Annotated in this window: 47 protein-coding genes and 6 pseudogenes (1 of these 53 running past the window's edge); 25 read left to right on the top strand and 28 right to left on the bottom strand. The window is 67.3% G+C overall.

What is annotated here, in order from left to right:
• Nucleotides 1-698 precede the first annotated feature (698 nt).
• Nucleotides 699-2009, bottom strand: a complete 1311-nt coding sequence (locus tag OG718_RS54240) for a hypothetical protein (RefSeq protein WP_328842622.1) — start codon at nucleotides 2007-2009, stop codon at nucleotides 699-701.
• Between the two features lie 397 nt (nucleotides 2010-2406).
• Between OG718_RS54240 and OG718_RS54235 the strand changes: the two genes are divergently transcribed.
• Nucleotides 2407-3588, top strand: coding sequence for a hypothetical protein (locus tag OG718_RS54235; RefSeq protein ID WP_328842623.1), 1182 nt, complete (start codon nucleotides 2407-2409; stop codon nucleotides 3586-3588).
• Between the two features lie 226 nt (nucleotides 3589-3814).
• On the opposite strand, the pseudogene OG718_RS54230 reads toward OG718_RS54235, so the two are convergent.
• Nucleotides 3815-4018, bottom strand: a pseudogene (locus OG718_RS54230) (cold-shock protein); the annotation flags it as partial.
• 359 nt (nucleotides 4019-4377) lie between these two features.
• The gene (locus OG718_RS54225; RefSeq protein WP_328842624.1) at nucleotides 4378-4923 is read right to left on the bottom strand and encodes an RNA polymerase sigma factor; all 546 of its coding nucleotides are present in this window, start codon (nucleotides 4921-4923) and stop codon (nucleotides 4378-4380) included.
• A gap of 833 nt (nucleotides 4924-5756) precedes the next feature.
• Here OG718_RS54225 and OG718_RS54615 point away from each other — a divergent pair.
• Nucleotides 5757-6386 (top strand): DUF2290 domain-containing protein, encoded by a 630-nt coding sequence (locus tag OG718_RS54615; RefSeq protein WP_443054843.1) that lies wholly within the window; start codon nucleotides 5757-5759, stop codon nucleotides 6384-6386.
• Here OG718_RS54615 and OG718_RS54220 read toward each other — a convergent pair whose 3' ends face one another.
• Nucleotides 6387-7202, bottom strand: coding sequence for a hypothetical protein (locus OG718_RS54220; RefSeq protein WP_328842625.1), 816 nt, complete (start codon nucleotides 7200-7202; stop codon nucleotides 6387-6389).
• A gap of 11 nt (nucleotides 7203-7213) precedes the next feature.
• Nucleotides 7214-7450 (bottom strand): hypothetical protein, encoded by a 237-nt coding sequence (locus OG718_RS54215; RefSeq protein WP_328842626.1) that lies wholly within the window; start codon nucleotides 7448-7450, stop codon nucleotides 7214-7216.
• Between the two features lie 438 nt (nucleotides 7451-7888).
• On the opposite strand from OG718_RS54215, the gene OG718_RS54210 reads away from it, so the two are divergent.
• The 3 genes from OG718_RS54210 to OG718_RS54200 all read left to right on the top strand — a co-directional run bounded on the left by OG718_RS54210 (nucleotide 7889) and on the right by OG718_RS54200 (nucleotide 12258).
• The gene (locus OG718_RS54210; RefSeq protein WP_328842627.1) at nucleotides 7889-9628 is read left to right on the top strand and encodes a helix-turn-helix domain-containing protein; all 1740 of its coding nucleotides are present in this window, start codon (nucleotides 7889-7891) and stop codon (nucleotides 9626-9628) included.
• 528 nt (nucleotides 9629-10156) lie between these two features.
• Nucleotides 10157-11548, top strand: a complete 1392-nt coding sequence (locus tag OG718_RS54205; protein ID WP_328842628.1) for an AAA family ATPase — start codon at nucleotides 10157-10159, stop codon at nucleotides 11546-11548.
• Nucleotides 11549-11562: 14 nt separating this feature from the next.
• A complete protein-coding gene (locus tag OG718_RS54200; RefSeq protein WP_328842629.1) occupies nucleotides 11563-12258 on the top strand; it encodes a hypothetical protein in 696 nt (231 codons plus the stop codon).
• 146 nt (nucleotides 12259-12404) lie between these two features.
• Here OG718_RS54200 and OG718_RS54195 read toward each other — a convergent pair whose 3' ends face one another.
• The 6 genes from OG718_RS54195 to OG718_RS54170 all read right to left on the bottom strand — a co-directional run bounded on the left by OG718_RS54195 (nucleotide 12405) and on the right by OG718_RS54170 (nucleotide 17368).
• Entirely contained in the window at nucleotides 12405-12581 is a 177-nt protein-coding gene (locus tag OG718_RS54195; RefSeq protein ID WP_328842630.1) for a hypothetical protein, read from the bottom strand.
• A 118-nt stretch (nucleotides 12582-12699) separates the two neighbouring features.
• Nucleotides 12700-13680 carry a LysR family transcriptional regulator gene (locus OG718_RS54190; protein WP_328842631.1) on the bottom strand — a complete coding sequence of 327 codons (981 nt, stop codon included), beginning with the start codon at nucleotides 13678-13680 and terminating at the stop codon, nucleotides 12700-12702.
• 81 nt (nucleotides 13681-13761) lie between these two features.
• Nucleotides 13762-14493: a phytanoyl-CoA dioxygenase family protein gene (locus OG718_RS54185; RefSeq protein ID WP_328842632.1), complete on the bottom strand. Its 732-nt coding sequence runs from the start codon at nucleotides 14491-14493 to the stop codon at nucleotides 13762-13764.
• A gap of 13 nt (nucleotides 14494-14506) precedes the next feature.
• A complete protein-coding gene (locus tag OG718_RS54180; RefSeq protein ID WP_328842633.1) occupies nucleotides 14507-15877 on the bottom strand; it encodes an MFS transporter in 1371 nt (456 codons plus the stop codon).
• Between the two features lie 4 nt (nucleotides 15878-15881).
• A complete protein-coding gene (locus tag OG718_RS54175) occupies nucleotides 15882-16901 on the bottom strand; it encodes a hypothetical protein (protein ID WP_328842634.1) in 1020 nt (339 codons plus the stop codon).
• The gene (locus OG718_RS54170; RefSeq protein ID WP_328842635.1) at nucleotides 16898-17368 is read right to left on the bottom strand and encodes a hypothetical protein; all 471 of its coding nucleotides are present in this window, start codon (nucleotides 17366-17368) and stop codon (nucleotides 16898-16900) included. Before OG718_RS54170 ends, OG718_RS54175 begins: the two co-directional genes overlap by 4 nt.
• 871 nt (nucleotides 17369-18239) lie before the next feature.
• Here OG718_RS54170 and OG718_RS54165 point away from each other — a divergent pair.
• The 5 genes from OG718_RS54165 (at nucleotide 18240) to OG718_RS54145 (ending at nucleotide 21969) form a co-directional block, all read left to right on the top strand.
• Complete coding sequence (locus OG718_RS54165) at nucleotides 18240-18890, top strand: hypothetical protein (protein WP_328842636.1); 651 nt, start codon at nucleotides 18240-18242, stop codon at nucleotides 18888-18890.
• A 24-nt stretch (nucleotides 18891-18914) separates the two neighbouring features.
• Nucleotides 18915-19715 carry a hypothetical protein gene (locus tag OG718_RS54160; RefSeq protein ID WP_328842637.1) on the top strand — a complete coding sequence of 267 codons (801 nt, stop codon included), beginning with the start codon at nucleotides 18915-18917 and terminating at the stop codon, nucleotides 19713-19715.
• 13 nt (nucleotides 19716-19728) lie between these two features.
• On the top strand, nucleotides 19729-20397 hold the full coding sequence (locus tag OG718_RS54155; RefSeq protein WP_328842638.1) for a hypothetical protein: 669 nt from the start codon (nucleotides 19729-19731) through the stop codon (nucleotides 20395-20397).
• Between the two features lie 298 nt (nucleotides 20398-20695).
• Nucleotides 20696-21028 (top strand): hypothetical protein, encoded by a 333-nt coding sequence (locus OG718_RS54150; RefSeq protein WP_328842639.1) that lies wholly within the window; start codon nucleotides 20696-20698, stop codon nucleotides 21026-21028.
• Between the two features lie 5 nt (nucleotides 21029-21033).
• Nucleotides 21034-21969, top strand: a complete 936-nt coding sequence (locus OG718_RS54145) for a hypothetical protein (RefSeq protein WP_328842640.1) — start codon at nucleotides 21034-21036, stop codon at nucleotides 21967-21969.
• A gap of 429 nt (nucleotides 21970-22398) precedes the next feature.
• Here OG718_RS54145 and OG718_RS54140 read toward each other — a convergent pair whose 3' ends face one another.
• Entirely contained in the window at nucleotides 22399-22815 is a 417-nt protein-coding gene (locus OG718_RS54140; RefSeq protein ID WP_328842641.1) for a peptidase inhibitor family I36 protein, read from the bottom strand.
• A gap of 596 nt (nucleotides 22816-23411) precedes the next feature.
• Between OG718_RS54140 and OG718_RS54135 the strand changes: the two genes are divergently transcribed.
• Together OG718_RS54135 and OG718_RS54130 are read left to right on the top strand one after the other, a co-directional pair.
• Complete coding sequence (locus tag OG718_RS54135; protein WP_328842642.1) at nucleotides 23412-23996, top strand: ANTAR domain-containing protein; 585 nt, start codon at nucleotides 23412-23414, stop codon at nucleotides 23994-23996.
• Between the two features lie 85 nt (nucleotides 23997-24081).
• A pseudogene (locus OG718_RS54130) lies at nucleotides 24082-24516 on the top strand (ATP-binding protein); the annotation flags it as partial.
• Nucleotides 24517-24834: 318 nt separating this feature from the next.
• On the opposite strand, the gene OG718_RS54125 reads toward OG718_RS54130, so the two are convergent.
• The 9 genes from OG718_RS54125 to OG718_RS54085 all read right to left on the bottom strand — a co-directional run bounded on the left by OG718_RS54125 (nucleotide 24835) and on the right by OG718_RS54085 (nucleotide 31710).
• A complete protein-coding gene (locus tag OG718_RS54125; RefSeq protein ID WP_328842643.1) occupies nucleotides 24835-25341 on the bottom strand; it encodes a hypothetical protein in 507 nt (168 codons plus the stop codon).
• Between the two features lie 544 nt (nucleotides 25342-25885).
• On the bottom strand, nucleotides 25886-26557 hold the full coding sequence (locus OG718_RS54120) for a response regulator transcription factor (RefSeq protein WP_328842644.1): 672 nt from the start codon (nucleotides 26555-26557) through the stop codon (nucleotides 25886-25888).
• A 53-nt stretch (nucleotides 26558-26610) separates the two neighbouring features.
• On the bottom strand, nucleotides 26611-27828 hold the full coding sequence (locus OG718_RS54115) for a sensor histidine kinase (protein WP_328842645.1): 1218 nt from the start codon (nucleotides 27826-27828) through the stop codon (nucleotides 26611-26613).
• Nucleotides 27829-28108: 280 nt separating this feature from the next.
• Nucleotides 28109-28309: a hypothetical protein gene (locus tag OG718_RS54610; protein WP_443055394.1), complete on the bottom strand. Its 201-nt coding sequence runs from the start codon at nucleotides 28307-28309 to the stop codon at nucleotides 28109-28111.
• Nucleotides 28310-28660: 351 nt separating this feature from the next.
• A complete protein-coding gene (locus OG718_RS54105; RefSeq protein WP_328842646.1) occupies nucleotides 28661-29434 on the bottom strand; it encodes a hypothetical protein in 774 nt (257 codons plus the stop codon).
• Nucleotides 29431-29598, bottom strand: a complete 168-nt coding sequence (locus OG718_RS54100) for a hypothetical protein (protein WP_328842647.1) — start codon at nucleotides 29596-29598, stop codon at nucleotides 29431-29433. The genes OG718_RS54105 and OG718_RS54100 overlap by 4 nt, the downstream gene beginning before the upstream one ends.
• A 254-nt stretch (nucleotides 29599-29852) precedes the next feature.
• Nucleotides 29853-30326, bottom strand: coding sequence for a hypothetical protein (locus OG718_RS54095; protein ID WP_328842648.1), 474 nt, complete (start codon nucleotides 30324-30326; stop codon nucleotides 29853-29855).
• A gap of 213 nt (nucleotides 30327-30539) precedes the next feature.
• Nucleotides 30540-30863 carry a hypothetical protein gene (locus tag OG718_RS54090; protein WP_328842649.1) on the bottom strand — a complete coding sequence of 108 codons (324 nt, stop codon included), beginning with the start codon at nucleotides 30861-30863 and terminating at the stop codon, nucleotides 30540-30542.
• Between the two features lie 328 nt (nucleotides 30864-31191).
• Nucleotides 31192-31710: a hypothetical protein gene (locus OG718_RS54085; RefSeq protein ID WP_328842650.1), complete on the bottom strand. Its 519-nt coding sequence runs from the start codon at nucleotides 31708-31710 to the stop codon at nucleotides 31192-31194.
• Nucleotides 31711-32181: 471 nt separating this feature from the next.
• On the opposite strand from OG718_RS54085, the gene OG718_RS54080 reads away from it, so the two are divergent.
• The 3 genes from OG718_RS54080 to OG718_RS54070 are packed head-to-tail and all read left to right on the top strand — an operon-like array spanning nucleotide 32182 to nucleotide 36469.
• Nucleotides 32182-32757: a TnsA-like heteromeric transposase endonuclease subunit gene (locus OG718_RS54080; protein WP_328842651.1), complete on the top strand. Its 576-nt coding sequence runs from the start codon at nucleotides 32182-32184 to the stop codon at nucleotides 32755-32757.
• Nucleotides 32758-32771: 14 nt separating this feature from the next.
• Complete coding sequence (locus OG718_RS54075; protein ID WP_328842652.1) at nucleotides 32772-33467, top strand: TniB family NTP-binding protein; 696 nt, start codon at nucleotides 32772-32774, stop codon at nucleotides 33465-33467.
• Nucleotides 33464-36469 carry a LysR family transcriptional regulator gene (locus OG718_RS54070; protein WP_328842653.1) on the top strand — a complete coding sequence of 1002 codons (3006 nt, stop codon included), beginning with the start codon at nucleotides 33464-33466 and terminating at the stop codon, nucleotides 36467-36469. Before OG718_RS54075 ends, OG718_RS54070 begins: the two co-directional genes overlap by 4 nt.
• A gap of 165 nt (nucleotides 36470-36634) precedes the next feature.
• Here the strand turns inward: OG718_RS54070 and OG718_RS54065 are convergent, their stop codons facing one another.
• Nucleotides 36635-37585 (bottom strand): hypothetical protein, encoded by a 951-nt coding sequence (locus OG718_RS54065; protein WP_328842654.1) that lies wholly within the window; start codon nucleotides 37583-37585, stop codon nucleotides 36635-36637.
• Between the two features lie 542 nt (nucleotides 37586-38127).
• Here OG718_RS54065 and OG718_RS54060 point away from each other — a divergent pair.
• From OG718_RS54060 to OG718_RS54045, 4 genes and pseudogenes are all read left to right on the top strand, one after another.
• Entirely contained in the window at nucleotides 38128-38577 is a 450-nt protein-coding gene (locus tag OG718_RS54060) for a hypothetical protein (protein WP_328842655.1), read from the top strand.
• Entirely contained in the window at nucleotides 38522-42064 is a 3543-nt protein-coding gene (locus OG718_RS54055) for a CHAT domain-containing tetratricopeptide repeat protein (protein WP_328842656.1), read from the top strand. The genes OG718_RS54060 and OG718_RS54055 overlap by 56 nt, the downstream gene beginning before the upstream one ends.
• Nucleotides 42065-42506: 442 nt before the next feature.
• Nucleotides 42507-42838, top strand: a pseudogene (locus OG718_RS54050) (transposase family protein); the annotation flags it as partial.
• 291 nt (nucleotides 42839-43129) lie between these two features.
• On the top strand, nucleotides 43130-43663 hold the full coding sequence (locus OG718_RS54045) for a hypothetical protein (RefSeq protein WP_328842658.1): 534 nt from the start codon (nucleotides 43130-43132) through the stop codon (nucleotides 43661-43663).
• A 67-nt stretch (nucleotides 43664-43730) separates the two neighbouring features.
• Here OG718_RS54045 and OG718_RS54040 read toward each other — a convergent pair whose 3' ends face one another.
• Nucleotides 43731-43877 (bottom strand): hypothetical protein, encoded by a 147-nt coding sequence (locus OG718_RS54040; protein WP_328842659.1) that lies wholly within the window; start codon nucleotides 43875-43877, stop codon nucleotides 43731-43733.
• Nucleotides 43878-44230: 353 nt separating this feature from the next.
• On the opposite strand from OG718_RS54040, the pseudogene OG718_RS54035 reads away from it, so the two are divergent.
• Nucleotides 44231-45150 (top strand): annotated as a pseudogene (locus OG718_RS54035) (ISAzo13 family transposase); the annotation flags it as partial.
• Between the two features lie 16 nt (nucleotides 45151-45166).
• Here the strand turns inward: OG718_RS54035 and OG718_RS54030 are convergent.
• On the bottom strand, nucleotides 45167-46498 hold the full coding sequence (locus OG718_RS54030; RefSeq protein WP_328842660.1) for an IS4 family transposase: 1332 nt from the start codon (nucleotides 46496-46498) through the stop codon (nucleotides 45167-45169).
• An 82-nt stretch (nucleotides 46499-46580) separates the two neighbouring features.
• Here OG718_RS54030 and OG718_RS54025 point away from each other — a divergent pair.
• Nucleotides 46581-47327 (top strand): annotated as a pseudogene (locus tag OG718_RS54025) (ISAzo13-like element transposase-related protein); the annotation flags it as partial.
• A 248-nt stretch (nucleotides 47328-47575) separates the two neighbouring features.
• Here the strand turns inward: OG718_RS54025 and OG718_RS54015 are convergent.
• The 3 genes from OG718_RS54015 to OG718_RS54005 form a co-directional block, all read right to left on the bottom strand.
• Nucleotides 47576-48796, bottom strand: a complete 1221-nt coding sequence (locus OG718_RS54015) for a type II toxin-antitoxin system HipA family toxin (protein ID WP_328847652.1) — start codon at nucleotides 48794-48796, stop codon at nucleotides 47576-47578.
• Nucleotides 48793-50442 (bottom strand): GmrSD restriction endonuclease domain-containing protein, encoded by a 1650-nt coding sequence (locus tag OG718_RS54010; protein ID WP_328847653.1) that lies wholly within the window; start codon nucleotides 50440-50442, stop codon nucleotides 48793-48795. The genes OG718_RS54015 and OG718_RS54010 overlap by 4 nt, the downstream gene beginning before the upstream one ends.
• Nucleotides 50443-51012: 570 nt before the next feature.
• Nucleotides 51013-51477 (bottom strand): MarR family winged helix-turn-helix transcriptional regulator, encoded by a 465-nt coding sequence (locus OG718_RS54005; protein WP_328842662.1) that lies wholly within the window; start codon nucleotides 51475-51477, stop codon nucleotides 51013-51015.
• A gap of 57 nt (nucleotides 51478-51534) precedes the next feature.
• Here OG718_RS54005 and OG718_RS54000 point away from each other — a divergent pair, with 57 nt between their 5' ends.
• The 3 genes and pseudogenes from OG718_RS54000 to OG718_RS53990 all read left to right on the top strand — a co-directional run bounded on the left by OG718_RS54000 (nucleotide 51535) and on the right by OG718_RS53990 (nucleotide 54358).
• Nucleotides 51535-52401, top strand: a complete 867-nt coding sequence (locus OG718_RS54000; RefSeq protein ID WP_328842663.1) for an SDR family NAD(P)-dependent oxidoreductase — start codon at nucleotides 51535-51537, stop codon at nucleotides 52399-52401.
• A gap of 172 nt (nucleotides 52402-52573) precedes the next feature.
• Nucleotides 52574-53578 (top strand): annotated as a pseudogene (locus tag OG718_RS53995) (MMPL family transporter); the annotation flags it as partial.
• A 348-nt stretch (nucleotides 53579-53926) separates the two neighbouring features.
• Complete coding sequence (locus OG718_RS53990; protein ID WP_328842665.1) at nucleotides 53927-54358, top strand: hypothetical protein; 432 nt, start codon at nucleotides 53927-53929, stop codon at nucleotides 54356-54358.
• 24 nt (nucleotides 54359-54382) lie between these two features.
• Here OG718_RS53990 and OG718_RS53985 read toward each other — a convergent pair whose 3' ends face one another.
• Nucleotides 54383-55375 (bottom strand): sugar-binding transcriptional regulator, encoded by a 993-nt coding sequence (locus OG718_RS53985; protein WP_328842666.1) that lies wholly within the window; start codon nucleotides 55373-55375, stop codon nucleotides 54383-54385.
• A 673-nt stretch (nucleotides 55376-56048) separates the two neighbouring features.
• Between OG718_RS53985 and OG718_RS53980 the strand changes: the two genes are divergently transcribed.
• Nucleotides 56049-57671: the 5' portion of a DUF5605 domain-containing protein gene (locus tag OG718_RS53980; RefSeq protein ID WP_328842667.1), read on the top strand. It continues 138 nt past the right edge of the window; the window shows 1623 of its 1761 coding nt (coding positions 1-1623); the start codon lies at nucleotides 56049-56051; the stop codon falls past the right edge of the window.

Genomic DNA, 57671 nt, shown 5'->3' with positions numbered 1-57671 from the left:
TTGGTGGCCGAGCAGACCCGGCCGTCTGGATACCTCCTCCCCTGCTGAGCGTGGCGACGACGGCGCCCAGCTGTCCCTGACCGCCTGGGGTATCCAGCACGCCGTGCGCACCGGCGAGTGACTACCCGGGCAGCTGACGGCGGTACTGGAGGAGCTGCTCGGTGCCGAGCCGGACGACCAGGCCCTCGCCGTCATCGGCTTCTGCCTCGCGCAGCTCCACCACTGCGCCCCTGCCTGGGTCACTGATCGCACCGACGCGCTGCTGTCCTTGGATCGGACGTGGCGCCCCGCGCGCAGCTAGCTCGCCCACGGCAGGCCCGACCCTGTTCTGCTGGCCCAGCTGGACCGTGCCGGCTTGTGGCAGGCTTTGTGTGCGCCGCACGCCGAACCCATCGGCCCTGCCGGTGCGTTTCTCGCAGGCTCGTCGGCTGCACCCTGGCGGAGGCGAGGCCGTCTCGGTGATGCTGTCCCGGCTCGCCACCTGCACCGCCCGCGTTGCGGCCGTCGTCTGGCGAGCCGCTGAGGATCTGCCACACAGCCGGCCTCTTCGCCTGTGTTCCCGCCGCAGACACCCCGAGCGTGAGGCACTATGCCGTGCCCTGATCAACGCCGGAGCCATCAAAGACGCCCACGGAAGCTGACAGGCAGGCCAGGTCACCACTGTTCCTGAGGAAATCGCAACAACCGCCCCTTTCAGATCAGGGTTTCGTCGGCGTGGTCTGGCGCGGGACGGCGCCGACCGGCGCGGAGGTGGGCGGGCCGGCTGGCAACAGGGGGCGGATCAGGGCCAGGCCGGCGGACAGCATGGGAGCGACGCGGCCGATCACAGGTCGGTTGCGTCCGAGCACGGCGTACGCCACGGCGCCCAGGCTGGCCGGGACCGTGGCAATCAGGATCCACAGCGGCCACCAGTACACCGTGGCCAGGCTCAGAACTACGGCCGCACTGGCGGCCGCCGCCCAGGGGACCCTCATCACCCGGGTCAGTACGTCTTCGGTCGACAGCTGCCACAGCACCGGCTCGTGTCGGTCGCTGATCACGCGCAGCGCCAGGGGGCGGACCGTATCCCAGAGGATGTCCCACGGGTCGATGAGCAGCGCGATGCCGACGAGCACCAGGAGGTCGGGGAAGCCCAGCCATGTTGGTGATGACGTCACCCAGGTCTTGAGGGCGTAGTGCACGCCGGCGCCGACCATCATCAGTACGCAGCCCAGTACCCGGCCGAGTACCAGCGCCACGAGCAGCCAGCCCCCGCCCACCTGCCGGGTCTGCCAGGGATCAGCCGGCCGGATGGCGTCGTCCAGTTCCTCGCGGCGTTCGGCTCCCTGCGACAGCAGCGCCTCGGCGGTGCGCAGCGCCCGGCCGGGATCGGCAAGGAAGTACTCCTCCTGCAGTTCGTGCGGCAGGTCCCCAGGGCCAAGGCGCAGGGCGATGGCGATCGGCGGGGCAGCGGCGCGCAGCCGGGCGAGTTCCTCCTGCAGGGAGATGCTCTGCTGCTGGGCGCGGGCGGCCAGCTGTTCGGCCATCTCGCGGGCTTCCCGGGCCCGTTCCAGCTCCTGCCGGGCCGTGTGCAGTTGTTCTTCGAGTGCGGCCATCTTGGCGTGTGCGTCGGGTAGTTCGCGGGCTCGGGCGACCTCGTCCTGGAGGGTGGCGACCAGGCGCATCAGTAGCAGTACCAGCTGATGCGTGCCGGCGCGTTCGCGTTCCAGGTCCATGGCCCGGTGGGTGAGCGAGATCAGCTCCTTCTGGGTCTCGCGGACCGCCAGCTCCCCGCCGGACGGCTGGGTGTGGGCGGGAGGCGATGCGGGCGGCTTGTTCGCGGCCTCCCACAGCGCCAGCGCCCGTTTGAGATCGAGTTCGCGTTTGCGGGGCTCTTTGACCACCGCCGTGACGAGGTCGACGACGAACTGCCGGGAGGGCACCCGTCCGTCCAGGTTGTCGCTGATCGTCGACTTGCCCCGGTGCATGAGTCCGGCCAGGGTCCGCACCGTGACACGGTGCGTGTCCATCACATCTCGGAGGAAGCTGGCCAACTCCGCTGCCTGGGGTGCCTGTGCGTTCAGTGGCCTCCATCCGCGGCCCCGGCCTTTCGCACCCGCCATCGCGCCCCCTGCGATTGTCCGGCCGTGTCCCGGACAAGGCCCTATTGTCCGGAGTTCACCAGGTCAAAGGGTACGGACAAGGTGCCGGACGCACATCGGCGCGGAAGGCTGTTGACCGGAACCAATCGGTTCTCACCGTCCCTGGCCCGGTCACCGAAAACCCTTGGAGTCGCCCCGCATGACCCGCCCCACCGCTGGCACGACCCCCGTCCGCTCGTCCCGTCCCGGCACCGCCCCCGGCGCCCCGCCCCGTCCGCTCGCTCTGGCTGGCGGTGCCCGGCGTGGGCGCAGCAAGCTGCCGCGTATGAGCCAGCTCGCCGTCGACACGGCCGATGACGGCCGCATCCTTGATCTGCGGCGCGAGCCCGGCGCCTGTGCCGGGCTGCCGCACGGCCGCGCGGACGGCCGCTACCGGTGCCTGGCCTGCGGGAGCCATCTGGTTCTCCAGCGTCCTGCCAGTCCCGCCTCCCGTTTCACCCCGCGCTTTCGCCATGACGGCGCCCCGGGCGTCGATCAGTGCCCGGCGTCCGCGCAGCATCAGGCCGACGTCCAGGCCGATCTCACTACGATGCTGGCCCTGCGCGACCAGCTGCTGCACGTCCTGCCCGAGGCCGGTTGCCGTCTGCGCCTCGACGCCGAACTCGCCGGGGCACGCTGGAAGATACCGCCCGCCCTCGTTGTGCGTCACGGCGAGAGTGGCGTCGCCGTCCTGGAACGGCCGCGCCGCCTGCTTGCCCCGGCCGCCGTCGCCCGCCGCCTGCAGCAGGTCCGGACCCAGTACGGCGATGCGGTGGTGCACTGGTGGCTCTTCGACCGCGACGATCCGCTGCACTGCGATGTGGCCGGAACCGTCAACGTCCAGCCCCACGGGACGACCATCGCGCACACCAAGGTGCGCCCCACCCCCGCTCAGCGGCAGATCGCCGCTGCCGGCGCCACGGTGTGCTGGCTCGTCGGCGACACCGTACTCCTCCCCTACGGCGGCCACCCGCGCTCCTACACCCCGCAGCCCGGCGAGGACTGGAGCGGCGACATGGCCTCCTGGAGGCGGGACTGGACCATCTCCCACCCGCATCCTGCTGACCGGGCAGCCTGGTGGGGCCTGGTTCCCCAGTCGTTGCCCGCGCTCGGCCGGCAGGCCGGCCTATGTCCCGTCGCCGCCCTCAACATCATGGCCGCCCTCGAACGCGCCGAGCACGGCCGCGAACGCCACCGCCGCCGCCGTGCTCGCGAGCACGCCCAGCGGCGCACCACACAGACGGTCCCCGTCCAGCTCACCCTCGCTGCCCCGCCTCTCTTGGACAGCGAGCCGCCGGATGCTCCCGTGGCGCCGAAGGCGGCGGCATCCCCCGCTGCCGTAGCGCCGCGCTCCCCCGGCTCCTGCGAACCGTCCCAGCCGGCTCCCGCTCTGCGCGGCCGCCGTCGGCGCTTCACATGGGCCTCGCTCCTGCCGCGCCGCTGGCGCCGACGGCAGGAGCGTCCGTAGACGAGCGTTCAAGGATTCCCGGGACAGAAGCACCGCAGAGGCCCGGCTGCCGGGCCGGGCCTCTGCGGTGCGGCCCCTGCGCGCCGAGTGAGCTGCATGCCAGAAGAAGGCTTCTGGGCCCTGGCGGGGGCGCAGCGGTCAATTCTGTTGGAGGCCGCCATGCTTGTTTTTCTCCGCAGTTCGCCTGAGATGCTGCGGAGGAGTCAGCCGATAGCGGTGTGGCTGACTATCCGTTCACGTACCGTACGTCAGCTGCTTGAGGCCCTTTCTGTCCCTGCGAGATATGAAATTCTACGCGCTGCCCTTCTTCGAGGGTTTGATTTCCGTCCATTTGGATTGCGCTGTAGTGTACGAAGATGTCGACGGGTGGGTCGCTGTCGACGGCGATAAAGCCGTAGCCCTTTTCCGCGTTGAACCACTTGACTGTCCCGGTCGTGGGAGGGTGTTCCTGCCTGCTGGTATTTTCGGAATCTTCATCCGGTTCCGGCGCCGGTACGCCGGAGCTGGCGGGGTGTGCGGGCGGGTTGTCCGTCTGGGCGGTGCGGCGGGCGCGGTTCTCAATCGCCGTAAGCAGGGCGTCGTCGGTCGTGCCCAGCAGATGGTCAAGTGCCTCGTCCGTGTGCTGGCCGGTGCCTTCGTGCAGGTTCTGCGTTCCGGGCGCCGCGCGATGCTCGGCGCCGCCGTCCGGGCCGGCAGGGGTGGTCCGTGTGCGGACCGCCGCCAGGAGGGCTGCGTCCATCTCGTCGAGGAGCAGGCCGAGTTCGTCGTCAGGAGTGCGCCGGACGTCGCTCACTGCGGCCTCCTTCGGTCGGTGATGCCGAGCTGCTGCTTGAGCGTGCGGCGGGCGCGCGAGAGATTCTGCAGGACCGCGGCCTTCTCCAGGCGCATCGCCTCGGCGATCTCCCCGGTGGAGAACCCGTCGAGGTGCCAGGCCATCACACTGCGCTGTTTGAAGGGCAGTTGGACCAGAGCCTGCAGAACCCGGCGCTGCTGCTCGCTCAGTTCTGCCGCTTCCAAGGGGGTGTGCCACTCCACACTCGTCGCTGCCAGACGGTCCGTCAGGTCTTGTTCGGGCTGCTCCGGCACCGTCTGCCGCAAATGGGCCCGCAGGGCGACCGTGCGCAGCCAGGCCCGTGGGTGCTGCACCGGCTGCCGCGCGCGCATCAGTTCGACGAACGCGCTCTGCACCGCGTCCTCGGCCTCTGGGAAGGTGGCGCCGTGGCGCAGCAGGAACCGGATGAGGTAGGGCCGGTCCTCCTGATAGGAGCCACCGACATCGGCTGCCGGCGCCGGCTGCTGCCGTGCGCCGGGCACGGCTGCGGTGTTATCCGCCATGCGGTCCACGGCCTTCCCCCCTCGCCACTGCCCCCTGGCGCACGGCCAGTTGACGCCCCGTCTGGTCCCGTTCCTGCAAGGTACCGCCCTGGCCCAGCGCGTTGATCCGGGCTGTGCGGCCTTCCTCTTCGATACGGGCTCTGCCCAGGAGAGCACGGGTGGTGATCCGGGCCATGAGCACCCGGGCGGCGCACCCGGCCACGCACGCGGCAATGGTCACTGCCGCGCTGACAACTGTGCTGTCCACGACGCTGTGTTCCTCTTCCTCCGGCAAGGACAGGTGCCCTTGCTCCGGTAGAAGGTGGCGCTGGAACCCTGTTCTTCTGACATCCGATGCCTGGCCGGTTGCCGCCGACGGTCGCTCCCGCCCTGTCCGTGATCTGCCTGCCGCATCGACCATGTGGTGCGCGGGGCACTTTCTCCGCGGTGGTAAATGACGGGAAATCTTCATCCTGACCCAAGAGTGAAAGAGCAATTAGATTTCCTTCAGGGTGGTTCTTCCTTGATGGTTTTTAATGTGGCTTTTATTATTTCTATGGGTGTGACCCTGTGCAGGAGGCGGGAGACACGGGGGCGAGGGCCAGGGCAGGAGCTTCGGTGGTGCCCGCGCCAACTGTCGTCGGCGAGCCCGACGCCGTCCTCCGGGAGTTGCTGTACCCCGTCGACGGCGGGGGTGCGGGACGGTCTCGTGGCGGATTGATCCGCCTCGGGCCGGCAGCTGTCTGCGCCGCCGTGACCCACGTCATCAGGAGATTCAGCAGGAGATCACTGGCTGTGTTGGGTTGGCTGCCGGCACCTGCGAAACTCTTCACTGGATTTCTCAGCAGGATTCCGTGCGCGCCCTACCGCATGGACCGGATCTGGTCCGCCTCGAGCCACTGCTCGACGTCGTCGACCTCTACGCGGCCGACACCCCCACCAACATGGTGCTGCACTCCGCCATACGCTTCGACTATGACCCCGCCTCCGCCTCCCCGGGGCACCCCGCCGCACATCTGACCATCAACTCGGCGCACTGCCGGATCGCCTGCGCCGCACCCATGCACGTGGGCCGCTTCGCCGACTTCTTTCCGGCACTTCCATGCCGATCTGCGGGCAGCCCACCACAGCTACTTCACCGGAGGAGCCACGCGCCACATAGGCGAACGCACCCTCACCGACGACGACCGCACAAGTCCCCATCTGATGTGGCACTAGGGTTCTTTGTCCCTCCCCACCCAGGGTCGGACCAGATCCTGCGGCCCACGATCCGGCACGTACCGACGTCATCCGTCCCGTTCACGGCTGCCCGCATCAGCGGCAGTCCTCTCCTGCCAGACCGCTCACTCCCCTGCTGCGCCGAGCACGGGCCGCGACGGATCGAGGCCTTAAGCGTGAGTCCGGGCTGGGTACTCGCGCATGCCGGGAAGCGCCACCCGCCTGTAAGGCACGGCCGACGCTCCTCAAGGTGCCCTGACCTCTGATCAGGTCTCTTGCCGTCTTCCAGCATGGGGAGGCGTGGGCGGGAAGGTCACCATCAGCTTGCCCGCCAACCGCCGCCATCCGGATCGCTTCGCCGCTCGTCTGCGACGAACGGCCGGCACCGTAGAACGAGAACCTGCCAGATCCGGCTTCGTCCTCGACTCCTTTGCGCCCTGGTCCGACTGACCTGCCTGGACTGCGGCGGGGACAGGTTGCCCGCGCTGGTAGGAGTCGGCACGCTCCCAGGCCCGCTCCCACATCTGAGCTGTCTGAGTGCCAGGCTCGACCTCACCGCACACCCTGACGAAGGTGAGCAGAAGGCGCTTGGAGGGCATCCGCTTACCGCCGAGGACGGCGCCCAGAGTGCTGCGCGGCAGGTGACTGACGCCCTTCTCGCTGGCGGCAAGCTCGAGCTCGCGCAGGGTTTTGTTGCCGTGGCTGAACCGCAGGGCGCGCATGGCGTCCAGTAGTTCGATTGGCTCGCCGATGTACTGCAAAGGCAGAACGGGACGACGACGCTGCGGCCGGCCGCCAGCCGAGGCTGTGGCGGCCTCAGCTTTCTTCCACAGGCGTTCGGCGTCCCGGACGTCTCCTCCGCAGATCCGTACATAGTCCTGGACTACTCGCCAGGCCGGCAGACCGCTTCCACGGTCGGCTCGGTAGAACCGCAGGTAGGGGACCGTCGGGTGAGTGTGGAGAGTCGACAGTCGCTCCATCTGGCGATAGCTCAACCCTGAGAGGTGGCGCAGTGACCGCAGCCACTGCGCCAGCTCGGTCAGGGGTTTGGGCGTCGCCAGGGCATTGGTGTGGCGCCCCATTGACGCTCCCCTTACACGCGGTGGGCGGAGAAGACGGCGACGGTTCGGCGCACGAGTTCTACTGCCGTAAGGCTGCCAATGGTGACAGTTGCGATGACGGCGTCCAGATCTTGCCACCAGACTGCCAGCCCAGCGGTGAAGCCCAGGACCACCACGATGATGACCACAGCCGGGGCCGGCAGCAACAAGCTGCCGCCGATGGCTGGTCCGTGCACGCAGGAGGCGCGCACGGGTACACCTTTGTTCATTTGTTCTCCTCGGTCGTTGCTACTCGACGCGAGGCCCCGTATGCAAAGATCCCCCGACCTTGCAGAGCTGGGGGATACAGAGCCTCACCGAACACCTTCCCGTTCTCGCCACAACGGCGTAAGACCACCCCCGCGCCCGTGTTTCATATTGTCCCAACTTCTGCTGACAGGCTGTCAGGGCGACGGTGCAGGTCATACGGGATAAACCCGCAGAGGGTGTTTCACGGCAGACGGCGAAAAACCCGCTTCGGGCCGCAGCAGGGGCCTTGTGCGGGGAGAGCGGAGAAGGTTCAGTCGAGGCATATCCATGCACGGCCCATCCGGGCACAGCGGGGTCTATCCGTCTTCGGCCGCGAGCTCGGGCAATGGTCAGACACAGCCGACGGTACGGATCTTGTCGTCCCGTTCGGCTCCGGCAGCGAGACACGGAGAGACACGATGACGGCCACTCTTTTCGATGCGCTCCATGGTGTGGGGCCGGTGCTGCGGTCCGCGCCGCACGGGATCGAGCGCACGATGAGGACGGCCGCAAGCGACGCCAGCGGATTCACCGGAGTCAGCGTCTTCTCTGCCCTGCCCAACGTCACGAACTACTGCCTCGCCATGGAGAGTTTGCAGCAGTTGCAAACGCAGGACGCCATCGATCATGCGTTCTTTGTTCACGCGATCCAGCCGGCCGCGGATCGGCATCTCGATATCGCGTACGTGTGTTCAGAGCGCCTCGTGTATATCTACCTCACGTCCGGTAGCACCGGTGCCCCCAGCTCGGGGGACTTCTCCGCAGGCACCGAGCTCGTTGACCATCCCGGACTGGGCAACGCAGACAACGCCGCTCATGGACGCCTCCCCTCCAGCAGGGTTCTTGAGGGATCGGTGATCGTGCACCCGGCAATCCCGACGTGGTTCACCCTTGGTTCCCACCGGACCAGGGACGGAAGCGCACCGCAAGGCACGCTCTTCCGCGACCTCGACCCCTGCAAAGCGGCATGGCTGCGGACCACAGCGGCCGCGGATCTTGCTGCGAAGAGTGAGGCAAGCACCATGCCGCGTGTAATCGACCCAAGCCTCAACCGCCGCAAACTCCGCATCGCATTGCGCCGGGCGCGCGAAGAGGCCGGCATCTCCCAGCAGGAGACGACGCGGCATCTGCAGTGGTCACTCTCAAAGCTCATCCGGATCGAGAGCGGAGCGGTGAGCGTTTCGATGACAGATCTACGGGCGCTGATGGAGCTGTACGGAATCAGCGTGCCCGAGACGATGAGGGACCTCGAGGAAGCGGCCCGCAACTCCCGCGGAACGTCGTGGTGGTCGCACTTCGGTGAGGTAACCGGCCCGGCCTTCCACGCCTACCTCGGTTATGAGTCGCCGGCGGCGGCTTCCCCCCCTACGGATCACCTGGTGGCCGGCCTCGGCTCCTTCCACACCGCGGCGTGGCGGGCCCTCGATGGACACGAGGTGCCCCGCAACGGCCTCAGGCACGGGGGTGCCGGGCCCCGAACCGTGTGGCACAAGCAGGACTTCACGCAAGACAACGGCGCCATCAGCGCAGATGTGATCCTGAGTGGGGCGGTGTTGCGGCACACACTCGCAGAATCCGCCATCGTGGGCCCGCAGCCGAAGAAGCTCACGCTCGCCCGTAGGCGCCACGGCGCGGTTCTGACCGCGGACACGGAATGCTCGTCCTTCCTGATCGAGCTCGGCTCGGCCTGCGCCACGCCGTGCCAGAGCCCGCGTGTCGCCTCATTGAGGCCTCAGGCACCGGCGGTGCTGTTCCTCCTGTCGAGCAGGCCGTACGTGGGCGGCGTGGCCGGACCCGGCATGCCGTTCGCACGGGCTGTCGGCAGCACCGGCCGGGGTGGGAGGAAAATCGAACTGCCGAAGCGCACGAAGGACGTCGATCAAGCATTCTTCTTCTGCGACCGGACCGCCCATCCTGGCAGGGGAAGCAACCGGCTGACTGACGCCGGCGGCAAGGGTCACCAATGCATCAGCAGCGTCGGCATGCGGAGGCCCTCGATGGCACGGCGTCAGCGCTTCCTTCACGGCTCGGGACATGAAGTGGACGGCCTGCAGTACCGGTCCGCCCAGCCAGCCGTCAGCGGTGTGCGGGCTCCTGCGGATTGCCGCCTGCAGCTGGCGCTGCGCGACAGTGCCAGGACCCGTCCCGTCCTAAATTGATGGCGGAACGATCACGCTGCCGGTAGCCTCACGGCGCATCTTTTTTGCGCGTCTTCACCTGCGCTCACGATCGCGGTCTCCCCGGCCGTTGCTACTCGACACAACAGGGGAACGGGCGGCTTTGTTGCAGCGAAGCCCGCCCACCGGCACAGCTGAGAGTTGTGCCTTCGGATCTGGTGGTCGCTCTCCAGGGCGGGCGGCCGCCAGAGGAAACAGACGACCGGCTTCTGCCCAAACCACTGCGGGCAGAAGCCGGTCGCTCTTCTTTTCCGGCACCCGTGGCAGCGTCCTCATCCGGGTCGGCGCGCGGCTCGGGAAATGGTCCGTGATCTCACCCGGTTCCGTGTCCGGCTCCTTCTCGGCCGTCGCCTCGGCGGCCTCTGCCGGGTCGCGGTGGAAGGCCCAGCCCGGCGTCGGCATCAGGCTGGGAAAGGTCTGCCTCGTGAGAAGGTGAGGCATCGGATGCCTCCCGTACGCCGGTATCTGTGTGCGGCAGGCTGTCGCGGCGACAGGGACGACGGAGCGCGGGTGTACGTCACACGGGTCCAGCTCACGGATATCAAAGGCTTCAGCGGGAACCGCTCTGTGGATCTGAAGCTGCCCGGGCACGGCGGCTGGACAGTGCTCGCCGGGCGCAACGGTTCCGGCAAGTCCAGCCTTCTGCAGGTCATCGCTCTGACGCTGGCAGGCCCGGATGCAGCATTGCGTCTGAATGTGGACTTCACGGGCCTCATCACCAGAGGTTCCGAGACGGGGCACGCAGCGGTGGATGTCCTTCCCCACCCTGAAGCCGACCCTGTCGTCGCTACGGACCCACTCGTCACGCTGAGCGAGGAAACCCGGCTGGAATTGGCGTGGAAAGGCGTCCGCCCCCCGGGGCCGGAGGACAGCTGGCCTCGTCGGCCGACCGTCGTAATGGACCACCGGGGGCTCGATCCGGTCCGCGCTCAAACCGCTCTCAGCGGCCCGTGGCACCCCGGCGTACCGGGCTGGTTCTGTGCCGGTTACGGGCCGTTCCGGCGGCTGACGGGGTCCATGCGCCGCGCGTACGACAGCACTGTTCCCTTGCCCTCGCCTTTGGCCACGCTCTTTCATGAAGACGCTGGCTTGACCGAGAGCGTGTCGTGGATGATCGATCTCCACCACCGCTCGCTCCAAGAATTCGACTACTCTCGGCGCGCCGAGACGGTCCCGGACATGCCTGCCACGCTCCTGCTCAAGGATGTGATGGCCGTGCTGGGCGACGGCCTCCTGCCGCATCAGTACCGGCTCAATGGCGTGTCGGCAGACGGACTGATGGTGAGCCTGCGCGAGAGCGAGGAGAGTTTCCCGCTGCGCGAGATGAGTGACGGCTTCCGCACGCTGGCCGCTCTGGTGCTGGACATCATCCGGCAGATCCACGCCGCCTACGGGCGGTTGCAGACCGAACGGACCAGCAGCGGACGTGTCGCTGTCCTGCAGCCCGGTGTCGTTCTGATCGACGAGGTGGACGCGCACCTGCACGTGACGTGGCAGCGTCAGGTCGGGGGCTGGCTTAGCGAGCACTTTCCCAATATCCAGTTCATCGTCACCACCCACAGTCCCTACGTCTGCCAGGCCGCCGACGAGGGTGCTCTGATCCGTTTGCCGGGACCGGACGAGGACGAGCCGCCTGCTGTGGTGGACGAGGACCTCTATCGCCGGGTGGTCTACGGCAGCGCCGACGACGCAGTGCTGTCGGAACTCTTCGGCCTGGACACGCCCTACTCCAGCCGCGCCGAGAAGTACCGCCAGCGGCTGGTCGCGCTGGAGCGCAAGGTGTACGCGGGCACCGCCGATGAGGACGAGGTGAACGAGTACCAGGAGCTGAGCCGGCTGCTGACCAGTTCGCTGCAGAGCCGGGTCGCCGAAGTCGCGGCGCGACTGGAGCAGGAACAGTGATCCCGCTGCAACGTGTGCCTGTTCCCGCGAACACCCAAAGCCTGCTGACGAGTTGGACCGGCAAAGTCCAGGACGCGGGGGCGACCACCGAGGCAGCACGTGCCCAGTGGACAGCGGCCAGGGCGCCCAAGAGGCACGTGAAGGCGCTGCTGGAATCGATGGCGCACGGGGCCGTGCGGTGCATGTACTGCGACGACAGCCGCGGCACCGACATCGACCACTTCCAGCCCCTGGCCGTGGCGCCACTGCGGGCGTTCGTGTGGGACAACCACCTGCTGGCCTGCTCGTTCTGCAACAGCAACGTCAAGCGGGACGCATACCCGGTGGACACCGACGGCGCCTGTCTCCTGGTCGACCCAACCGTCGAGGACCCCGCCGAGCATCTGTTCCTGATGCTGCACAGCGGTGAGTACGGTCACCACACGGCCAAGGGCGAACACACCATCCGCGTCTTCGGTCTCAACCGCGCCGACCTCGTCGCAGGCCGCAAGGACGCCTTCTGCCTGGCCTGCTCCAATCTGCGGGACTGGTACGGGCTGCAGCAGGACGACGACATGGAAGCGGACCGGGTGGCACAGGCCCTGCTCGACTCCCCGTTCGTCGATGTCGTGCACGCCATGGTCCGGCTTGATCCCGGCCTCGCCGCCACCGTGGTCGGCAAGCAGACGGTTGCTGCTCTTGAGCACTGGCGCAGCGTGTACAGAAGTTGAGCGGGCTTCTCGTCGCTCAAGGAGGGTCGAATCCGGGCATGTGCCGGTCGATGCGGCGACGTTGTTTGCGCAGCCGTGCCCGGTGCGCAGCACGTTCGGGATGCGCCCGTGGCTGCGCAGCCATCGGCGGCGCAGCAGGAACGTGGTCAGACTGGTACCGCTTCACGCGCAGGTACTTCGACGTCCCGGTCGTTCGCCGCCAGCAGGGCGCCGCGTGCCTCCTCCAGGTGCTTCGCCATGCGGCGCAGTGCGGCGTGGATGTCCTCGTCAGGTGCGATGGCGGCGGGCGCGGGCTGCGTACGCTCGCACGGCCCGTTCGGCATCGCCTCGGTCGTACTCTTCGGCGTTCGCCACGGGGCCTCCTTTCCTCGTCGGGACTGCCCGCTCGCCGTGATCTTGGGTCCGAAGACCGGGCGGGCCACTCACTCTGTGCGTGCAGCGTCACATCGGATACCCACCGGGTGACGCCGAGACCCCCTGCAGGGTTTCGGCGGCCTTCCGGAAGAGGGTGACCTCCGGTGTGTCGCGTCGCTCCGCAGCCCAGGCAAGGACAGAGGTACACCCCGGAATCCCGGCGACGTCGAGGTAGCTGACACCCGGCCGGGGGTACAGTTCGCGGGCCGCGGAGGGGGCGACACACACACCATGTCCCAGAGCGACGGCGGTGAGCACGGTCTCGAAGTCCTCCGCGTAATGGTCCGCGAGCGGTACAGAGTCACGTGAGTGGTCCGCCAGAGTCCAGAAGTCACGCCACAGAGGTGGCACGGCTTCGGACATCCCGATGACCTTCTCCCCCGCGAGGTCCTCAAGGCGAACTTCGTCGCGGCCGGCCAGGGGATGGGCGGAGGGGATACCCACCGTCCGCGGCTCCGTATGGAGGCTCCGGAACTGGATGCCGCGGGCGACGGGAAGATAACAGAATGCGACATCCACGGTGCCGTCGAACACGGCGGAGGTCTGGGTCCTGAAATCGAGTGTCGTCAGCCGGATGCCGGCATCGGGTGCTATCCGGCGGACTTCCTGGAGGACACCGGCCACATGGGCGAGTGCCGCCTCGGCCTGGAAGAACCCGACCCTCGGACTGCAGGACGAATCGCGGGTCTGGGACCTGGCTTCCTCACGCATGTCCCGCGCGGCTTCGACGACCGACCGGACCTTCGGAAGCAGCACACTGCCCGCCGAGGTCAGATGCACGTTCCGTGTGGTGCGGTCGAGCAGGTCCACCCCCAGGCGGGTTTCCAGCGCCTGGATCTGGCGACTGAGCGCGGGCTGGGAAAGGTACAGACGGGCGGCGGCCCGTCCGAAGTGCAACTCCGAAGCCAGCATCAGGAATACCTCTAGCTGACGGACTGTCGGATCGAAACGTACGTCACTCACGGTCGAATGCCCCCCGGCGGAAATCGGCTGTGTGGGCGCGGTCATCGCCACACGGCTCTCCCTACGTGTCAGTGAGGCAGAACCTAGGACAGAGGCCGGGTCCTCTGTACCTGACAGATGTCAGGATCACCGCCCGCGGTCGGCGACCGCCGGATCCGGCGGTCCCTCGAGGTACTGCGGATGAAAGCTCCGGCTGCGTACCACCATGCGGTTGCCCGCTGTGACGGTGCCCGCCTGGTGGATCAGGTCGCTGTCGATGACCAGTACGGTGCCCGCCGGCCCCTCGACAGGACCGATGCCTCGGCGGAGCTCGGCCGGCAGGGCCCTTGGTTCGGCCAGGTCCGGCAGGACGTAACGGAGGCGGTTCTCGCGCTGGACGTGCTTCCCGTATCCCTGGGAGCCCGGCAGACAGCGGAACGCCCCGTTGTACTCCGTGGTGTCGGAGAGATACACGAAGAACTTCAGGTTCGGCAGCCGGTCGTAGTGCGGCTGGTGGGCCGGATGCCTGGTTCCCGCGACATCCAGCACGCAGATGAGATCGTAGTTGAAGACGTACGGCGAGCCCGCGAAGTACGACTCCGCCACCAACCGCATCCACTCGCTGTCGAACAGTCCGGTCAGTTGCCCGAACTCGGCCGTCAGGCGGTCGCGCCGTGCGTGCAGGCCGACCCCGTTGTCGTAGCCCATATGCTCGACGTGGCTGGGTGGTTCGGTCACCAGCCGTCCGCACTGCCTCTGTATCCGGTCCAGTTCCTCACCTTCGACAATGCCCGGCAAATGGGCCAGGCCGAACTCGGTGACGGCGGACAGGACCGCCGCGGGATCGGGGGCCGCCTGCGTGAACGTGTACTTCCGCATGGGTTTTACTCCTTCATCCCGGTGGATCCTCTCGACGCACCGGGGCAAGGTCGCGTTCAGCGGCCCGGTCCGGCGGTGGAACAGCTTTGACCGGTTGTCGGGTGATCCGGTCGATCCTGCCCGACCGCAGCAGAACCACCCCGCATGCGGCTTCACAGAGTCCGGCGACCACCAACAGGACAGTGCTGCCCGCTTCCGGCCCCTGGAACGTTCCGCCCAGCCCTGCCAGAGGGGCGACGACCGGCGACGACGGAGCGAGCAACCGGTCGCCAGCCACACCTCCGAGCAACACCGCGACCGGATAGAGTCCCTGACCGAGAAGCCGCCGGGCACCGAACACCGTCGCCTGGATGTTCTCGGGCACACGCTCCTGCCATACGGCGGTGAGCGGAGCATTCGACAGTTGGGCCGAGCAGTTGCGTACGGTGGCAGCGGCGATCCACAACGGAACAAAGGCCGTCGCCACGAGCCCGAGCCGGCCCGCCAGGGCGCCGACCAGGACGCCACCGCCGATCAGGTACCGGCGGTCCACCCGGCCGGCCAGCACGATCACCACCGCCGAACCCGTTAAAAGGCCTGCGGCAGCGCCGATGTTGACCGCCGCAAGATTCCATGGCGCGGTCCCGGAGTCCGACGAGGCCACGACGAACGCCGTCACGGCGGCCATCGACAGGCCGTTGAAGAAGTTGACCCCGGTGAAGACGAGTTGCAACCGGCGAAAGTCCGGATCGCGCAGGATATAACGCACTCCTTCCGCCGCCCCGGCGAAGGGCCTCAGCCGCCGGCGCACCGGCCGGTCCGCCTCGGACCACCGAACGCAGAGCACGGCGACGGCACACATCAGGAAGGTCACTCCGTCTAGGACGAAAATCAGGGCAGGGTTCACGAGGGAGAACAGCGCCGCGCCCAGCGCGGGGCCCGCCAGTGTCGGAATGCTCTCCACGAACGAGGTGATCCCGTTGACACGGGTGAGATCGGCTTCCTGCCGTAGTCGGCGTACCGATACCGACAGAGTCACGGACAACGTGGCGTTCAGCAGGGCTGCGGCGAGGACGAGAAGCAGTATCCAGCCGAACCGGGCGCCGAATCCGCCGTCCGTGACACCGGCTAACGCCAGGGAGACCGCACCAGCGGCCAGGTTGCAGGCCAGCAGAACCGTTCTCCTGGCGAACTGGTCCGCCAAGGCCCCGCACAGCGGTGCGAGGTAGATGCTGCCGACCATCGTGACCGCGGTGATCGCCGCAAGCGCGGCGGTACTGCGTGTCTCGGCGTAGGAGGCGAGTCCCAGGACGAACGACGCGGAACTGGAGCCCAGTAGCGACACCAGTTGACCGCCCCAGAGCAGCGCGAAGACGTGCGTGGACGAGGATCCGCCACTGCTCACGTGCTCACGCCTTCAACCCGGCGGATCCGGAGGAGTGCTCCAGCGTCGCGTCGAGCAGCGCGCTGCGTTGGCGGCTCGCCTCGACGAGTCGACCGACCATCAGTGCGCCCTCGGCCGTGAAGTGACCGATGTGCTCGGTAAGCGCCTCGCACAGGATTGCCAGGGCGCCAAGGGATTCACGCGTCGCCTCAGCGACGAACCGGCGGTGCTCGGGATCGGTCTTCGGGTCGGCCAATTCCGCATATCGCCAGTGCAGCAGGTGGCAGTAGACCGCGGCGGCGTGCAACACACGGTCCAGTTCCCAGGCCCGGTTGCGTGTTTCATTCCCTGCGGACGTCCGCCAGTAGATCGGGATCTTCGGGCTGGTGGCCGAGCTGTATCCCGGAAGGAATATCGGTCGGGTCAGCAACTGGTGATTGACCGACTGGTGTACGGCCTCGTGGTAAATGTTCTCGGCGACCAGCCTGATCGAGCCCGTCGTGCTGACACTGAGCGGGGGAATGTGTACGAATGCCCGGTCGGACAGGAATACGCACAGCGGGAAGTCGGGAAGGGAGCAGGAGGTGATCCGGCCCCGTACGCCGTCCGGCGTGGTGGCCATAGCAAAGGTGGTGATGAAGGTGGCGACCAGGGACATCGCCCACGGCCGAGTCGCTATCAGGTCGAGCGCTCCCGAAACACCCTGCGCGAGGTCATGAGTCGGCCAGACGATGTGATGCCCTGTCAGGTCGACAGCGCTGTCTAGGTCCGCGGCTCCGTCGAGACCTTCCCGCGCAGCGGGCCCCAGCCACCAGAACTCCCGCTGCCCCGCGCGGAACACTCTGATCTCACCCGCCCCCATCGAACCGGTCGGCTTGCCGCGCAGCGCCTCGTGCAGACGGAGAGGAATCAGCCCCTGGTCCGCCGGTTCCGGTGAAGAGGCAAGTCCCAGGCTGATCGCGACGGCGTCGCGTGCGGGCAGGACCTGTACAGGGGTCAGGACGCTCGGTGCCGAGGCTTCGATGGCGTTCAGCGCGGCGGTCACTGGTACCTCCTCGTTGAGATGCCCACGTCCGTGGAGCGGAAGTCACCAATGCGCTCCAGTCGCTCGATGGGCCGCAGCCCTTCCCCCGGGACCAGCGTCTCCAGCCGCTCGACCAACCAGTCCAACCTGGCTCGGGAATCGAGTCCCGGGTCCGGGACGAGTTCGCCCAGCCGCCGCTGGAGCTGGTAGAGCTTCGACCGGGCTGTGCGCCGATGGGCGGTAATCATCTGCGACGCCGGCACGATGCGTGCCAGCCGCTCAAGACGTTCATCCGGCCCCAGCGAAGGGTCGGGCAGGAGATGGAGCAAACGGACGGAAAGGTCGATCAGCTCCTGCGCCACATCCTCGAATTCGTCGCCGAACTGAGGGCTGTATTCCTCTTCGGAGAAGATCTTACGCCGATTGGCATCTTCGGCCGGAGTGAGCGGAGTGAAAGTTACATCGATATGCACGGGCTTAATGGCCACAGTGCTCCCTTGGCTTTTTATAAGGTGCCGCGAGGGCGCGGCGGCGCTGTCGCATGGGTGGCCGATCCGGCTTCCCAAACGACAGCGCCGTGCCCGATCAGGGCACCTCTCGCTGAGCGACGGACCTACCCCTCAGCGGATTCGATGATCCGGGACGACTAGAAGTCCGGGACCATGTGGTCCAGTCGGCGCGTCAGCCGATCCACGGACGTCGGCTCCTCCGTGGTGATAACGGGCTCGTTCTCTGTCGCGCTTTCATTCTCCATCTTTTTCTCCTTCAGGCTTCGCCCTTCGACGGTGAATCCGTCGAATAAAAGGATCTCCCGACAGTGACCCGACCGCCATCGAATGACGATGCGGAATTCCGCACCATTGGTGCCGTGTAGGACATGACCCGTGAACGACCTGTCTCGCACCCGTGACGGCGTCTGCCTCGCCTGTCACGGCCAGCCTGATTTTCCCCTGCCGCCAGGGTCCGTTGCATGATCGCCCTCTGTCCGGGTTCATCCGGTGAGTCCGAGGGCCGTCAGAGATCGGTTCCAGTCGCGGGCGGCTTCGCGTAGGGCAGCGGCGATATTGGTGTGTCCGTCCTGGCGGTGGACGCTGATCGCGAGGTTGCGCAGGCTGGAATCCGCAGCGCGGATCCGGGGAGGGCGATTCGGCCGCGTATTCTGCCCGAAATTTTTTCCCTGTGCCCTCTTGATGTGTCTGGAGCCCCACCCATGTGAGACGCCATTGGGAGGGATCACTGCCGATTGTGAACATAAGCGTGGACGCCTGGCGTTCACTGCAGCCCGGGAGGATGCTGCCGGGGCAGCGAACCCGCACACCGACGGAATCTTCTCCGGCCCGCGGGTTCCAGGGGGTGGAAATGAGCCTGACCGAATCAGAGAATATTTTCGCGGGACTGAACGAGCAGGGTTTGAATACGATTCTGAGTGCAGTATTCACAGCCCGGCCGCGGCTTTTGAACTATCGCACCTCGCCGAGTGTCGCCGCCGTACCGGCTTCCGCCAGCAGCTGGACCGCGCTGCCGACGATCGCCTTTCCCGGGGTACCGGGCGGGATCGACTACGCCGTGCGCTTTTCTGTTCCGCGGGTCGACCTCTTTCCTCAATCGCAGCCGCTGCCGCCGGCCCTGAACCTCGCAGTCGGGCAGTTCTCGCTGCAGACCGAGGTGGACCTCATCCTGTTGTGCTCCCGGTCCGCGGACCGGGAAGGGTCCGGGAAGCCGGTCGGCGTGCGGCTCGGCGTGGCGGCGACGGGGCAGCCTGTGGTTCAGGTGACCGGCCCGGGAACGGGAACCGTCTCGTTCGACCTGCTGGCCGTGGAAATCGTGGATATCACGCCCGACCCGCTCGAGTCATTGGTCGAGTGTCTCGTGCTCACCCTGCTGCGGGCCGTCCTCAGTTCGGTGGCTCTGCCGTTCGAATCGCTGCGCGCCGGCGCGTTCTCGCTGAACCTGCTGCGTGGACCAGAAACCGAGGACGACCAACTCAAGCTGTATGGCGCGGCCGTCTAGGCGGTGGCCTTGTTCGGAGGAAGCATGCCCGACATTCTCACCGCTGTCGACGAGACCGCGGCCAACGTCATCATGTCCAAGGAGATTTCGTCGCTCGCGCCGCTGACCGCCTCGCGGAACAGCACGTTCGGGCCGTTCTCCATCGAATGGGCGCTGAGTGCGTCCTTCTCACAAGGCACCATCGACATCATTCCGCCGCCAGCCGATGTGATCCGGATCGCCGGAGTGCGGCTCAGCTATCGCACCGAGCTGAAACTCACCCTCGACCTCGGCTTCCTCGACTTCTGTCTGCCCCAGGTGTGCGTGACGCTGCCGTTCATCGGCCGTGTCTGCACCCCTCGCGTCTGTCTGAGCTTCCCCACCATCGAGGTGCCGGTGTCGCATTCCAGCACCGTCGACTTCACCGCGGACGTACGGCCTTCGGTCACGCTCGCCGGGGACGAATGGAAGGTGGAGGCCGTCATCGTGGGCGTGCCCCAACTGGTCCTCGGCCCTGCGGCCACGGCCCTGCTCGGTGTGATCGGAGGGGCCGTGACCGCCGCGCTGCTCCTGGTCCCCGCCATCGGACCATTGCTCGCCCTCGCCAGCGCCGTGATCTTCGCTTCTCTCACCGTGGCCAATCTGCTCGGTGTGCTGGGGGCGTTGCTCAATCCGCTGGTGGCGGGGCTCCGCATTCCGCTGCACAGGGCGCCGCGGCTGTTCGAGATCCTGCCGGCTTCCGGCCAGGACTCGGCGGTGTTCGTGCGTCTCGACTCGATGGTCGCCACACTCGACGGCTCCGGCGGTGAGGACGAACTCGTCCTCGCCATCGATATCTCTTCGTGAGGAAGGAACCGCCATGTCTGCGTTGGACAGCCGCGCCCTCACCAGTCTGGACTGCTTCGGACAGCGTTTCTCCGCGCCGGGACGGACTCGCTACACCGTGGGCGGCCCGCTGGCCGCCTGCGTGGAAACGGATGAACTGCCCTTCTCCATCACCGTGCGGCGGCCGGACGACAATTCCGCCCAGCGCCAGCACGATGTCGAGGTGCGGCATGCGCGGGGCGGGTTCACCGTCGCCACCCCGCAGTTGGAGATCGCTGCTGGCGATGTGGTGATCTGGCATGCTGCGGCGGCCGGCACCCCGCCGTACGGGGTGTGGGGCCTGGACGAGTCCGACGGCACCTTCTCCAGTGCCGCGCTGCGCGACGCGGCCTTCTACGGTCATGTGTTCGGCGCTGCCGGCGAGTACGCGTGGCAGGACGCCAACGGGGGCACGGCCTGCGGCGTGGTCCGTGTGCGTGATGTCGACAGCCGGGACCGCAAGGCCTGCGAGAGGTGGCGCGAGGAGCTCAAAGAGGGCTCCATCGTCGCGGTGGAAGGCGGCAAGGTGGAGCCCGCCGAGTTGTCCGTCGTGGTCGGCCAGACTGTGCTGTTCGCGGTCGCCGGATCGGAAGGGCTCGCGATTACGGACGCCTCGCTCATCAGGCTGTCGCAGTGCCCGGCAACGTCCCAGCCGCCAGCCTGAACAGACGAGGCCATGTGTCGACCGTCGCAGCCGGGTGCGCACCTTCCGCGGTGAACGGCCGTTCGCGACTTCAGATGCGAGGGCGGCCTTCCCGGTCGACGGCGTGGCACCGGCTCGGTTTCCACGCCTCGCAAGCGCTGGGCAGTCCGACGGAGCGCGTCCGGTGGCTCTTCGACTTCACCGCCGCCGATGGCTCGGTAACTCTTGCCCGTCTGCGGTTCGACGGCCAGACCCGCGGTGCAGGGAGCGCTTCGTGCGGAGCTGGTCAGTGTGACGGTCTCCTCGGAACGGGTGATTGATGCGGGACACTTCGAGCACTGTCGTGCCGGACTCGTTCGAGCTGCGCGGCCGGAGATTCAGCGGACTGGACGTTCTGCCGCGAGAGGAGGCGACGCCTCTCTACAGCGACCTCGTGCGGTACGCCAACGCGTGCGGGTGTGGCGCCGGCGCTGTCGGAGCGGCTCTGGCGGGCTGTCTCTATCTGCTGGGGCTGGCCCTGCTGCCGACGATCGCGGCTGGGGTTGTGGGCGGTGCAGTCGGCAAGTGCCTCGGCCTTGGGTGGGCACACCGCCGCTTTGATGCGGTCGTCCGCAACCTTGAGGAAGCCCTGCAGGCCCGGGAGGAAGGCTAGGCATCATGGCCGTGTCATGCCAGGAGCAGGCGGAGCGTGTCGAGGAGACAGTCCTGCAACCCATCGACCAGTGGGTAGAAGGGCAGGAACAGAGATGCCGGGACGAGCCCTGCAACTGGTGGACGCTGTGTCTCAACAAGCTCTTCTGCTGGATCGTCGTCGTCCTGGTCAAGGTGTCGCTGTGGATCACCACCATTGTGGTGCGCTGGGTGTACCGGACGGTGTGCACGGTGGTCACCGTCGTCGTTGGCCTGGTCGCCCTCCTCTTCGGCAACAGCGACATGCTCTTCCAGGCGCTGAAGGACCTTTGGACACTGGCCAAAGACGGCTTCTACTCGGCCATCGGAACGGTGATCTTCGTCGCCCTCAGGATCGTGGACCTCGTGCAGACGGTGCTCCGGCTTCAGCCGGCGAAGCGCCGGCTGACGGAGGACGAGCGAGAGATTTTACGGCCGATCTTCGGGGAGTCACTCAACTACGGTTCCATCGAACTGGTAGTGGGCCGGATAGGCATCCTTACGGCGTTCCGCGAAGCTGCCTTCACCATGGGTTACACGATCTACCTGCCGACGTACAGCGAGCAGACGTTGGTCCACGAGTGCGTGCACACATGGCAGTTCGAGTTCGGCGGGTTTCGGTACATAGGCAGTTCGGCGCTTCACCAGCTTGACGGTCTCGTCTTCAGTCCGGGCTACAATCCGTACAGGTGGCGGCCGCGCATGGACGCCGGAGATTCCTGGTTCGCTCTGCGAAGTGTGGAAGCCCAGGCAAAGTTCATCGAGGACGTTTACGCGGACGGAATCTTCCATTTCTCAGACCTGGAAACTGCGGACGACATGAGCCCGGGTTCATTCTTCCGTGAGGATGACTCAGGTTCGAATTCCTTCGTTCCGTATACGCAGCAGGCGAACGACGCGTGGCGCATCCTGCGCACGAGATAGCAGCCGGCCCACCCGGTTGAGCAGTCCCCTCCCCGGCTGCCCTTGCCGGCAGTTTCGGAGCCTTTGATGCTCCGGGAGCCGCCGATCGCACAACGTGAGTGGCCGCAGGAGCGCAACGAGCTGATCCGGTGCTCTTCGCACCAGCCCAGACGGGCCGGCACCACCGACCTCCTCGCCCCCGATACCCTCACTTTCCATTCCACCGCCCACAGGCTCCGCCCCTGGTGTTGGGGACGGAGCTCCGTGGCCGTTGTTGCATGCCCATCGCCCTGCCCGGCTCAGCCTCTCTGTTCCAGAGTGAGCTGAAGGGCGCTGGAAGGCTGCCGTTTCGGCTGCGCACGAACCCCTGGGGCGTTGCCGTCCCCGCGGTCCGTCATGATGCCTGGGCCAGTCCTACGGCCGGGCTCTGTGCCGGATCGTGGCAGTTCTCTAGCCGCCACAGGCCGTGTCGTTGTTCCTCAGGGAGTGCGTGGTGTCGTTGAGCTGATAGGAGCGCAGGTCCTGGATGGAACCTCCGTTACGCCCCACACATACGCGTCGGCCACCGTAGTTGTCGTTCTGATAGACCCGTGCGGTCCTGCTGGAGTTGTTGATGACGGAACTGCCGTTGCTGCGGATGTAGTCCGGGAGGTGGCTGACGCTGCCGTCCGAGGCCCGCTTGACGTACGGCTGCCCGCGAAAGTCCATGTCCGGGTAGATGCACACGAAGCCCCGCGCGCACGCGACGTTGGCCTGGGCATGTGTCCGGGCAGCGGCAGGATTGGCGGCATCTGCGGTGACAGGCGCCGCCAGAACCACTGCGGCTCCCAAGGACAGGACGGAAACGATCTTCCGGGTGAAGTGCATTACTCCTCCTTGACCACGCGTCTCAGTGAACTGCGCTTGTCCCGCGGCCCTCAGGCTGAGGGCGATCGGCGGTGCCGTGCTGGGTCAAGCGATGGCCTGACGATGCCAGGGCCCCGGGGAGCCGGGCGTCAACCGTGGGGGGTAACTCTGCGGTAAACCTCAGGGGTACCGGTGTGCTGCCGGCCTCCGCTTAAGATTCGATGGGCCAGGTCCGGCGGAGGATTTCCCAACCCACGTTGCGGAGTGCGGTGAAGTGGCGTTAGCGGGCGACGGTTCTGGTGTTGTTGCTCATGGGGCCTGGCAGGGAGCGCGGTATGGACCGCGCTCCCTGGTCGATTCGTACGGGGTCAGGTGGCGCCGGACTTCGGGACGCGCTTCGTGGTGCGGCTGCGGAGGCGAGGTCTCTTGGTAGCTGTTTCTGAACTGGTGGGCCTGAATGGCGTCAGGAATCACCTTGTCGTGCGTCCGCGTGCTCAATCGCCCACGCGGGCAGTTCTCTGACCACGCCCCGCCGCTCAACCAGGCTCTTCACGGGCTCTTCACCGGTCGCGGGGCTGTTGCGTGTGGGCAGGGTGATGCCGGGCAGGATGGGCCCTATGCGACCTCCCCAAGGCCCTGGACCCCGGCGTGGAGAGATACCTGCTGATGCTCAGGACCAGGAGCATGGCGGCCCTCTTCCCGGGCTGCCGGTCGTCGAGCAGGCCGAGCTGCTGTATGAGGAGACAGAACAGCTCAAGGACGCCTTGGAGCGGCGGCCGGTGATTGACGTGGCCCGCGGTGTGCTGATGGCGACCTGGTCGTGCACCCAGGAAGAGGCGTGGCAGATGCTGGTCCGGGTGTCGCAGCACTCCAACACCAAGCTGCACGACGTGGCGGAAGCGGTCGTCGAGACCACGCAGCACAAGCCGATGCCGGCGCACCTTCAAGACCACCTGGCCGCGGCGGTGACGGCATGGCGCGCGCCGAGCCGGAGACGCGTAGGGCGCAGGTCCTCGGGTAGACGTGCCAGGTTGGCAGGGGGCGGCGCAGTGCCTGGGGAGGTCCCGCGCCGCCCCCTGCCCACCGACGGGCATGAGGACGATGAGAATGATGTCGGTCAGGCGGCAGCCGGCATGGCCGGGGCGGCCGATGCTTGCCTGCGTCTGCGTGCTGGTTTCGGAGGGGCGGATTTTCGCCTTTGAGTCTGGTGTGCGGCGTCTTTTCGGGGGGTACTTGCGCGCGTCGTTAATCGCGTTGCTCAGGACGAGGTGGCGGTGTGGCTTGGTGGTGTACGAAGACGAATATGAGCCGCTGGTCCGCCGCCCGCTCCTGTCTGCCGTGGCCTTCGAGGGCAGCGAGCCGATCGCGGAGGCGCGACATGCTGCCCGCCGTTTCATGACCGAGGTGCAGGCCGTTCACGGGATGCCGGTGTCAGAGCGTGCGATGGGCGTTGTCGAGCTGGTGGTCAGCGAGCTGGTGACCAACGCCTACAAATACGCGCCCGGACCGTGCCTGCTGGACCTGGAGGTTGTCGACGGCGCCGTGGAGATCAGCATCTGGGACACGGACCCGACGCTGCCGGCGGCCTGCCCGACCGATCCGGGACGGGTCGGACAGCACGGCCTGGAGATAGCGATGGCGGTGTGCCGCAGTTTCGAGGTGCGGCGGGAGCCGGTGGGCAAGCGAGTCAAGGCCGCGATCGTGCTGGCCGACGATCCCGGCAGGGCGTTACGGAAATGCCGTAGCCGAACGCCTCCTCCTGTCCGATGGACAGGCGTGGGTTCAGCCTGCTCCTCGTCGAAGTGCTCTTCGTGCCCTGCACGTTCGATCACGAGGAGTACGTGGTGTCCACCATCCGCTGGACCACAGGCGACACTCAACAGTCCGCCCGCTGGCATTCCGAGAACGCCGCCCCCTTCCACCGCGGACCGTCGCCGACGACCGGATGAAGGCTAACGACGCCTGCTGCGACAAGCCTCATCGTCCCAGCTCGGAAGGAAATTTCAAGATCCGGACACTGTGGCAAGGGAAAAGCGCAGGCTAGATGTTGTTGATCTGAAAGGAGCCGATGCGGTCGTTCGCCCAGTCGCCCACGTAGGGCGTGTCATAGCCCCAGTAGGTTGCGCAGCAATCGCCGTCATAGCGGTACGCCGACTGGAAGTTGCAGCTGCTGTACGTCCTGAACGACGAGATCGACCTGCTCCACAGGCCGGTGTTCAGCTTGTAGCCCGACAGGTCACAGGGGCCGTAGTCGCCGAACACCATGGTCGAGTCGCCGCCGTAGTTGGCGTGCTCGTACCAGGACATGAGCGGTGTCCGGGCGCTGTTGCGCGCCGCTGCTGCCGTCGCCCGGTCGTCGGTGCAGGTCCGGCTCTTCACCCGGGAGGTCTTCTCGCCCGGCTTCACCGGCTCCACGACGATGGTGCAGTACTTGCCCTCCGGTGTCTGCGGGGTCTGAGAGGCGGACACTGGCGGCGCCAGTCCGACGAGACCGATGAACGAGGCGGCCACGGCAAGCGTGGCGGCGGCACGAATGCGCAGATGCATGACACTCCTTCGGATGCTGTGCATGTCTTCTCCCTGGTCCAAGGGCGGACGGATCCCGCAGATTGCTCGTTGCCGTAATGCTCGCCTGCCGGGACCTTCGTCATGTCGTCACAACGGCTACTGCTGTTGCCCGACCGGAGCGTTCACGGCGCTCCTGCTCCAGCCGCCGTAGCAGCCAAGAGGTCCCCGAGCCAGCGCCTCGAACTGTAACCGCGCCAGGGACGTCGCGTCCCTGACAGATGTCAGGGTGCGGCATGCGCCCCTCACCTCATCGGCCACGCATGGAGCAGGCGCCTTTCAACTCCGATGCCGCAGGTCAGAGCGGTCATGGTGCCAGTGGGGCAGAAGCCGCCGTTCCGCGATGGCGCTCCGGCAACGGAGAAGGCGAACGGTTCCACCTCCCATGCGGCCGCCGTACAGAGCTGACGTCAGTGACGTGGACACGGCCCGCTCATGACCGAGCGTCAGACCGTAAATCCTGATCACCGCCCGTAATTGACCGGGGCCCGACCGGTGTTGGACTGACGATGCATTCGTGATGCGGTCAAAGACCGGTGGCGGGGTTCCGCGTTGCCAGCCCGGTCTCGTAGGCGACGACGACCGCCTGGGCCCGGCTGTTCACGGCGAGCTTGCTCATGCAGCGATGAACGTGCGTCTTGATCGTCCCGATGCTCAGCACAAGCCGCCGCGCGATGTCGGCGTTGGACATGCCCGCCCCGACCAGGCCGAGGACCTCCAGCTCTCTGGGGGTCAGCATGTCCAGCCCGGGGTGCGGTTCGGGTGCGGCGTGGCGGGGGGTGTACGCCTCGATGAGTCCCTTGATCACTGAAGCGCTGAACAACATCTCCCCCGCGTGCACGGTGTCGATGGCCGCAAGCAGGCGGTCGGCCAGGGTGTCCTTGAGGAGAAAGCCACAGGCGCCGACCCGCAGGGCTCCATACACGTATTCGTCGAGGTCGAAGGTGGTCAGTACGAGGATCTTCGGGGCTGGGTCCGGGGCCTGGGCCAGAATCCGTTCGGTGGCGGTGATCCCGCCGATGCCAGGCATCCGAATATCCATCAGGATCACATCGGGCCGGGTCTGCGCGGCAAGCGGGATCGCTTCCTCGCCGCTCTGGGCCGAACCGACAACCTCGATTCCCGGCGCCGCCTCCATGAGTGCGACAAGTCCCGAGCGGATGAGGTGTTGATCGTCCACAACGAGCACCGTGGGCATGAGTGATCTCATCCTTCCTCGCGATTGCCTGGACAGGATCCGGGACATCACCCTTACCTGTCGCGTGGCACAGGGACGGTCAGACTGACCTCGAACCCGCCCCCCGGACCAGGTCCGGCCGTCACTGTTCCGCCGTAGACACTGACTCGCTCATGCATCCCGATCAGACCATGAGCCGCGGACTTTACGGGTACGTTCGCGGAAACACGCTGCTGTCCGTCGTCGGCCACACGCACGTGGATCTCGGCCTCGTCATAGTGCACCAGCACGGTTGCGTTCGCCGACGGCGCGTGCTTCATGACGTTGGTGAGGGCCTCCTGGACGACCCGGTAGATGCACAGGTCGACGCCTGGCGGGAGTGCGTACGCCGTGCCCGTGATCCGGACGTCGACCGGCACCGCGGCGTCCCTCACCCGTTGCACCAGCGGTTCGAGCTGTCCCAGCCCGAGGGAGGCGTCGAGGTCTCTGGGCTCTCCTCCCCTCTGCACTTGCCGGGACTGTTCAGCGCCTTGCCGCAGGAGGACCAGCATGCGGCGCATCTCCGCCATGGCCTCGCGGGTGCTGCCCGAGATGGTGTCCAGTGCCTTGCGGGCCGTCGGGGGATCGGTGGTGAAGACGTATCCCGCCAGGCCAGCCTGGACGGAGATGACGGACACATGATGGGCGACCACGTCGTGCAGCTCGCGGGCAATCTTCATACGCTCCTCGGTGACCGCCAACTGGGCCTTCTCTTCCTGTTGCCGAGCCAGTTGCTCACTCAGTGCCGACAGCCGCTCGCCTCGTTCCACCAGCCTCCGTGACCGGTCGCCGGTCACCCAGATGACGACGACCATCATGGTTACAAAGGCCACGCTCACCGGCCCGATCCCGGGCTCGGCGAGCCGCGTACCCCACAGCAGGACGAGCAGGGTCGCGGCTGCGCACTTCGCCACGACCTTGCGCGGGCGCAGCGCTGCGACTGTGTAGAACGCGAGACCCGGCCCGATCACCCCAACCGCGTGGTAGTAGCCCAAGGTGAAGTAGCACAGCACGCATGCCGCCGTACTGCCCAGGACGGGCAGCGGGGCACGGCGGCGCAGGGCCAGCGGGAGGTAGATCAGGGCGAGCAGGCCGTACGCCCAGGCATCCGGAGTCCGCCAGTAGCTGTGCGGATCGAGCCAGTTGTGCAGCATGGTGGCTGAGACACCGAGCGATCCGACGGCGTAGCCAACATCCGCCACCTGCGGGAGGGCCTTGCGAAATGTCGTGCTCCACGTCTGCTGCGCGACCATCGTGCGAGCCTAGGCGAGTCACGACCGCTTGGCCCGTCGCATGACCCTATCTACAGCCCTGGTTGTACACCGGCAGCCTCCCCGACCGGTCACTTGGAGGAGTAGTTGTCATTACTGAACCCGGATCCACCAGCTTGATTCCCGGTTGATCGTTTCGGGGTCGTGCAGGCCGTGTTGGGGCTGAGTTGCGAATTCGGGCATGGGGTGGCCGCTGGTCTGCCCGGCTCTTCCACTTTGTCCACAGGCCTCGGACCCTTTCGGGCAGGCCGGTCAGGGAACGTCAGAGGGCCGGCGGTGCATGCACCGCGCTGAACAACTGGGTGAAGTCCTCGCTCCAGGGCCAACGTTCGGGCACGTGCAGGGTGAGGCGGCGGGCGGAGCGGGCCAGGCGGGCGGGCACGTTGATCAGGCGGTCACGGATGGTGGCGGTGGTCGCCCTGGCATGGAACGCGGAGGCCAGGGCGCCGGCGGCGCGGGGCAGGCTGTGTGCCAGGACCGCCAGGGCGAGCCACGCGGCATTGGCCGGAAATGACCGGACGGCGCGTGGGCGAAGCCGCTGTTCTTGACATCGGCGATCACCTGCTCGACGACAGCGTGCCGGCGGTGATCACGCTCGGCATCCCTCAAGCTGGGCGTCCCGGACGACCGGTTCATCGCCTCGACCCTGCTCCTGCAGTCCCGGCACCCCGGCTCCGCCTGGTACGTCGCCACCAGCGACATCAACCTCCAGACCAAACTGCACGCCGTCGCCCTGCCGTTCATCGAACCCTGATCCCCCAGGGTCAGCAGACCGCCCAGGAGGATGTAAGGCTGTGGTCACGCGAGCGGGCCGTCAGCTGACCGAGACGTGCAGCTGGTCGTCCGCCGTCAGACGCCCGGTGACTCCGAAGGACGCCCACATGGCCACAATGTGCTGGCCACAGTCCTGGATAGCCCGGTCCCCGGCCGCGAAGTCGGCCAGCGGCAGCAGGGTGGGCGTCGTATCCAGCACCTCACGGATCGGCGCCCACACCGGGCCAAGAAGCCGCTGGACTGCAGGATGGTCCGCGTACCCGGTGAGCAGCGGCGCGTTCCCGCCGGCCTCCTCCACGGCGGCGGCGTGCGCAATGAGCTTGAGCATCGCGCCAGTACCAAGGAGCAAGCCTTCGTACATCTCGTCCAGGCCGACCTGGTGTGTCTGGTAGGCGTGGACCAGGTCGGCCCAGCCGGGATGCACGTCATCGAGCAGGCCCGTGAAGGCGTCGCGGTAGCCCTCGCCGAGGAGATCGGCAAGGGTGAACCGCCGGGACTCACCGCCGCTGCCCGGCGTAACGGTGATGCACTGGCCCAGGAGCGCGTTGGAGAACAGGTCGCACCGGAACTCGTCGGCGGCCTCGTACGCCCAGATCGCCGCCACCTCCTCCGGCGTCTTGGGACGGGTCGTCTTGGGCGGCCGGGTGTCGGCTGCTGCACGAAGCCGGCCGATGAGTGCGTGTCCGTACTCGTGCACGACCAGGTGAAGAAGTTCCGCCTGCTCCAACTCCTCTTCGGCCGCCGCGTCGCCAGTGTCGAGAACGATGACCGTCTTGCTGAAGTCACGGGCCAGACTGATCGTCTTGCCCTTCACGATGCCGTGATGTCGCCGGTGAGCACCACCGTCAGCTCCGACTCCGGAACGTCGAGCTCGTCGGCGACCACGCTGATCATGGAGTGCACGCTCTCGATGAATCGGGTCAGGCCCGGGCGGGCACCGTGCTCTTCGATCACGGTCAGGGCGTAGGTCGCGCTCACGGGGGCCTCTCGTTCGCAGGGCAGATGCCGCCCATCATCGGCCCCGGCACTGACACCGACTCCGCACGGCCTGTGAGAGCTGTGAGGCTCGGAAGCCATTTCCTACCGTCTGACTGAGTCTGCCCGAGGCGTCCTGGCTGGTGTCCCGGGGCAGCGGCGCCACATCCGGCGGGTGTAGGTGCCCGGCGGATAGTCGATCAGCGGCCCGAACTCGGTGGCGGTGTGATCAGGCATGACGTCGGTTTCCCGAGAATCTATCCGCGGTTCGAGTCATAGCCCCACCGAGCCCGGCCGTCTTTGCCCATGAAGCATTTGACGGGCCGTCCGTCTTCAGCGGTGCCGAGAGCGCCGACGGGGGAGCAGGCGTATCCGAACTGGACACCCGTCCGGCCGCCAGAGCTGCTCCCGCCGCTTGTCCCGCTACCGCCGGAGTCGTCGCCGCTGTCTGCGGCGGCCTGTGCAGTAACGGTCACCTTCACCGTCTTCGTCGCAGTGACCGTGGGCGCGGGCTTCGCCGTCGCCGTCGCGGTCACAGTGACGGTCGGGCCAGGGCTGGCTACCGAGGGTTTCGCGCCGTCGGCCGTGCCGCCGTCGCCGCTGGCTCCGGCGCCGATGCCGAGGAAGAACGCGAAGCCGAGCGCGGGCAGAACGTACCTCTTGCGCGCCCATCTCGCGGCCAGGCGCGGCGGCTGCTGCGGTCTGGGCGGCCACATGTACGGGTTAGTCATCTCGTCCCCCTGCGCGCGGTTCCGGAGGGGGACGACGGTACTGCGGGGGAGATGATGCGTCCGCAATCTGCGGGAGTGGTGACCATCCCGTGATGGCCCGTCGCGCTCGTCCACTACTCGGGGCTTCATCCATAGGCGCAGCAGCTCAACAGGCAACGTCACTACCGGGCATGACCAGTCCTTGGCATGTCGGCATCAGGCAAAGGTGCCGACTCAGCAGACAATTCGGCCGAACTTCGTCACCAGCCGGTTGATCTGCTCCTGAGTCCGCGGCGGATAGTTCCGACAGATCGCTTCGGTGCCATCTGCCGCTACCCAGCTTCCGGCGACTCCCCCGTGATGGCTGCATGCGCCCCGCTCCCCAACCGACAGGGACACCCAGCCGTCAGCGCACACCGCGCCCTGGTACGTCCACTCGACCGGCGTCACGGAGGGCTCTTCCGGCGCAGCCGGGGCTGGTGCTGGCCGTTTCGCCTCGTCGGGGTCCTCCCAGAGGAGTCCCACGACCATCAGACCCACGAACACGGGCACGAACATGACGACACAGAACAACTGGAATGCACCCACGGCCACGGCGCAGGCCCTTGTCACGCGATCCCACGCCGAGCGCACCTTTGATCCCCCTACCCCCACCGCGTCCCCACACGGCGTCGCGGCATCTTACTTGCCCATACAGGCCGTGCCCCCGCCAGACCGAGAAGACCCCGATCTGGAAGTCCTGACCGCTTCCTTGCGCCGTGAGTCAAGGACAGGAACACGACGCCGGCAAGGAAAGTGGCCGGAAGCCCGCCACCGTCGGGTGGCGGGCTTCATCGTGGCCGGGTGCAACGGTCGGTCACGGTGCGGCGACGAGTGAGCTGAGCGGTTACTCGGCCGTCGGCTCGATGTAGGTGTTGTCGAACCAGTCGATGAACTCGCGCACAGTGCCGACCTTGGCGACCCGGGCGTGCAGAGCCTTCTGGTCGTGTCCGATCAGGAACCAGCCGGTGGCCACCGGCTCCCCGCAGCCGCAGTGACACATACGCGTTCCATGAGGGGAGTCGAAGTAGGTGATCGGATTGCGTGCCGACCCCACGGGAGGCTTCCCCCCGACGTAGGCGTCGTAGACCGCGTCGCCCGGCTTGAGGAACCGGCCCTCGATCGCCTTGCGCCCGCCGGCCACCGGCACAAGCCGGTCGATCTCGATGGCCATGCGCACTTCACCCTCGGCGGAGAGCAGGGCGTACTGCTCCCGCTCGGCCCGCTCACCCAGAACCCAACAACCCCGATTAGCGTGGAACAGCGCCTCGTCGTCCATGTTCGGGTCCCAGCCGACGTGATCGCGCCCCAGCTGGTCCTCCTGCGGGTTGACGTAGCGCATCCGCCCCAGCGTGATGTGGATCATGGATCAATCCCCCCAATAGATGGATACCCAGGGCTCCTTGCCCTGCGGACTATCGAACATCCTGGCAGGTTGACTCGATACCTTCAACCCCTAGGGAATATGGGTTATCGACTATCGCGACGGCGGCCCCTGGCCCTCACAGATACTCCCAGTCGAGGCGGGTCACCTGAGAAGAAGGGCCTGCTCACACATGCCGCCGCCGCTGCGGCCGGACTGGTCGTCGGCGTCCTCATCGGCGTTGCGGAATCAGGGGCGGCCCGGGATGCCGGGTGCCTCAGCCGAGGCTGCCAGGAAGGGTCCGGCCCAAGGGGCAACGCGATGAGACGAACTCCTGTCTGATCGTTCACTCGTCGTAGTGCTGTTCCCGGTCTCGTTCTATGCAGCGGCCCCCCTCCCGCTTGATCGTGGAGATGTCGCAGCTGGTCGAGACCGGGAGTTCTGCTCCCCGTCCTTGCTGCTCGGGGGTGGGGCATGTCGCGTGTGATCGGCGAAGTCTCGATGAGTCTCCGTCGTACGGACGGGAAGATCGACGAGGACCTGGTCTGGTCGACGACGGGCGTCGACGTGTTCGAGCCCTCGATCCCTTGGCGTACGTTCCGCTGGCGACGGGGCCAGAAGCACTATTCGGGGCTGTATTGGTCGTCAACCATGCGCGACCACGTCGTCTACGAGTCCCGGCTTGAGCTGACACGATTGCTCGACGCCGACTTCGACCAGGACGTGACGGCTGTCTTTGCCCAGCCGTTCTTGCTGTCCACCACCGTCGACGGCCGTCGACGCCGCCATGTACCTGACTTCCTGGTGATGCGCGAGAAGGACGTTCTGCTGGTCGTGGACGTCAAACCGCGGCACCGGCTCACCCGCCCGAAGGTGAACTTCGCGCTCGGTTGGGCCCGCGAGGTCGTTCTGTCGCGCGGCTGGGATTTCCAGGTGTGGTCCGAGCCGCCCGAAGCTGAACTGGCGAACCTGCGCTTCCTCGCGGGCTATCGCCGCGACTGGCTCTTCGACAAGGACCTGCTCGGTGGCCGGTCTGCAGGGTCGGGCTGACCAGCAACATCGGCATGAAGGAGTTCAATCGGTCGCTGCTGGAGTACTACGCGCACCCCGGCCGCAAGTGCGGCACCGCCGCGCTCTTCGCTCAGCGCGCCCTGGACTGCGTGTTGGAATGTGAGACGCGCATCTTGGTAATTGACGATCTGCACTTCCTCAAGTGGCATGACCGCAACGGGACCGAGGTCAGCAACCACTTCAAGTACATCGCGAACGAGTTCCCCGTCACGATCATCTTCATCGGTGTCGAACTGGCGGGCCGCGGCCTGTACGCCGAGGCCAACTCCCGCGGCAACATCACCCTCGCCCAGACCGCGCGCCGCACCACACCGCTGACCATGGAGCCGTTCATCGTCACCAACGACAAGCACCGCATCGAGTGGCGGAACCTGCTGCTCGCGCTGGAGCAGCGGATCGTGCTGTGCCGGAAGTTCCCCGGCATGCTCGCCGACGAACTGTCCGACTACCTCTACATCCGCACCACCGGGCACATCGGCTCGCTCATGACACTCATCAACCGTGGCTGTCAGCATGCCGCCCGCACCGGCGCCGAACTCCTGGATGTGGAACTCCTCGACCAGGTGAAGCTGGATGCGGCGGCGGAGCGTGCCCGCAAGGCGCTTGCGAAGAAGTTCGCCCGCAAGCACATGACGACCAAGCCGCGATCCCGCACCGCGAAGGCCACTGCGGCGAAGACCGTGGCATGAGGCCAGCCCGTACGCTGCCGCTGCGCCGGGCCCCGTTGGCCGGCGAGGCCCTGGACTCCTGGATCGAGGTGATGTCCGCCCAGTTGAGGGTGCCGATGGGCGAGTTGCTGGTCGCGCTGGGCCTGCGCCGGGAGGACGAATCGCCGACGAACTGGGCGCCTTGGATGACGCAGCTGACGCCGCCCCAGGCCGAGCACATAGCCGTCGCTACCGCCATCCCGCCTGACTCTCTGCACACGATGACGTTGCAGCAATTCGATCAGCGAGCCCTCGTCATCGACCGCGACCGGGGGCAGGTCAACGGATTGTTCATGTGGGGGCGCGGCGGCGGCAGCGGTTCGCGGTTCTGCCCGGACTGCCTGCGGGAGAGCGAGGGACGCTGGCCTCTGCTCTGGCGGCTCGGTTGGTCGTTCGCCTGTCTCACCCACCGCCGGCTGCTGGCGGACTTCTGCCCCAAGTGCGGCTCGCGGCACCGCAAACGCCCGCACCCCAGCCACCTCATTCCCACTCCCGGCCACTGCGACCATGTCAGCCGGTCGACCGATCAGGCCCCACGGATCCGGTGCCTGCACCCGCTGGCCGATACCGAGACCATGCGCTTCGACGACGGGCACCCTGCGCTGCGGGCCCAGCAGGCGCTACTGGACGTCATCACCTCCGGTGTCGGCACTTTCGGCGTGTACGCCCACGATCCGCAGCTCGCCATGGCCGTGCTCGCCGACATGAGGGGCCTCGCTCGCCGCGTCCTGATCCACATGCCCGCGCCTCGCATGACGCGCCTGGTTCCCGAGGAACTCGTGGAGGCCCACTTTCGCGCCCGGGAGCACAACAGCGGCCTGACGAGCACCCAGCGGCGTGCACCTCTCGATCCCGGTCGCGCGGCCCCGGCCTACGCGGAAACCACGGCTGCGGGAGCCGTCGCCGCCTGGAGCATCCTGGGACAGGCCGACTTCCGCCAGGCCGCTCCCCGGATGAGGGAACTCCTCGACGCCATCGTGGACCGCGGCTACTGGACCAGCCCCACGGTGACCCGGAATTGGGGCCGCCACAACAGCCCCGTGCTGGAGTCCGTGCATCTCAAGACCATCGCGCCGACCCTGTGGCCCAACGCCGCCCTTCGCTACCGCACCGCGCTGCCCGCCCCGTCGCTCCCGACCACCACGCCCTCGCAGCTGACCGCCCGCGCACGCAAGATCCCCGGCATCATCTGGCCGCTGTGGGCTGTACGCCTCAACCCCGTCCCGCAGGTCCGCGAGCACCTCGCCGCCGCGCTCTCGGCCAGCCTGCTGCTGGTGAACAGCCGCCTTGAACTGCCCGATGCGGTCAAGAAGGTCGGCAACCTCATCAACCAGCCCAACTTGACGCACGTACTCCAGGCACTGCGCGACGACGCTCACTACGAGGGCATCCAACTCGCCCTGATCCAGATCGCCGCCTACCTCGACAACCACAAGGTTCCGATCGACTACGGCCGCCGACGACGCCTGGACTACAGCACCTTGCTGCCCGAGAGCGAGTGGATCGCCCTGTGCCGGCGCACCCTGACCGAGCCCGGAGCCGGCACCCGCTACCAGGTCGCCCGCTGTTACCTCTTCGAGAAGATCAGCGGCCTGCCCCACACCCGGATCCCCGACCCGCCGCGCGACAGCCAGAACTTCCGCAACAGCCGGGTCCGGTTCCCCTACGTCCTGACGCCCGAGGCGTCCGCCGAACTCGACCAGATCGGCAGGGCATTCCTCGACCGCAATCGGCTCAGCAACGAGCCCCTGACCTGGCAGCCACCCGCAGAACTACTGGACGAACTCGCCCTGCCCCGACCCGACCCCGGCGACATCGACCTTGCCGATCTTCACCGCCGCGTCCGCTCCGGGCAGACGAGCACCGGCATCGCCGACGACCTCGGAACCGATCTGCGCACGCTGCGCTACGTCCTTGACCAGCACCCTGTACCTGCGGCGAAGTCGACCGCCCACAGCATGGAGCGCGGCCTCAAGGGCCTGCACGCCGCCCGGCACATGATCTCCAAGGACCAGCTGGAACGCTTCTACGTACAGCAGGACATGCCCTTCCGCACGATCCAACGCGAAACCGGCATCAACCGGAAGGCCCTGGCCGCGCTCGCCGACGAGTACGGCATTCCGAAGCGCAACCACCGGCCGTGCGGAACCCTGGACCGGGAATGGATCTACGAGCAGTACGTCGTGGGCCGCCGGACGCTGGAGGACATCGGCCGAGAGGTCGGCATGAGCGGATCATCCGTGGGGGCCCGCGTCCGCGAATACGGCATCGGGACACAGAACAACCGCCAGCCCTGGTACCCGCAGCACGACTTCACCTCAGCACCGGAGGCGATCCAGCCCACCCTGGGCAACTCCTACTCGATCTGTCGGCTTCGCCTCTTCATCCAGGTCGTCCGGTACTCCACCCTCATCGAGGCGTGCCAGACCCATGGCATCCACCCGTCGACCCTCACCATGCAGCTCAAGCGCCTGGAGACGGATCTCGGCGGCCCGCTGCTGATCCGCGCCAGCCGAGGTCGTCAACTCGAACTCACCGCTTTGGGCCGAGACGTCGTCGAAGCCGTCGAGGTCTGGGCCCGTACCCTGGCGGAACAGCCGCGGGAGACCTGGGCCCGGTCGGAGTGGCGCCCTCCACTGCCAGGACGCAAACGCAAGAGCCGGCACCCTGCTGAGGCGCCGGGCCTGGACCGTTTCCCCGCCCTTCTCCAGCCTGCGGTGCGAACGTTCGCCGGGCGCCGGCGGCTGCACCGGTTCCTGCAAGCCGCGAACTACCCCTCCCTGGCGGCGTACTGCCGCGAGGCGGGAATGTCTCCGTCCGCGCTGACTCCGCAGATTCAGCACCTGGAACGAGACCTCCAGGGGCAGCTCCTGATCCGCGGCCAGCACGGGCACCGGATGCGGCTCACCGACTTCGGTGAGAGGGTCCTGGCCGTCGCCCTGCCATACGCAGACCAACTCGGCGCGCGCAGCGACACCTACTGACTGTCGCTGAACGTCAGGGCCTGGTCGGCGCCGAGCTCGCCAACGCGGGCCATGAACCCTGCGGACGTCCGTCGGGAGGAACCGCCGCCGAAGCCAGCGGTGTGCCTTCGGTGACGGGCTCGTTCCCCGGTTCGGCTGGCTGGTGGTGTGCCGGGTGACGGGTCGTCATCCGGTGTTGCGTGGGGGCGGGATCGGTGGTGGCGTGGGCGTCAGGTGGTGGGTCAGGGTGTCGCCGGTTTCGGGGGCGAGGCGGCCGGTGGGGTCGAGGCCGAGGTGGTCGGCGAGGTCGCGGATGTGGAGGCGGGTGCTGGCTTCCAGGAGGAGAGCGTAGGTGTCGGTTGCGGTACGGGTGCGTACCCAGCCAGTGAGGGTGAGTGTGGCGGTGATGAGTGCGGCGGGCCACCACCAGACGGTGAGGGGGAGGTAGAGCAGGGCCCAGGCGGTCAGGGCGGTGGCGCGAGTGAGGTTCTGGCGGGCGGTGGTGATCTGGGTGCGGACCTCCTCGGGCAGGATCAGCCACAGATGCGGCCAGAGGGTCGCCAGGACGAGGTGGTGATCGCGATCCAGACGGACGGCTACCGCGTTGATGCGGTCCCCGCTCCAGGTGGGGCGCTCAGGTTTCTCGGGGGCGATGCGGGTCACGGCGCGTTCGGCGGCGTGCCGCGTGACGGGGTCCGGACGTTGGCCGCGGGCCAGGGCTTGGGCGTCCTGCTCGCGGTGATGGTGCCAGGTGCGAGCTGCTTCGGTCCAGCGGCCGTGCCGTCGAGCGGTTTGCTTGGCAGCAAGCTGGCGGAGCGGGGGTGGCCAGGTGGGCCAGTCGGCGGCCAGGCAGAGCCGTTCGGTCAGTGAACCGAGGGCTTGTGCGGCCAGTCCGGTCGCGGCGGCGCCAGCCAGTATCGCGGCCAGCAGTACCACTTGACCGCCCACGGTGCTCGTGGCGGGGTGTCTGGCCCAGGTCGTGATCTGGTGGGTGAGGCGGGGCAGCTCGAAGGGGTGTGTGTGGCCCAGGGTGTGGGCGGTGGCGGCGACGGCGAGATAGAGGGCGCCGGGCAGAACCAGCAAGGACAGCCACCGCTCGGCGAGTTTGGTGCCCAGTTGGGATAGCAGGACGCCCACCAGCTACAGCCGTTCCCGGCGCAGAATGGTGCTGCTGATCGCGCACTGCGGCACCGAGGAGGTGGCCTGGGGCCACCAGTAGCGCGCACAGCGGCCTCCCGGACACAGATACACCAACTCGGCACGGATATTGGGGATCCCGGTATTGCTGATCCCGGCTGGCTGGATACCACGGGTGGAGCCTGTGTGATCGGTGTAGCCGTCCAGCCCCAGGGGGTCGCAGCTGGCCTGCAGGACCGCGTGCAGCACGGAGAGCGTGCCCGCGACGTCCCGTCCCGTGCGGCGTCCAGCACCCGCTCCACCGGGCCCTCGTCCCCGCCCAGCCCGCGGCGCAGATCTGCGCGGATCTCCTCCAGGTGCGCGCACACCGTGGCCAGTCTCTGCGCCAGGTCCGGCCCTTCCGCCTCGCCCTCGTCGGCCATGGCTTCCCTCCCTGCCTGTTCTCGCCACCGGCTTGGACCCGGCCAACTACGCTGTTGCGGCGTAGGGTTGGTCGGCACCACGAGGGTACGCGGAGCTTTCCCCGCGACTCCTGGGTGGGCATGCCACGAGGCGCATGGTGGACGTCGGGGGTCGGGGTGCTAGAGGAACGGCTGGCTGCTGCGGTGTGGGCGCGGCTGCGGCGGATCGCCGACACCGGCGATCCTTCTCCGGCATTGGAACCCCAGGCCCTCACCGAGGCCCGACAGCTCACCAAACTCCTCCGCACCAACAACGGCGATTTGAGCGACGTAACAGCCTGGTACGTACTCGGCTGGCTGCACTTCCACCGGTACACAGCGCTCCCTGACGGTCAAGGCGGTGCGGACCTGGACGCCGCGGCGGAAGCGTTCATGCCCTGCTTCATCGCTGGCGCCAGCGATCTGCCCGAAGCCCTCCTGCTGCGGCTCGCCGACACCGCAGAACCGCACGCCGTCAGCCTGCTCCAGCAGGCACTTGAATCCGCCGACCCGGTTATCTTCCTCGGCAGTGCACCTGTGGCAGCAGATTGAGCATGCCACGCCCGCCGACCACCCGAACCGGGCGGAGTACCTGAACTACCTGGGGAACGCGCTGCAGGCCCGGTTCGAACGGACCGGGGACCTGTCGGACCTGGACCAGGCCATCGCCACCCGACAGGAAGCCGTACAAACCACGCCCGCCGACCACCCCAACGAAGACCTGTACCTGCACAACCTGGGGCTTGCGCTGGGGGCCCGGTTCAGACGGACCGAGGACCTGTTGGACCTGAACCAGGCCATCGACCATCTCCAGGCCGCGATCCGGGCCACACCCGCCGACCACCCCAAGCGAGCGGGGCGCCTGTTCCACCTCGGGAACGATCTGAGGAACAGGTTCGAGCGGACCGGGACTCAGTCGGACCTAGACCAGGCCATCGACCGTCTCCGGGCCGCGGTCGGGACCACGCCCGCCGACCACCCCGGCCGAGCGGCGTTCCTCAACAATCTCGGGGGCACGCTGCGGGTCCGATTCGACCGGACCGGGGGCCTATCAGACCTGGACCAGGCCATCGACTGCCTCCAGTCCGCAGTCCAGGCCACGCCTACCGGCCACCCCAACCGAGTCATGTACCTGCACAGCCTGGGGCGTGCGCTGGCAACCCGGTTCCAGCGTACAGAGAATCTGGCCGACCTCGACCAGGCCATCACCATTCGACAGCAAGCCGTAAACGTCACCCCCGCCGACCACCCCAACCGAGCTGCGTACCTGAACTACCTCGGGACCACACTGGGGGACCGGTTCGAGCGGACCGGAGTCCTATCGGACCTGGACCAGTCCATCGACTGCCTCCAGTCCGCAGTCCAGGCCGCGCCTGCCGGTGCCCCTAACCGAGCCATGTACCTGTCCAATCTGGGGTTTGCGCTGCGGGTTCGGTTCGAGCAGGTGGGGGATCTGGCGGACCTGGAGCAGGCTGTGGCCACCGGGCAGGGAGCCGTAAACGCCTCGCCCGCCGATGACCCGGGCCGTGTGGGGCACCTGTTCAATCTGGGGGGCACGCTGCAGGTTCGGTTTGGGCGTACGGGGGATCCAGCGGATCTGGACCAAGCCGTCACTATCGGACAAGAAGCCGTACACGCCACGCCCGCCGACCACCCGGATCGAATGGGGTACCTGAACAATTTGGGGATTGCGTTGCGGGACCGATTCGGGCATACGGGGGATCTGACGGATCTGGACCAGGCCGTCGATCATCTCCAGGCCGCGGTCCGCGCCACGCCCGCCGGCCGCCCCGACCGAGCAGCGTCACTGTCCAGCCTGGGGCTTGCGCTGGGAGCCCGGTTCCGGCGGACGGGGGATCTGGCGGATCTGGACCAGGCCGTCACCATCGGACAGGAAGCCGTACACGCCACGCCCGCCGACCACCCCGGCCGATCGGGGTACCTGACCAACCTGGGGGCCGCGCTGCAAGGCCGGTTCGGGCGGACGGGGGATCTGGCGGACCTGGACCGAGCCATCAACCGTCTCCAGGCCGCAGTCCGCGCCACGTCGGCCGACCACCCTGACCGCGCTAGGTACCTAGCCAACCTGGGGGCCGCGCTGCAAGGCCGGTTCGGGCAGACGGGGGATCTGACGGACGTGGACCAGGCCATCGATCATCTCCAGGCCGCGGTCCGCGCCACGCCCGCGGGTCACCCCGACCGAGCAGCGTGCCTCAACAACCTGGGGCTCGCGTTGCGGGACCGGTTCCGGCGGGCAGGGGACCAGGCGGACCTGGACGCGGCGGCATCCGCCTTGACCGGGGCGTGGGGTGTGGATTCGGCGGCGCCTTCGACCCGTATTGGAGCGGCGTGGGTGCTAGCCGGGCTCGTCTCACGATCTGAGGCGGGCCGGGCAGCGGATGCGGGGGAAGACGCGGTGCGGCTGCTGCCTGAGGTGACCCTGCGCCAGCTGGGGCGGGGCGACCAGCAGCATGCGCTCGGCGATTTCGCCGGACTGGCCGGGGATGCCGCAGCGCTGGCTCTCGCTGACTCCCGCGGGACCCGGAAGGAACGCGCAACCCGCGCGCTGCGGCTGCTAGAGGCCGGGCGGGCGGTGCTGCTCAGCCAAGCACTGGATACCCGCAGCGATCTCACCGACCTCAACCGGCAGCGCCCCGACCTCGCCGCACGGTTCGTCCAGTTGCGCGACCAACTCGACCAACCCACCACCCCCGCCGACGGGAGTGGTGAGACGGACACCCTCACGGTGCGGCAGGATCGCGCCGTACACGACCGGCACCGACTGGCCCGCGAGTTCGCCCAGACCCTGGTGGAGATCCGCGACCTGGATGACTTCGCCTCCTTCGCCCTCCCGCCCACCACCCAGGAACTTCTCACCCAGGCGGAACAAGGCCCCGTCGTGGTATTCAACACCAGCGGCTACCGCAGCGACGCCCTGCTGCTCACCACGGCTGGCATCACCTACCTGGAGCTCCCCAAACTCACCACCGACGCCCTGGCCGAGAAGGCAACCTCCTTCCAGCAGGCGCTGCACACCGCCACCACGGACCGGGACAAAACCCAGCGGCGGCAGGCACAGGACGTCATCACCCAGGTCCTGCAATGGCTGTGGGATACCGCGGCCGGACCCGTCCTGGACACGCTGGGCCACCACCGCCAGCCGCCGGCAGACGCCGAATGGCCGCGGATGTGGTGGGCACCGGGCGGACTGTTGGGACTGCTGCCCCTGCATGCTGCCGGCTACCACACCGACCCCGCCGACGACCCGCACCGGCGCACCGTCATGGACCGGGTCATCTCGTCCCACACCCCCACCGTCCGCGCCCTCCGTTACGCCCGCCAGCGCACCCGGGAAAACGTCCCGCACCCGGATACGCCCGTCCAAGGGCTGGTCGTCGCGATGCCCACCACCCCAGGCCTCCCCCGTCACGGCCGCCTGGGCCACGTCAGTGCCGAGGCCGAGATGCTGCGCCGCCACCTACCGCGCACCGTACTGCTGCGCGAACCCGACCCCGATGGCCAACCGGCCAACTCGCCGCCGAGCACGCCGACCAAAGCAGCCGTCCTAGACCACCTGTCCCATTGCCCGATCGCTCATTTCGCCAGCCACCCCACCGACCCCTCCCAGAGCCTGCTGCTGCTCCACGACCATCAAAGCGACCCCCTCACCGTCGCCAGCCTCACCCCCGTCCGCCTCGACCATGCCCAGCTGGCCTACCTATCTGCCTGCCGCACCGCGGCCATCGACACCGCTAACTTGGCCGACGAGGCCATCCATCTGACCTCTGCTTTCCAGCTGGCCGGCTTCCCCCACGTCGTCGGCACCCTGTGGGAGATCGACGACCAGATCGCCGTCACCGTCGCCGACAGCTTCTACACCCACCTGCGCACCCCTGACGGAACCATCGACACCAGCCGGGCAGCCCAGGCGCTGCACCAGGCCGTGCGCGGCGTACGTGACGGCCACGACCTGCCCGGCCAGCTCGACCGGACCCGGACCCCCTTCCTGTGGGCCGCCTACCTCCACGCCGGCGCCTGACACGAACCCCGGCCCCCCCCGAGGAGTCACACTTCTCATGGCCGCCCAGATATTCCGTTCGGCCGGATCACGGATGAACCACCGGCCCAGCACATGGCATATATGTCGGCAGCGGATGTCAAGGGACAAGGTCGTGAGACAGAAGTGTCGTGTCCTCCAATTGAGACGGTCGGAAAAGCCCAGGCCGCTACATCGGAACGGGACATTCCGAATGCAGGCCTACAAACGGCGCAACCAGAGACTGCTTCAAGCCGGTTGACAGATACAGAGGCACCCCGGGTCTGATGGAGGCTCCGGACTGTCCCGAGTTGGGTGGAGTCGAGTTACTTGGTTTCACGCTACCGGCGGGGAACGGAGTTCGTACTCCACCGGACCGAGCATGCCCAGCGCGGAGTGCCTGCGCTGTCGGATATGGAAGATTTCCAGGTACTCGAAGAGCGTGGTGGAGGTCCAACGCGAGCAAGTGCTCCGCACGCGCCGCAGTCACGAGCGCATGGTCGCCCCCGGCGCAGGCGCCAAAGCCAAGCTCACCCAGCCGACCGGGTCCTGGCCACCGTGCTCCACCTGCGCAAACTCGCCACCATGGACCTCCTCGGGCAACTCTTCGGCGTCACCGCCATGACCATCAACCGAGCGAAACAGGAAGTCCGCCCACTCCTGGAAACACACGGCCACCACGTCGACACCTCAACCGCCCGCTTCCACACACCAGCCGACGTCGCGACGTTCCTCGCTTCCAACCCCACCCCAACCAAGGTCAAAAAAACGAGTTAAAGATCTGCACGCCCTTAAGCGCCATGCTCCTAGCCTCTGTCTCGCCTTCAGTACTCCGGGCGCTCGCCTGTCCGCTCCCGATCAGCTGGCCGCAGGATCCGGGACCCCATTCGAAGGACCTGATTGTGGGTCAGGCGCCTTGAACGTGAAGAGTGGGCCCCCGATCGGGTTCACCCAAATGGAATTTTGAATTCCACCCTCAAGTCCTACTCAAATCCTTTGTTTTTTGCTACGCGAACCCATACCTTGATCCCCGACCGCAAATCTGTAGAACTAAAAGGGGGAATTCGCATGTCCATGCGTAATCGCCAGAACATTCGGATGCGGACATTGCAGGCTGCGTTGGGGTCGCTGACCGCAGTGGCGCTCATGGCCGGTATCCCTGCCACGGCGCACGCTGGTGAGGCAGGTACCGATCTCGCCGCTGTCGATGGGGAGGTTGCCAACCCTGCCTTGTTCGCGGAGTTCGACGCCGACTTCGAGAGGATCGAAGTCGATGCCGATGAGATCGACGCCAGCGCCGGAGCCGATGCAGCGATCGCTGCGAGCGGGGTCTGGAAGCGTTATAGCTGGAAGTGCAGCTCGTCGACGAAGAAGTTCAATATATCCATCGGGTACCGGGGCCCGGCGAGCCAGACGATCTACTTCAACAATCACTGCAGCCAGAAGCGCAGCGTGCGGACTTATTACAGAGGCCAGGAGCCCGGCGGTGAGCCGATCCAGGGATCCTATTGCACTATGACGGTAAATCCGGAGACCAAGGATAAGAAGAAGTTTCTGCCGTCAAACAATTTCCCCTGGTATAAGGCCACGTCGAACTGCTGACCTGGCTGCTATTCTGGCCGCCCTGATAGTGCGACGCCGGGGCGGCCAGAAGCATTTCTGCATGACCTCAGGTCAAGGCGGGTAGTACCAATTGCAGGCCAATCCAAACCCCAACAATCAGCGCAAGGATAAGCAGAAGCCCGAGGAAGGGACGATTGAGCACCTTCGAAATGAACCTTTTTGTGCCGCTCTGGGTGCCGATACGTTTACTCATGTCACCACCGTATACAACGGCCAAGGGCTAACGAGGTCTACCCATGAGGTTTGCTCGTGGGGGCAAGCCCTCGGTGACAGTGTGTTTCGGGCATCAAGGACGCGCCAGGGCGTGAGCGTTCTCGGCTGGTGAGATTCTTGATGAGACTTTCGAGGTGCGTCCCCCCGACCTTCACCGCCAGCTTTGTCATGAGCGCATCCTGTCATCCTCCTCCAGTATCCCGGGAGGGGGCGTGCACCACAGGGCAGAGCCGACTCCACTTAGGTAGCGTAAAGAATCAACACGTTGCTTCACGGTCTCTCCGTCGTTGGTGTGGTGTGCGCATACCGAGCTAGCTTCGTGACCAACTTGTCCTGCGATTCGGGGTGTTGTTCCCTCATCTCAATGAGCGGCAGCAGCGGCTGGCGCTGGCCGCCGAGGCCCGGGTGCTGGGGCACGGCGGGGTCCGGGCCGTCGCGCGTGCCGCGGGGGTGAGTGAGACGACGGTGCGGAAGGGGGTCTTCGAGTTGGAGGGTGGCGAAGATCCACTGCCCGATGGCCGGGTCCGCCGGGACTGCGGCGGTCGCAAGAGCGCCGAAGAGCTTGACCCTCTGCTCGTTCCCACGCTGCTGGCATTGGCCGAGCCGGATGAGCGGGCGATCCGATGTCGCCGCTGCGGTGGACGACCAGGTGACTGCGGTCTCTGGCCGGGGAACTGACGCGGCAGGGCCATGCCGCCTCGGCACCGACCGTGGGCAGGCTGCTGCGGGAGAGCGGTTTCAGCCTGCAGGCCAATGCAAAGACCCTTGAAGGTGCTCAACACCCCGACCGCGACGCGCAGTTCAGGTACACCAACGAACAGGTCAAAGACCATCAGGCGGACGACGAGCCCGTGGTTAGTGTGGACGCGAAAAAGAAGGAAGTCGTCGGGGAGTTCAAGAATACGGGACGTCTATGGCGGCCGGCCGGTGAACCCGTGCGGGTTGACGTCCATGACTTCCCCGGTGATGCACTGGGCAAGACCCTGCCCTACGGCATCTACGACCTGGCGGCGGACACCGGCTGAGTGAACGTCGGTACCGATCACGACACTGCGGCCTTCGCAGTCGAATCGATCCGCCGCTGGTAGAACGGGCAAGGACGCCTCGACTACCCGCAGGCCACCCGTCTGCTGATCACCGCCGATGCCGGCGGCTCCAACGGCTACCGCACCCGGGCATGGAAGACCGAAATGGCTGCGTTCGCCGCCCGGGCCGGCCTGACCGTCACCGTCTGCCACATGCCGCCGGGTACACAATGCCGTTGCTTGATTACTGGACTATCGCGGTGTGCAACGTGATGGCCTTGGCTGTGGTCCGCCGTGTCGGTTGCCGGTCCCGGGTGTTGATCCGGTAGGAGAGCTTCGAGGAGTACTTCGAGTCCGGCCGTTTGAGGTGCCGGTCCGCCTCGCGCAGGCGCCTGGCGCCGTTGTCGAGCTTCCGGCGCACCTTCGCCGCCAGCACGGCCAGGAACTTCTCGATCTTCTTGGGCGTATCCGCGCACTGCCGCACTACACTGCGCCGCGTGTGCTTGAGGACCTTGACGAACGAGACCCGGTCCGGGTTGATGCCGTTGTCGTCGGCCAGACACATGATGACCCGCGTGAGGCAGTGGTGCACGACCAGGTGCGCCCAGACCTCCTGCCGCACCAGATCCGGGTCTCCCGAGCGCAGGACCTCGACCGGCCCGCGCTGGAACGTCTTGATCTGCCGGAACGCCGACTCCGCCTCCCACCTGGCATGGTAGAGCCCTGCCAGCTCCGCCGCCGGATACGCAACCGGGTCCAACAGATCAGTCAACAGCCTGACCACCTCGCCGCCGTCGACGCGGTACTCAATCACCCGGACCAACACCCCGCCAGGATGTGCGCCCTTCTGCCCGCCCAGGTTCATCCTCCCCAGGTAGGTCCCGTCGGGCAGATACTCAACCGGCCGGTGCGCCACCGGCGAGCGAGCCCGGATCAGCAGATGGGCCCCGGCTCCGAGATAGGCCTTCCATAACTCGACCCCGGGGAAGCCCCGGTCCATGATGACGAGCATTTTGCCCGCCGAGGTCGCCAAAGTGAGCGCCAACTCCCGCTCACCGCCGTTGAATCCGCCCACCGCCGCGTCGACCTGCGCGTGCGTGCCACACTCGGTCAGTGTCACCACCCGCACCTGAGGGAACCCCGCCGGCTGACCGTTCTTGACCGGCCCACCGAACGGGGCCCGGTTGGCTGGCGTGTCCGGCGCGTCCACCGCGGCCAGCCTCATCCCGCGGTAAAAGGAGCCCCCCAGGCCGACGGGGGCCAACGGATCGGCCAGCTCGCGGAAGACGGCCTCCAGGACCAGCGGTCCCAGACGCCTGCGCGCCCGCGTGAACGAGGACTTGTTCGGGATGCTCCCGCTCAACTCCCGCATGCTGCCGACCAGTTGCTCCGCCACATCGTCATAGGAGTCCTGCTGGAACAGCGCCAGGGAAAGCGTGAAGTAGACCATGAACCCGGCCGGCAGTGCGCCGGGCTTCTTGTCCCGGACCCGGCACTTCTCCAGCACCTCGGCGACCAGTTCCGGAGTCACCCACCGGGTCACCACCCCCAGCCGCACATGATCGGACAACCCCACCCAAGGATGCATGCTGGGCCCAACGACCGCGCTCCTCCACCGTCACTGCGAACTGCTTGACGAGATCAAGCAACGGCATTGGCCGGGTACATCGAAGTGGAACAAGGTGGAACACCGGCTGTTCTCCGCGATCACCATGAACTGGCGCGGCAGACCGCTGAACAGCCACGAAGTCGTCATACAGTCCATCGCCGCGACCACCACCCGCACTGGTCTCACCGTCCACGCCGAACTCGACACCGGCGCCTATCCCATCGGTGTGGGGGTCAGCGACGCCGAACTGAACGCAGTGCCGGTCACCGGACATGCCTTCCACGGCGAATGGAACGGACACGGTGCCCCCCACCCCGTCGGCCCGAGATCCAGCCATCCAGAGCCGGTCCTCGGGCCAGCGCTGAACTGCGACCGCGGTGCTCTGTCACATCCCGCGCTGACCGGCATGACCCGCACCGCACTGACCGAGCTGATCGAGACCCTGACCGCCGACTGGCAGACGCTGCAGAAACAGGACCCAGCCACCCGACGCGACGGCGGCGAACGACGTCGGGCTCCGGGCGGCGGCCGCAAAGCCAAACTCGACCTGGCCGACCGGGTCCTGGCCACCGTGCTGCAACAAAACCTCGCCCTGCCACCCACCGCGCTCGCCCAACTCTTCGCCGTCAGCAAGGACACCATCCGCCACACCACTAGCGAAATCCGGCGCCTGATGGACCAGCATGGACACACACCACAGCCCCCAGCAGCACACCTCAACACCCTGGCAGGACTCCTCGTCCACGCCACCACACACGGATCAACCCTCACGACAGAGACCAAACCAACGTGTTGATTCTTTACGGTCCCTTACAGGATCCCGCACAGTGCCTGCCGGTCCGGTACCCGCGGCCGACCCTCCACTAGCTTTGGAACCGGCTCGGGCACCAACGGCTCGATGAGCGGCCGCAGTTCATCCGACACGATCCACGGCCGCCACTGTCGTTTCCCCACGACCAGACCAACGACCACCCACCTCGAAATCACAGGGTCAGCTGCTTCTGTCAGGGCCTCTGGCAGAGCTGGTACCAGATGCCGGTGCACTCAGGTTTCCGAGGACTGACGTGCGGATTGCAGGAGAGGCAGGGTCCTCAGCCGGTCGGCAATGTTGGCGCGGACAAACGCAGGGGTATGTGGCGTGTCGTGAACTTGGGGCCATGTGGCGTGGAGCCGTTCGACGGTCTGGTCCACTGTGCGCAGCACGGGTGCCGGGTCGGTGTCGAGGGACTCTGCGAAGCGCCGGAAATGGTCACGCGTGATGTATCGGGGGTTGGCCTGCTCTGCTATCGGCAGTGTGAGGACGTCGCGGCGGTAGACGGGGTAGGAGGTGACAGCTACCAGATCGTAGGCCGGGGAAAGACGGGGCGTGTATCTGTCGGGGTAGCGCAGTGACCAGTTCTTCAGGTGCTCGTCCGTGTTCCCGGCGGCAACGCAGAACACCAGGCGGCGGATGTACTCATCGAAGTCTTCGGGGCAGTAGTCCAGCAGTACTTGTGCGATGAGTTCCTGTGAGCCTCGGTCTTTTTCCGCTGGGCTGGCATCAAGGACCTGCGCAAAGTCCTCCTGGTGGATGCGATCGCGGTGCTCTCGGTCGAACCGGCTCACGGCAAAGGCGAGGCCGTCTTCCGACAGGTGTTCCTCGGGCAGGCCATGCAACGAGTTCAGGGGCACGAGGCGGTGCTCGGGTACGTCGATGCCTGCCAAAGCCGCCCAGCGCATCATGGTGTTCTCATTGGCGGGCAGTTGCTCATGCACGTTGCTGGGCAGCTTGATGATCCAGTCTCCGAGCTGCTGCGGTGCAGGGAGCCGGAATCCGTCGCCATCTGCGGTCATGGAGAACTTCAGCTGCATGCCGGAGAGGGAGAAGCTCATCTTCGGTCGGTGCGTCGTCAACTGGGCCTCTTCGAGCGCTTCGCTCATGGCGGTGGGCAACGTGCCCTCCGTCTCGACCCGTACAGCTCCAGGCAGGTCGTGTCCGAGGTGGAGCAGGAGCAGGAAGTCGGGGGTGTCGCGGCGGCCGAGCTGCTGGTTGTACAGGCGGCGCAGGCCCGATTCCCGCTCGGGAAGGAGGTTGGCGAACCAGCTGGGAACTCCGGTGACGGGGTGCGCAGCGTAGTCGGGGTCGTAGTCGAACCGCAGGCCCAGTACCGGGTGGTCGGGCTCCAGGTCCTCGTACACGAACGAGGTCTGGCCCTGGGCGTAGTGGAGGGTTCCCACGCGTCTGTCCCCGAGCAGGACACGTGCTTGTGCGGTGCTGGCCGTCATTGCGTCCCTTTGGGTGTGTCCCGTGCGGAGTCCGGCAGGCTGGGAAGGTGGCCACGGTCCTTGAAGCCCCATCGGGCAAATGACTGTGCCCGATGGGTGATGGCAGTCTTCAGCAGGTCCTCACGGTGCTGGACGAACTCCTCGTACCTTTGGCTGCTGAGCAGTTGGATGCCGTGGGGGTCCAGGAAGTGTCTGGCGAGCAAGGACCTGGCCTGAGCATCCTGCGAGGTGATCGCGTGCAGCAGTGCCTTGGGGGAAGCGGGAGGGTGCAGCAGGTAGTTGCCCAGTGTTGCGGACTGGGGGTGTCCGGGCATCTGAGGCGTCAGTCGGCAGAAGAGATCGTGCTCGCTGTCGAGCCAGGGGGTGAGGAGGCTGCTGACCGACAGGGGCGTGCCGGGCTGGTTGCTGACGACGGAAGCCGAGGGGACGAGCAGGGACGGTTCCGCGGACAGAAGTCCCAGGGCGTTCAGCCTCCCCTCAGGGCGTTGCGCCGTCGTGGACTGGAGGTCGGGCCGGAAGGGCTGAGGCTCGGGGTGCGGGAGGGAGCTCAGAAGGCGTGCGGCTTCGGATTCCGGTGTGCTGCCGAGCGATGCCTGGGCCTCGTTGAGCACACTGGCCTGTTGCCGGGTGAGCATGGCGGAGCGCCAGATCCAGCGTCGCAGCAGTTCCTGTGTCCGCCCGGTAGGCGGTCCGAAGACGCTGGTGAACCGCACAAGGACGGGGAGGACTTCGGGATGGGGCAGCAGGCGGACGTGGGGAATACGAGCCTGCTTGCGCAGGAATCGCAGTGATGCTTCCAGCGCTGGACGGGCCCGTTCTACGGCCTCTCGCGTTGCGGACGCGCTGAGCGAGTCCATGCGCTTGCGCAGGGCGCTTTTCGGGATCCGTTCGCGGGGTTCTGCGACTGCCAGCACGCATTGCACGGCCAGCGCTTCAGGGAGGCGGCCGAAGCCGAGCTGCTCGCTCTGCCTGATGAGGGGTTGTTCGCCGGAGACCAGGAGGGTGCGGGCGTCGGCCTCTTGGCGGGCTCGTGTGATGTCGGATCGGGCCAGGCCCACTCCAGCACCGTTGATGCGGGTGAACAGCAGATACAGCGACTCTTTGCTCTCGATGCCGCTCAGTACGGTGACGGGCATCTGGTACGACGTCAGGGCTGCGTGCAGGCGCCAGCATTCGCTGATGTTGTCTTCGGTCAGGAAAGGGTGCCCTGCAATCCAGGAGGACAGGCGGTCTTCTTGGCAGGCCACGCTCACCGGCAGGGCGTCGCGGCGCAAGCCGGGAAAGAACCGGTCTCTGTCCAGGTCGTAGCAGACGGCATAGCGGTCGTCGTCTACCTGACCGTGCCGGTCATTCCATACGCCGACAAGTGTGGTCAGGCGCTGGACGCCGTCCAGGACCGTCCAGGCGTGACGGTCGGCGGGAGCATGGACGGGGACGCTGGCGATGCGGAGGTCTTCTTCCGGAGCGGGCTGTTCTGCAACAGTGATCGTGCCGATGGGAAAGCCACGGTGGACGGAGTCGAAGAGTTCAGTGATCTGGTGGTGCCCCCACACGGCGGGCCGGGCGAAAGCCCTGACCCTGAAGCGGCCGTCCTGTGCCATTCGCACGAGGTCGGGCAGCGTGTAGACGCTGACCGTCTGCTGCATCGTGCCCACCGCCCTTTCCTTCTGCGCCAATTCCAGCCGCTCCCGTCGATCCTAAGCGGTGGCTGACCTGCATGATCACAGGCGGCTCGCACCTCGTGATCGTTCGTGTGCGCGGACTGCGGTGAGGGCACCAGGTCACACCGGCGATCCATCAGCCCCGGTCGCATGCTCCATGTAATCCGTCGGGCCCTTCGCGTCCGGTTCACTGTCCCTCCTCGGGCAGGAAGCGGGTCTGACCCAGGCCCGCTCGCTGCCGAAGAGGGCGTGTCGGCTTGGCAGATCACCAGCTACGAACAGGGGTGCCACTCCCCCTCCCCTCACCGACTACGCCAGCTGGCACAAACGCTGAAGGCCTCGCCCCAGGTTCTGGCCGGAGTCCCGGCGGGTGAGGAATCCCTCGCGGACCTGCGACGGTTCGCCGGCCTCGACCGGGGTCGAAGCGGTCGGTCTCCTGGCCCGGCGACTCCCGGAAGGGCCGACCGGGGCGACCGGGTGGAAGCTAGGCCCTCGAAGCCGGTCAGCCCGTGCCGGTCTGGCTGGATGCTGCAGGCGATTTCTTCCGTGCTCGTGTCAGCCGGTCTTGTCACCAGTGAGGGTGACGTCCAGGTGTGCGAGCAGCGTGTCGAGTGTGGCCAGCTGTTGCGGTTCGAGCCGGCCGAAGTACTGGCGAAGTACGTGCGTGCCCGCTTCTTCCGCGGCCCTCAGTGCCGTGCGGCCGGTGTCGGTGAGGGAGACGGTCTTGCGGCGGCGGTCCTCGGGGTCGCTGGTCCGGGCGACCATGCCGAGGCGCTCAAGACCCTCCACGATCTGGGTGACGGAGCGCGGTGCCTGGCCGAGGAAAGCCGCTAGCTCCGCCTGGTGGAGCGCGCCGCGGCCGGCCAGCACCTGAAGGACCTTGGTGCGGGACAGGGACAGGCCGGCGGTCGCCGTCGTGCGCTGGTCGACCCGTTCGCGCAGGCTGTACGCGAGGGTGAGGAAAGACAGTCCCACCTGCTCCGGGGCGCTGCCCGTGGTCGTCGATTCGTGCTGCTCCATGGTTCGGGTATCCTCGCACAACGTGATCGTGAGGTACCTCATGAAAGGGGTTGTGGGATGGATCGTCCCGTCGCCGTGATCACCGGAGCCACCTCCGGACTGGGCCGCATCGCCGCCTTCGAGCTGGCCCGCCAGGGCTACCGCATCGGCACCGTGGCCCGCTCCCGCAGCAAGGCGGAAGCCCTCGTCACCGACCTGAAGGCGGTGACCGACGAGCCCGTCGACGTCTTCCACGCCGACCTCGGTCTGCTCTCCGACGCCCGCCGCGCGGGCGAGGAGATCGCCGCGCGCTACCCGCGCCTGGACGTCCTGGTCAACAACGCCGGCCTCCACGCCTTCGCGCAGCGCATCACCACCGAGGGCCTCGCGGACATGACGGCGGTGAACTACCTCGGCCCGTTCGTCCTGACCGAGGCGCTGACAGCGAAACTCGGATCCTCCGCGCCGGCCCGGATCGTCAACGTCGCCTCCGAAGCGGCCCAACAGGCGAAAACGATCGCCCCGGCCGAGGACCTGCGGCGCACCGAGCCCTACACCCGCCGGGAGTCGATGCCCCTGTACGGGCGCACGAAGCTGATGACCATCATGTGGACGCAGGAACTCGCCCGCCGCCTGGACGCGGACAAGGTCACCGTGAACTGCTGCGACCCCGGCTTCAACGCCACCGGCCTGGGCCGGGACCTGCCCGGCTCCGCCGTCCTGCAGCGGGTGCTGAACACCCTGAGGATCGGCGATCCCCGCAAGGGCGCCGGCATCATCGTGCGGCTCGCCACCGATCCGGCACTCGCGGGCACCACCGGCGGCTACTTCTCCGCCCGCGACGCCCGCCCCTTGCAGTGCCCCGAACCCGGCCGGGACCCGCGCGTACAGCGGGAGCTGTGGGACGCGACCACGGCACTTCTCGCCGCCCACCCGGCCGGCTGAGACCCGGCACACCCGCCTCAAGGAGGACACCACCCGGTACCGGAGTACCGCCCCGGGCGCGGATTCGTCCTCCAGTAGCTCTTTTCGGCCGCACCCGACTCCTACGTTCATGGGCGGAGCCTGTCGGGCTCGCCCTCACACATCCTTTTTCCTCCTGGTGGGAGTAATTTTCGTGGCCACCTTTCTCTACCGGCTCGGCCGGCTCGCCTTCCGGCGGCGCCGGCTGGTGCTGCTGGCGTGGATCGCGGTGCTCGTCGCCGCGGTGATCGGCGTCAGCAGCGTGTCCGGCAGTACGACGGACGACTTCACCCTTCCCGGAACCCAGTCGCAGCAGGCCATCGACCTGCTGGAGAAGGAGTTCCCGCAGGCTTCGGCCGCCGGCGCCGCGGCTCGCGTGGTCATCGAGGCTCCGGACGGGCAGAAGCTGACGTCCGCCGCGCACAAGCAGGAGGTGGAGTCCCTGGTCTCTGACCTGCGCAAGGCGCCGCAGGTGGCGAGCGTCACCGACCCCTTCACCGCCGGCCTGGTCAGTTCCTCGGGCAGCATCGCCTACGCCCAGGTGACCTACGCCGTCCCGCAGGCCGACATCACTCCCGCCGCGTCGGACGCCCTGCACGAGGTGGCGGACAAGGGTGAGAAGGCGGGCCTGAACGTCAGTCTGGGCGGCAACGCGGTGCTGGAGGAGGAAGAGAGCAACGCCGCCGAACTGATCGGTCTGCTGGTCGCCGCCTTCGTCCTGGTCATCACCTTCGGTTCGCTGGTCGCGGCCGGACTGCCCCTGTTGTCCGCGATCGTCGGCGTCGGTATCGCCCTGTGTGCCATCACCGTCGCCTCGTCGTTCGTCGACATGGCCTCCAACGCGCAGACTCTGGCGCTCATGCTCGGTCTGGCGGTGGCCATCGACTACGCCCTGTTCATCGTCTCGCGCTACCGGACAGAGCTGCGTGAGGGGCACGCGCCCGAGGAAGCCGCCGGGCGCGCCCTGGGGACCGCGGGCTCGGCGGTCGTCTTCGCCGGCCTGACCGTCGTCATCGCGCTGGCCGGTCTGAGCGTCATCGGCATCGCGATGCTCACCACCATGGGCCTGGCCGCGGCCTTCGCCATCACCGTCGCCGTCCTGGTCGCGCTCACCCTCCTGCCCGCCACGCTGGGCTTCACCGGTACCCGCGTGTGTCGTCGGGCAGGGTCAGCCGCAGTGACAGTGCCGGGATGGCCAGCACGCCCAGGCCGACGACCGACGCCAGCAGCATCTTCCAGGGATGGCGGGTGACGAAGCGGCCCCAGCGAACGCCCATCGTGACGCGCCGGCCGTGCTGCTCGGCCCGCACGCGGCGTGTGGTGAGGCGGCCGTCGGCTGCGAGGCCGGCCGGGCTGCCCAGGACAGGGAAGACGTCTCGGACGCGGGCGGCGACGTCCTCCTGGAGCAGTGTGTAGGCGTAGAGCGTGGCGGCGTCGAATCCCTCCGGGGAGCGCGCCCCCAGCCCTCCCAGTCGAGAATCCTCAGCGGTGCGGTGACGTTAGCCCAGTGCAGGTCGGAGTGGGCGGCGGTCCAGCGAGTCACGGCCGGGGCCGGGATGCCCACGAACTCGGGGATCGCCCGGTCCATGAACTGCTGTCGTACGGCGACGCGGTCGGTGTCGACGGCCGCCACCTTTTCCAGCGTCACGGCGAGGTCCTGCCACCAGGAGTCCGGCAGCTGGAGGTCGCGCTGGAGGACCGGGTCGTCGGACAGGACCGGCTGGTCGACGCGCACCGACAGCTCCGCCCGGTAGGCGGTGCCGCGGTGAACGCCGCAGCCTGGACCGCGCCGACGCTGCGCAGTTCGATCCTGGGCGCGTCCCCGGATGCTGGAGGCGTCAGCAGGTCGTGCAACGCCGCGACCGCACGCTGGGTGCGGCCGAGCTCTTCGGCACTTCACGACGGCATCACGGAAGCGCCCACCCCAGCACATCAATAGGGGGCGTCGGCCACGGTGCCTCCCTCACTCCTCTTCCTCCAGCAGCCGCCGCGCCGTACTCGTGTCCGTCACCAGCGCCGTGATCCACCGCCCCCTCAACGCCCCCCGCACGGCGGCGTACTTGCGCAGGCCGCCCGCGACGGCGAGGCGGCGGGGGACCGTGCGGAGCTGGTCCGCCGAGATGCCGATTGTCCGCTCGCCCAGCCCAGCGTCGACGTATGTCCCGTTCTCGTCGAAGAAGCGCTGGCAGATGTCCCCGACCGCCCCCAGCGACCGCAGCCGCGCCAGCTCGTCCTCCGCGACCGCGTTCCCGCTGAGCCGCAGCAGCGGCGAGGGCTCGACGCTGCCAATGCCGACGAGGACGACGGTCAGCTGCTGCCATGCCTGGCTGACCTCCGCCACCGTCGGGTCGTGGAGCAGGGAGAGCCGGGCCTCGGCGGAGCCGACCAGACCCGGGGCCCGGACGAAGAGCGGGGTGCCGCCGGTCAGGTCGGCGAGGCGGGCGGTGAGGCGGGTGGCCTGGACCTGGCCCTGGGGGTCGCCCATACCGCCCATGAGCTGGACGACCTTGTCGGCCACCTGCTGCTTGGCTGGCTGCATCACGTTGGCGGCGGCCAACAGGGTCTCGCTCCAGGTGGAGACCCCGATCAGGTCCCCGGGGCGGAAGGCGGTCTCCAGGTAGCTGGCGGCACCAGAGCCGAGGGCGCGGAGCAGGCTGCGCGGGTGGTCGAGCAGGTCGTCACCGTCGATGATCACCACGTCGGTCAGCTGGTAGCGCTCGGCGACCGCGTCCTCCAGGTCGCTGTGGATCCCTTCAGGGGAGACCACGACGGTACGCACCACGCCCAGCTCGGCCGCGCTGCGCAGCAGCCGGGAGACGCCGGCCTGGGAGAGGTTCAGCGCTTCGGCGATCCGGGCCTGGCGCAAGCCGCGTTCGTGGTACATCCGGGCAACACGGACGATAAGCCGGAGTTTGTCGACCGGCTCGTGGCTGGTGAGGTCTGGATGTTGGGACACCCCCTGAACACTACTGAGATTCGGGCCGGTCCGGCCCTCTGATGCCGGGCTCATGAGGTGGGCACCTTCCTCGCGTTCCGGCTGCGCGCCACCGCGTCGTGCCAGGCCGCCAGCCGCCGCAGCCGTTCCGGTTCGTCTTCACAATCCGCCCCCGGACTTTGGTGGACATGTTCCGAAGCGGCTCCACGGCTGCGGCCGGCCGTCACGGGTGACCTGCCGCAGGTCGCGGTAGCGCGCCGAGGCGGCGTGGCCAGTGGCGAGCGTGTGAATATTCATTCACAAAGTGGTTTATATTTTTCGGGATAGTGTGCCACCTCCCAGTATCACGTCAAGGCGCCGACAGGGGGTGATCGGGCGGGGGCAGTAGGGGTTCTATAGGCTGTTTGCGGCGATTGGGAAAAGTGGCGGTGCACTCTTGACATGCACAACGGGCCCGGCTTACGTTCCCGGCCATCCCCTGTTCACCGGTATTTGAATATTAATTCAGGTAGATCTTGTGTCGATCACGCCGCGCAGTCATGCCGGAGGGATGTGGAGTTTCGGCCGCACCATCGACCGGTACGCCACCGACGGCTACGGTCCGCCGGCGTCGTCGACGCCCGTCGGTTCCGCTACGAGGGTCACGACACCAAGCACTGACCCCGCCGCCCCGCCCTTATCCCCTGGAGCCCCGATGCCGTACAGCCCCGACTCTCTCCTCGGCGACGTCCTGCGCAACCGGCAGGCCACGGCCGTCGTCCGCAAACACCTCTCCGGCATCGTCAACGCCCCCCTCGGTGTGCAACTGCGCCACGTCAGCCTCGCGCAGGTCGTCGGCTTCCTCGACAACACCCGCGCCAACCCCGAGGCTAGGGACGCCTTCTTCGTCGAACTCGCCACCGTCGACGAGACCCTGGCCGATCAACCGCGCCCCACCGAGGCGGTGACCGTCCCCTCCGACAGCTACGAAGGACCCGAGGTCCCGCTCGGCAGCGCCGACGCCGACTGGCCCTCCTCGGTCACCCGTTGGCACCCGTTCGAGCTCGAACTCCACGGTCCGGCTCACGGAAACCCCTTCACCGACATCGCGCTGAGCGCCGAGTTCATCCACCAGGACACCGGGCGCACCCTCACCGCGCACGGCTTCTACGACGACGACGGCATCCACCGCCTGCGCCTCATGCCCGACGAAGAGGGCGCCTGGGGCTTCGCCACCACCTCCAACTCCCGCTCCCTGACCGGCATCACCGGCACCTTCGACTGCCTCCCCGCCGCCCCCGGCGAACACGGCCCGGTCCGCGTGCACAACACCTTCCACTTCCGCCACGCCGACGGCACCCGTCATCTCCCCATCGGCACAACGGCGTACGCCTGGACGCACCAGGGCGACGAACTGGAGGAGCGGACCCTGCGCACCCTCGCCGAGGCGCCGTTCAACAAGATGCGGATGTGCGTCTTCCCCAAGGCGTACCTCTTCAACGCCAACGAACCGCCGCTCTACCCCTTCGCCGGTTCCCTCAAGGACGGCTGGGATTTCCGGCACCTCAACCCCGCCTACTTCACCCACCTGGAGAACCGCATCCGCCAACTCGGCGAACTGGGCATCCAGGCCGACCTGATCCTCTTCCACCCCTACGACCGCTGGGGCTTCTCCGACATGGGCCCGGTCGCCGACGACCGCTACCTGCGCTACGTGGTCGCCCGCCTGGCGGCCCTCCCCAACGTGTGGTGGTCGCTGGCCAACGAATACGACCTGCTGTGGGCCAAGACAGAGGAGGACTGGCACCGGATGGCCGCCGTGATCGGCGACACCGACCCGCATGGCCACCTGCTGGGCATCCACAACTGCACGGACTTCTGGGACAACAACGCCAACTGGGTCACCCACGCCAGCGTCCAGCGCGTCGACGTTTACCGCACCGCCGAGAACACCGACGCGTGGCGCACCGAATGGAACAAGCCGGTGGTCATCGACGAGTGCGGCTACGAGGGCGACATCGACCAGGGCTGGGGCAACCTTCCCGCTCAGGAGCTGGTCCGCCGCTTCTGGGAGGGAGCCGTCCGGGGCGGATACGTCGGCCACGGCGAGACCTACCTGGCCGACGACGAGGTGCTGTGGTGGTCCAAGGGCGGCACCCTCAAGGGCGAGTCTCCAGCCCGGATCGCCTTCCTCCACCGCATCCTGGAGGAGTCCCCGCAGGACGGCATCGGCCCGCTCCTCGGCGACTGGGACGTCCCAGTCGGCGGCGTCGCCGACACCTACCGCCTCGCCTACTTCGGCTTCGGCCAGCCGCGCTACCGCACCTTCGCGCTGCGT

Origin of the sequence: Streptomyces sp. NBC_00258 (genome assembly GCF_036182465.1) — a bacterium.
Taxonomy (GTDB): Bacteria; Actinomycetota; Actinomycetes; order Streptomycetales; family Streptomycetaceae; genus Streptomyces.
This window is presented reverse-complemented; position numbering and strand designations above follow the sequence as displayed.

Bases quoted from the DNA above. Each gene is read 5' to 3' on its own strand.
- OG718_RS54240 (WP_328842622.1), bottom strand. From the start codon at position 2,009: ATGGACACGCACCGTGTCACGGTGCGGACCCTGGCCGGACTCATGCAC.
- OG718_RS54235 (WP_328842623.1), top strand. From the start codon at position 2,407: ATGAGCCAGCTCGCCGTCGACACGGCCGATGACGGCCGCATCCTTGAT.
- OG718_RS54225 (WP_328842624.1), bottom strand. From the start codon at position 4,923: ATGGCGGATAACACCGCAGCCGTGCCCGGCGCACGGCAGCAGCCGGCG.
- OG718_RS54220 (WP_328842625.1), bottom strand. From the start codon at position 7,202: ATGGGGCGCCACACCAATGCCCTGGCGACGCCCAAACCCCTGACCGAG.
- OG718_RS54215 (WP_328842626.1), bottom strand. From the start codon at position 7,450: ATGAACAAAGGTGTACCCGTGCGCGCCTCCTGCGTGCACGGACCAGCC.
- OG718_RS54210 (WP_328842627.1), top strand. From the start codon at position 7,889: ATGACGGCCACTCTTTTCGATGCGCTCCATGGTGTGGGGCCGGTGCTG.
- OG718_RS54195 (WP_328842630.1), bottom strand. From the start codon at position 12,581: ATGCCGAACGGGCCGTGCGAGCGTACGCAGCCCGCGCCCGCCGCCATC.
- OG718_RS54190 (WP_328842631.1), bottom strand. From the start codon at position 13,680: ATGACCGCGCCCACACAGCCGATTTCCGCCGGGGGGCATTCGACCGTG.
- OG718_RS54185 (WP_328842632.1), bottom strand. From the start codon at position 14,493: ATGCGGAAGTACACGTTCACGCAGGCGGCCCCCGATCCCGCGGCGGTC.
- OG718_RS54165 (WP_328842636.1), top strand. From the start codon at position 18,240: ATGAGCCTGACCGAATCAGAGAATATTTTCGCGGGACTGAACGAGCAG.
- OG718_RS54160 (WP_328842637.1), top strand. From the start codon at position 18,915: ATGCCCGACATTCTCACCGCTGTCGACGAGACCGCGGCCAACGTCATC.
- OG718_RS54155 (WP_328842638.1), top strand. From the start codon at position 19,729: ATGTCTGCGTTGGACAGCCGCGCCCTCACCAGTCTGGACTGCTTCGGA.
- OG718_RS54150 (WP_328842639.1), top strand. From the start codon at position 20,696: ATGCGGGACACTTCGAGCACTGTCGTGCCGGACTCGTTCGAGCTGCGC.
- OG718_RS54145 (WP_328842640.1), top strand. From the start codon at position 21,034: ATGGCCGTGTCATGCCAGGAGCAGGCGGAGCGTGTCGAGGAGACAGTC.
- OG718_RS54140 (WP_328842641.1), bottom strand. From the start codon at position 22,815: ATGCACTTCACCCGGAAGATCGTTTCCGTCCTGTCCTTGGGAGCCGCA.
- OG718_RS54135 (WP_328842642.1), top strand. From the start codon at position 23,412: ATGCGACCTCCCCAAGGCCCTGGACCCCGGCGTGGAGAGATACCTGCT.
- OG718_RS54125 (WP_328842643.1), bottom strand. From the start codon at position 25,341: ATGCATCTGCGCATTCGTGCCGCCGCCACGCTTGCCGTGGCCGCCTCG.
- OG718_RS54120 (WP_328842644.1), bottom strand. From the start codon at position 26,557: ATGCCCACGGTGCTCGTTGTGGACGATCAACACCTCATCCGCTCGGGA.
- OG718_RS54115 (WP_328842645.1), bottom strand. From the start codon at position 27,828: ATGGTCGCGCAGCAGACGTGGAGCACGACATTTCGCAAGGCCCTCCCG.
- OG718_RS54095 (WP_328842648.1), bottom strand. From the start codon at position 30,326: ATGACTAACCCGTACATGTGGCCGCCCAGACCGCAGCAGCCGCCGCGC.
- OG718_RS54090 (WP_328842649.1), bottom strand. From the start codon at position 30,863: ATGTTCGTGCCCGTGTTCGTGGGTCTGATGGTCGTGGGACTCCTCTGG.
- OG718_RS54085 (WP_328842650.1), bottom strand. From the start codon at position 31,710: ATGATCCACATCACGCTGGGGCGGATGCGCTACGTCAACCCGCAGGAG.
- OG718_RS54080 (WP_328842651.1), top strand. From the start codon at position 32,182: ATGTCGCGTGTGATCGGCGAAGTCTCGATGAGTCTCCGTCGTACGGAC.
- OG718_RS54075 (WP_328842652.1), top strand. From the start codon at position 32,772: ATGAAGGAGTTCAATCGGTCGCTGCTGGAGTACTACGCGCACCCCGGC.
- OG718_RS54070 (WP_328842653.1), top strand. From the start codon at position 33,464: ATGAGGCCAGCCCGTACGCTGCCGCTGCGCCGGGCCCCGTTGGCCGGC.
- OG718_RS54060 (WP_328842655.1), top strand. From the start codon at position 38,128: ATGCCACGAGGCGCATGGTGGACGTCGGGGGTCGGGGTGCTAGAGGAA.
- OG718_RS54045 (WP_328842658.1), top strand. From the start codon at position 43,130: ATGTCCATGCGTAATCGCCAGAACATTCGGATGCGGACATTGCAGGCT.
- OG718_RS54040 (WP_328842659.1), bottom strand. From the start codon at position 43,877: ATGAGTAAACGTATCGGCACCCAGAGCGGCACAAAAAGGTTCATTTCG.
- OG718_RS54015 (WP_328847652.1), bottom strand. From the start codon at position 48,796: ATGACGGCCAGCACCGCACAAGCACGTGTCCTGCTCGGGGACAGACGC.
- OG718_RS54010 (WP_328847653.1), bottom strand. From the start codon at position 50,442: ATGCAGCAGACGGTCAGCGTCTACACGCTGCCCGACCTCGTGCGAATG.
- OG718_RS54005 (WP_328842662.1), bottom strand. From the start codon at position 51,477: ATGGAGCAGCACGAATCGACGACCACGGGCAGCGCCCCGGAGCAGGTG.
- OG718_RS54000 (WP_328842663.1), top strand. From the start codon at position 51,535: ATGGATCGTCCCGTCGCCGTGATCACCGGAGCCACCTCCGGACTGGGC.